This is a genomic window from Enterocloster sp., assembly GCF_057861365.1.
Window position 1 is genome coordinate 230,687 of sequence record NZ_DBMACH010000003.1, and the last position, 49,774, is coordinate 280,460.

Annotated in this window: 44 protein-coding genes, 1 tRNA gene, 3 pseudogenes and 1 other annotated feature (1 of these 49 only partly in view); of the genes and pseudogenes, 4 read left to right on the plus strand and 44 right to left on the minus strand. The window is 46.8% G+C overall.

What is annotated here, in order from left to right:
- The 24 genes and pseudogenes from ACZM6M_RS05095 to rhaB all read right to left on the minus strand — a co-directional run.
- Positions 1-135: the start of an FtsB/FtsL family cell division protein gene (locus tag ACZM6M_RS05095; protein WP_066547336.1), read on the minus strand. Its footprint begins 387 nt before the window's first position; 135 of the gene's 522 nt are visible here — the first part of the coding sequence; it begins with the start codon at positions 133-135; its stop codon lies beyond the left edge, outside the window.
- Between the two features lie 46 nt (positions 136-181).
- Complete coding sequence (gene rsmH / locus ACZM6M_RS05100; protein WP_066547326.1) at positions 182-1,126, minus strand: 16S rRNA (cytosine(1402)-N(4))-methyltransferase RsmH; 945 nt, start codon at positions 1,124-1,126, stop codon at positions 182-184.
- Positions 1,126-1,551 carry a division/cell wall cluster transcriptional repressor MraZ gene (gene mraZ / locus ACZM6M_RS05105; protein ID WP_066547322.1) on the minus strand — a complete coding sequence of 142 codons (426 nt, stop codon included), beginning with the start codon at positions 1,549-1,551 and terminating at the stop codon, positions 1,126-1,128. The genes rsmH and mraZ overlap by 1 nt, the downstream gene beginning before the upstream one ends.
- Positions 1,552-1,815: 264 nt before the next feature.
- The gene (gene lgt, locus ACZM6M_RS05110) at positions 1,816-2,688 is read right to left on the minus strand and encodes a prolipoprotein diacylglyceryl transferase (RefSeq protein ID WP_066547317.1); all 873 of its coding nucleotides are present in this window, start codon (positions 2,686-2,688) and stop codon (positions 1,816-1,818) included.
- A gap of 77 nt (positions 2,689-2,765) precedes the next feature.
- Positions 2,766-4,418: a nucleoside kinase gene (locus tag ACZM6M_RS05115; RefSeq protein ID WP_418926701.1), complete on the minus strand. Its 1,653-nt coding sequence runs from the start codon at positions 4,416-4,418 to the stop codon at positions 2,766-2,768.
- 56 nt (positions 4,419-4,474) lie between these two features.
- Positions 4,475-5,284, minus strand: a complete 810-nt coding sequence (locus ACZM6M_RS05120; RefSeq protein ID WP_066547308.1) for a Nif3-like dinuclear metal center hexameric protein — start codon at positions 5,282-5,284, stop codon at positions 4,475-4,477.
- Positions 5,271-6,005, minus strand: a complete 735-nt coding sequence (locus ACZM6M_RS05125; protein WP_418762529.1) for a tRNA (adenine(22)-N(1))-methyltransferase — start codon at positions 6,003-6,005, stop codon at positions 5,271-5,273. The genes ACZM6M_RS05120 and ACZM6M_RS05125 overlap by 14 nt, the downstream gene beginning before the upstream one ends.
- A gap of 35 nt (positions 6,006-6,040) precedes the next feature.
- Entirely contained in the window at positions 6,041-7,897 is a 1,857-nt protein-coding gene (gene dnaG / locus ACZM6M_RS05130; RefSeq protein ID WP_489489835.1) for a DNA primase, read from the minus strand.
- Positions 7,898-7,921: 24 nt separating this feature from the next.
- Positions 7,922-8,929 carry a deoxyguanosinetriphosphate triphosphohydrolase gene (locus ACZM6M_RS05135; RefSeq protein WP_066547302.1) on the minus strand — a complete coding sequence of 336 codons (1,008 nt, stop codon included), beginning with the start codon at positions 8,927-8,929 and terminating at the stop codon, positions 7,922-7,924.
- Positions 8,930-9,050: 121 nt separating this feature from the next.
- Positions 9,051-10,097, minus strand: a complete 1,047-nt coding sequence (locus ACZM6M_RS05140; protein WP_418926832.1) for an alcohol dehydrogenase — start codon at positions 10,095-10,097, stop codon at positions 9,051-9,053.
- 112 nt (positions 10,098-10,209) lie between these two features.
- Positions 10,210-10,650, minus strand: a pseudogene (locus tag ACZM6M_RS05145) (glycoside hydrolase family 88 protein); the annotation flags it as partial.
- Between the two features lie 20 nt (positions 10,651-10,670).
- Positions 10,671-11,027, minus strand: a complete 357-nt coding sequence (locus ACZM6M_RS05150) for a plasmid mobilization protein (protein WP_418926833.1) — start codon at positions 11,025-11,027, stop codon at positions 10,671-10,673.
- A gap of 63 nt (positions 11,028-11,090) precedes the next feature.
- On the minus strand, positions 11,091-12,257 hold the full coding sequence (locus ACZM6M_RS05155) for a type I restriction enzyme HsdR N-terminal domain-containing protein (protein ID WP_337932861.1): 1,167 nt from the start codon (positions 12,255-12,257) through the stop codon (positions 11,091-11,093).
- A 213-nt stretch (positions 12,258-12,470) separates the two neighbouring features.
- Positions 12,471-12,716, minus strand: a complete 246-nt coding sequence (locus ACZM6M_RS05160) for a DUF6061 family protein (protein WP_489489839.1) — start codon at positions 12,714-12,716, stop codon at positions 12,471-12,473.
- Positions 12,717-12,849: 133 nt separating this feature from the next.
- Positions 12,850-13,860, minus strand: a complete 1,011-nt coding sequence (locus ACZM6M_RS05165; RefSeq protein ID WP_489489841.1) for a hypothetical protein — start codon at positions 13,858-13,860, stop codon at positions 12,850-12,852.
- A gap of 15 nt (positions 13,861-13,875) precedes the next feature.
- Positions 13,876-13,947, minus strand: a pseudogene (locus ACZM6M_RS05170) (SEC-C metal-binding domain-containing protein); the annotation flags it as partial.
- Positions 13,948-14,881: 934 nt separating this feature from the next.
- A complete protein-coding gene (locus ACZM6M_RS05175; protein WP_489489867.1) occupies positions 14,882-16,660 on the minus strand; it encodes a S8 family peptidase in 1,779 nt (592 codons plus the stop codon).
- A 98-nt stretch (positions 16,661-16,758) separates the two neighbouring features.
- A complete protein-coding gene (locus ACZM6M_RS05180; protein ID WP_489489843.1) occupies positions 16,759-17,889 on the minus strand; it encodes a glycoside hydrolase family 88 protein in 1,131 nt (376 codons plus the stop codon).
- Entirely contained in the window at positions 17,873-18,619 is a 747-nt protein-coding gene (locus ACZM6M_RS05185) for a DUF2264 C-terminal domain-containing protein (protein ID WP_418926437.1), read from the minus strand. The genes ACZM6M_RS05180 and ACZM6M_RS05185 overlap by 17 nt, the downstream gene beginning before the upstream one ends.
- A gap of 12 nt (positions 18,620-18,631) precedes the next feature.
- Positions 18,632-19,605 (minus strand): annotated as a pseudogene (locus tag ACZM6M_RS05190) (DUF2264 domain-containing protein); the annotation flags it as partial.
- Between the two features lie 112 nt (positions 19,606-19,717).
- Positions 19,718-20,032: an L-rhamnose mutarotase gene (gene rhaM, locus ACZM6M_RS05195; protein WP_296039147.1), complete on the minus strand. Its 315-nt coding sequence runs from the start codon at positions 20,030-20,032 to the stop codon at positions 19,718-19,720.
- A gap of 13 nt (positions 20,033-20,045) precedes the next feature.
- Positions 20,046-20,870, minus strand: coding sequence for a rhamnulose-1-phosphate aldolase (rhaD, locus tag ACZM6M_RS05200; protein ID WP_066547224.1), 825 nt, complete (start codon positions 20,868-20,870; stop codon positions 20,046-20,048).
- Between the two features lie 14 nt (positions 20,871-20,884).
- A complete protein-coding gene (locus ACZM6M_RS05205) occupies positions 20,885-22,144 on the minus strand; it encodes an L-rhamnose isomerase (protein ID WP_418926667.1) in 1,260 nt (419 codons plus the stop codon).
- Between the two features lie 30 nt (positions 22,145-22,174).
- Positions 22,175-23,581, minus strand: coding sequence for a rhamnulokinase (gene rhaB / locus ACZM6M_RS05210; RefSeq protein ID WP_489489846.1), 1,407 nt, complete (start codon positions 23,579-23,581; stop codon positions 22,175-22,177).
- A 171-nt stretch (positions 23,582-23,752) separates the two neighbouring features.
- Here rhaB and ACZM6M_RS05215 point away from each other — a divergent pair, with 171 nt between their 5' ends.
- The gene (locus ACZM6M_RS05215) at positions 23,753-24,733 is read left to right on the plus strand and encodes an AraC family transcriptional regulator (protein ID WP_066547215.1); all 981 of its coding nucleotides are present in this window, start codon (positions 23,753-23,755) and stop codon (positions 24,731-24,733) included.
- Positions 24,734-24,756: 23 nt separating this feature from the next.
- Here ACZM6M_RS05215 and ACZM6M_RS05220 read toward each other — a convergent pair whose 3' ends face one another.
- The 7 genes from ACZM6M_RS05220 to pheS all read right to left on the minus strand — a co-directional run bounded on the left by ACZM6M_RS05220 (position 24,757) and on the right by pheS (position 31,108).
- Positions 24,757-25,674, minus strand: a complete 918-nt coding sequence (locus tag ACZM6M_RS05220) for a SufB/SufD family protein (RefSeq protein WP_489489848.1) — start codon at positions 25,672-25,674, stop codon at positions 24,757-24,759.
- Positions 25,675-25,688: 14 nt separating this feature from the next.
- A complete protein-coding gene (locus ACZM6M_RS05225) occupies positions 25,689-26,426 on the minus strand; it encodes an ABC transporter ATP-binding protein (protein WP_296039156.1) in 738 nt (245 codons plus the stop codon).
- Positions 26,427-26,619: 193 nt separating this feature from the next.
- Positions 26,620-26,703, minus strand: a tRNA-Leu gene (locus tag ACZM6M_RS05230).
- A 184-nt stretch (positions 26,704-26,887) separates the two neighbouring features.
- Positions 26,888-27,025: a lysozyme inhibitor LprI family protein gene (locus ACZM6M_RS05235; protein WP_167544894.1), complete on the minus strand. Its 138-nt coding sequence runs from the start codon at positions 27,023-27,025 to the stop codon at positions 26,888-26,890.
- Between the two features lie 96 nt (positions 27,026-27,121).
- Positions 27,122-27,550: a hypothetical protein gene (locus tag ACZM6M_RS05240; RefSeq protein WP_066547209.1), complete on the minus strand. Its 429-nt coding sequence runs from the start codon at positions 27,548-27,550 to the stop codon at positions 27,122-27,124.
- 73 nt (positions 27,551-27,623) lie between these two features.
- Complete coding sequence (pheT, locus tag ACZM6M_RS05245; RefSeq protein WP_337434660.1) at positions 27,624-30,056, minus strand: phenylalanine--tRNA ligase subunit beta; 2,433 nt, start codon at positions 30,054-30,056, stop codon at positions 27,624-27,626.
- Positions 30,057-30,088: 32 nt separating this feature from the next.
- Positions 30,089-31,108: a phenylalanine--tRNA ligase subunit alpha gene (pheS, locus tag ACZM6M_RS05250; RefSeq protein WP_066547203.1), complete on the minus strand. Its 1,020-nt coding sequence runs from the start codon at positions 31,106-31,108 to the stop codon at positions 30,089-30,091.
- A 93-nt stretch (positions 31,109-31,201) separates the two neighbouring features.
- Positions 31,202-31,460, minus strand: a binding site (T-box leader).
- A gap of 241 nt (positions 31,461-31,701) precedes the next feature.
- Here pheS and ACZM6M_RS05255 point away from each other — a divergent pair.
- Entirely contained in the window at positions 31,702-32,607 is a 906-nt protein-coding gene (locus ACZM6M_RS05255; protein WP_337434661.1) for a DNA-3-methyladenine glycosylase family protein, read from the plus strand.
- On the opposite strand, the gene ACZM6M_RS05260 is transcribed toward ACZM6M_RS05255, so the two are convergent.
- From ACZM6M_RS05260 to hrcA, 6 genes are all read right to left on the minus strand, one after another.
- The gene (locus ACZM6M_RS05260) at positions 32,604-33,308 is read right to left on the minus strand and encodes a hypothetical protein (RefSeq protein ID WP_337434662.1); all 705 of its coding nucleotides are present in this window, start codon (positions 33,306-33,308) and stop codon (positions 32,604-32,606) included. The two genes, ACZM6M_RS05255 and ACZM6M_RS05260, sit on opposite strands and share 4 nt — an antisense overlap.
- A complete protein-coding gene (locus ACZM6M_RS05265) occupies positions 33,275-34,183 on the minus strand; it encodes an SDR family oxidoreductase (protein ID WP_337434663.1) in 909 nt (302 codons plus the stop codon). Before ACZM6M_RS05265 ends, ACZM6M_RS05260 begins: the two co-directional genes overlap by 34 nt.
- 508 nt (positions 34,184-34,691) lie before the next feature.
- Positions 34,692-35,852 carry a molecular chaperone DnaJ gene (gene dnaJ, locus ACZM6M_RS05270; RefSeq protein ID WP_066547191.1) on the minus strand — a complete coding sequence of 387 codons (1,161 nt, stop codon included), beginning with the start codon at positions 35,850-35,852 and terminating at the stop codon, positions 34,692-34,694.
- A 167-nt stretch (positions 35,853-36,019) separates the two neighbouring features.
- On the minus strand, positions 36,020-37,882 hold the full coding sequence (dnaK, locus tag ACZM6M_RS05275; RefSeq protein WP_337434664.1) for a molecular chaperone DnaK: 1,863 nt from the start codon (positions 37,880-37,882) through the stop codon (positions 36,020-36,022).
- A gap of 38 nt (positions 37,883-37,920) precedes the next feature.
- Complete coding sequence (gene grpE / locus ACZM6M_RS05280) at positions 37,921-38,511, minus strand: nucleotide exchange factor GrpE (RefSeq protein WP_337434665.1); 591 nt, start codon at positions 38,509-38,511, stop codon at positions 37,921-37,923.
- 6 nt (positions 38,512-38,517) lie between these two features.
- A complete protein-coding gene (gene hrcA / locus ACZM6M_RS05285; RefSeq protein WP_337434666.1) occupies positions 38,518-39,564 on the minus strand; it encodes a heat-inducible transcriptional repressor HrcA in 1,047 nt (348 codons plus the stop codon).
- A gap of 363 nt (positions 39,565-39,927) precedes the next feature.
- Here hrcA and ACZM6M_RS05290 point away from each other — a divergent pair, with 363 nt between their 5' ends.
- Entirely contained in the window at positions 39,928-40,839 is a 912-nt protein-coding gene (locus tag ACZM6M_RS05290) for a DUF5688 family protein (RefSeq protein WP_337434667.1), read from the plus strand.
- A gap of 79 nt (positions 40,840-40,918) precedes the next feature.
- On the opposite strand, the gene ACZM6M_RS05295 is transcribed toward ACZM6M_RS05290, so the two are convergent.
- The 7 genes from ACZM6M_RS05295 to ACZM6M_RS05325 all read right to left on the minus strand — a co-directional run bounded on the left by ACZM6M_RS05295 (position 40,919) and on the right by ACZM6M_RS05325 (position 48,960).
- A complete protein-coding gene (locus tag ACZM6M_RS05295) occupies positions 40,919-42,100 on the minus strand; it encodes a cell wall-binding repeat-containing protein (RefSeq protein WP_296039061.1) in 1,182 nt (393 codons plus the stop codon).
- Positions 42,101-42,237: 137 nt separating this feature from the next.
- Complete coding sequence (uvrB, locus tag ACZM6M_RS05300) at positions 42,238-44,235, minus strand: excinuclease ABC subunit UvrB (protein ID WP_489489853.1); 1,998 nt, start codon at positions 44,233-44,235, stop codon at positions 42,238-42,240.
- A gap of 655 nt (positions 44,236-44,890) precedes the next feature.
- Entirely contained in the window at positions 44,891-45,709 is an 819-nt protein-coding gene (locus ACZM6M_RS05305; RefSeq protein ID WP_418496283.1) for an ATP-binding protein, read from the minus strand.
- A gap of 159 nt (positions 45,710-45,868) precedes the next feature.
- Positions 45,869-46,846 (minus strand): DUF1266 domain-containing protein, encoded by a 978-nt coding sequence (locus ACZM6M_RS05310; protein WP_418926522.1) that lies wholly within the window; start codon positions 46,844-46,846, stop codon positions 45,869-45,871.
- Between the two features lie 35 nt (positions 46,847-46,881).
- A complete protein-coding gene (locus ACZM6M_RS05315) occupies positions 46,882-47,196 on the minus strand; it encodes a hypothetical protein (protein ID WP_337434672.1) in 315 nt (104 codons plus the stop codon).
- Positions 47,197-47,581: 385 nt separating this feature from the next.
- On the minus strand, positions 47,582-48,343 hold the full coding sequence (locus tag ACZM6M_RS05320) for an EFR1 family ferrodoxin (protein ID WP_337434673.1): 762 nt from the start codon (positions 48,341-48,343) through the stop codon (positions 47,582-47,584).
- On the minus strand, positions 48,340-48,960 hold the full coding sequence (locus tag ACZM6M_RS05325; protein ID WP_176254211.1) for a TetR/AcrR family transcriptional regulator: 621 nt from the start codon (positions 48,958-48,960) through the stop codon (positions 48,340-48,342). The genes ACZM6M_RS05320 and ACZM6M_RS05325 overlap by 4 nt, the downstream gene beginning before the upstream one ends.
- Before the next feature lie 87 nt (positions 48,961-49,047).
- Between ACZM6M_RS05325 and ACZM6M_RS05330 the strand changes: the two genes are divergently transcribed.
- A complete protein-coding gene (locus tag ACZM6M_RS05330) occupies positions 49,048-49,572 on the plus strand; it encodes a hypothetical protein (protein ID WP_337434674.1) in 525 nt (174 codons plus the stop codon).
- Positions 49,573-49,774: the final 202 nt, after the last annotated feature.

Sequence of the window (49,774 nt, forward strand, 5' to 3'; positions counted from 1 at the left end):
CGGAGCTTTTCTTTCCGGTCTGTACTCCGGTTCCAGCTTTGGTGCGGCTGTACCCCCGATATAAGCCATATCACGGGTATTTCTTCTGTTGTACGCCCCACTTCTGCCTGTGGGTCTTCCCATTCTCTGGGCCATGGCTGATTCCTCCCTTCATAATCTTCTGTCCTGCCTGATTTTCTTCTCACTCTCCCCGTTCAAACACTCTCAGCTTCGCACTCTTTGAGCGGCTGTTTTCCTCCAATTCCTCCTCTGAAGGAAGGATGGGCTTTCGCGTAATCACCCTGCCCCTGCTTTTCCTTCCGCAGACACAGACCGGAAAATCGGGAGGGCAGATACAGGGATCCTCATTGATCCTGAACCGGCTCTTCACGATACGGTCTTCCAGAGAATGGAATGTAATAATACTGAGTCTTCCTCCTGGATTTAACAGTCTTATCATACCGTCGATGGACTCCTCCAGCACATCCAGCTCATGATTCAGCTCAATGCGGATAGCCTGAAAGGTTCTCTTGGCAGGATGACCGCCTGTGGCTCTCACCTTGGCGGGAATGGCTGCCTTTATGATCTCGCACAGCTCTCCTGTAGTGGCAACCGGCTTTTCCTGCCGTGCCTTTACGATATGCTTTGCAATGTTTTTGGCAAAGCGGTCTTCTCCGTAATCACGGATAATGCGGAACAGCTCCATCTCGCTGTATCCATTTACAATATCAGCGGCTGTCTCTTCCTTTCTCTGATCCATCCGCATATCAAGAGGCGCGTCCTCTCTGTATGTAAATCCCCTGGAAGCTGTATCTAACTGGTAGGAAGAAACTCCCAGATCCAGATAGATTCCGTCCACTCGCGGGATATCCAGTTCCTTTAAAACATCAGCCATGCTGCGGTAATTGCTCCTGACAATGGTAACCTTGTCCTTAAATGGAGCCAGACGGCGTCCCGCTGCCTCAATGGCGTCCGCATCCTGATCGATCCCAATAAGCCGGCCGCTTCCTAAACGCTTGCATACCTCGTATGCATGGCCGCCTCCGCCCAGTGTGCCGTCTACATAAATGCCCCCCGGCTTTATATTCAGGCTGCCCACTGTTTCATATAACAGTACGGACTTATGTACAAATCCATGTTCCTCCATCAAATACCCAAGCCTTCCATATGTTCTGCGATTTCTTCCATATCATCAAAGGTATTGGCCTCAGCCCATTTATCCTTATTCCAGATTTCAATGCGGCTTCCAACACCTACAAGCACGGCATCCTTTTCGATGCCTGCAAATTCCCGTAAAACAGAGGGTAGCAGGATCCTTCCCTGTCTGTCCACTTCACAGGTGGCAGCGCTTCCTAAAAGAAAACGTGAAAATTTACGTCCGGCAGCATTGGTAAGAGGCAGGGAGCGAAGCTTCTCTTCAAGAGCGGTCCATTCTGAATGATCATACACAAAAAGGCAGTTATCGAGTCCCTTCGTGATCACGAACTCCTCCCCTAACTGCTCCCTGAACCGCGACGGAACGATCAGACGTCCCTTTGCGTCAACTGTATGATTGTATTCACCCATGAACATAGCTCATCACCTGCTGTACATCCCATGGCAAATCAGCGCGGCCGGAGGAAAATCCCAAATCCCCCGTTCATCCACGCAACAACCATCCTCTACCACTTTGCACCACTTTCTACCACTTGTACGTCCATAATAGTACAGAAACTGGGAATTGGCAAGAAGTTTTTACGTTTTTCTTTCAAAAAAGAGAAGGAATTTTCTGGAAAAAATGAGAGACAGACAACGGCTTTCGCCTCCTGTCTGCCTCTTTTGATCCATATATGGATTTTATATTTCTTTTTTGCTTAATTTTTTATAATGATAGGTCAAAGCTCCCACTGCCGCTCCCGCCAAAGTAGCGGAAAGAAGCTGCGACACAGCCAGAGCGGTTCCCGGAACCTTCAGCTGATCTGTCCGCAGGCCCTCGATCCAGAAACGTCCCACGCCGTAGCCCAAAAAGTAGATCCAGAGCATTTCCCCGTCAAAACGCTTGCGTTTTCTGTACCATAGCATAAAGAGAAGGACGCTCAGATTCCACACCGATTCGTATAAAAAGGTGGGATGTACCTGGATATAGGATATCCCATTTTCCACAATCCTGTGGTCGATCAGCTCCTGTGAGATCATGGACGGGTTTACGATGCTTTCCTTAATGCGCATGGCAAACAGACTGTCTGTATATCCTCCAAAGGCCTCGCAGTTAAAGAAATTCCCCCACCGGCCGATAATCTGTCCTGTCAGCAGTCCTAAAACTCCCGTATCTGCCATGGAGAAAAAGGACTGATGGCGTACTTTGGTAAATACAATAAGCGTAATTACCGCACCAATCACTCCGCCGTAGATTGCCAGACCTCCTGCCCGAAGATTAAAGATCTGAAGAAGATCATTTTTATAGTTGTCCCACTCAAAGGCCACATAGTAAAGTCTGGCCCCTATAATGGAAAACACAATGGCGTAAAGGGCAAAATCCAGATAGAGATCCGGATCCTGTCCTCTGCGCTTTGCATCTGAAAATGCCACCGCCATGCCGGCTAACATCCCAAGCCCGATGATGACCCCGTAAAAAGCAATCCGAAATCCAAAAACGGAAATGCTGTTTGGCAGGTGGGTAAAGGTGATCCCAAGGTTTACAAAGCTGAGATCTGCTCCAATTGCTTCCATATTATATACTTCCTTCCCGGCAGAGCTACAAGTCTGTATTTTTTCTGCCCTCTGATGTCATATTCTGTCCGTACCCCTTATACATCCAGACAGCTTCCCCCGATAAATTCCCGAAGAATGGAATTTTTCGGTATATCCTCACTGCTGACCCCGATAAAATAATCCAGAAATTTCAGCAGCCGTTTTGCTTCCACATACTCATCACAGTCTCTTGGGATTCCAAAAAGCAGCGGCTCCACATACTGCTTTAATACTGCCAGTTCATAGATAAGAGCGGAGTTAAACATGGCATCCGCCTCCTCCTGATAGGGGAAAATGTTCTGTTCCTCTCCTCTGCGAACAGAAGGCCACATACGGATGGTTTCTCTGGCAGAAGAGCCCCGTGTCCTGGCATCCCGGACCATGCGGCGGATCAGCCGCCCGTCCGTGGTAGGAATCCGGTTGTGCTCGTCAATATTTAACTGGGTTAATGCACTGATATAAATCTTAAATTTGCTTTCTCTCGGAAGCGCATAGGACAGCTCGTCATTGAGGCAGTGGATGCCCTCGATCACAAGGATATCGTCCTTTCCCAGCTGCAGAAAATCACCCTTATACTCCCGTATGCCCTTTTTGAAATTATAATACGGAAGTTCTACCCGTTCTCCTGCCATCAGAGCCGTCATATCCCGGTTAAACTGCTCTACATCCAGGCATTTAATGCTCTCATAGTCATAATTTCCCTCCGCATCCCTTGGACTGTCTGCCCGGTTTACAAAGTAATTGTCTACCGCAATGGGATGGGGACGCAGCCCGGCAGCCTCAAGCTGAATAGACAAACGATGGGAAAAGGTGGTCTTTCCAGAAGAGGACGGGCCTGCGATCATAACAAATTTCGCAGTTTTCTTCTCCGCGATCTGCGCCGCGATCTCCGCGATCTTCTTTTCCTGAAGCGCCTCCTGAATTAAAATCAGATGAGCCATCCCTCCTGCGGCGATGGTATCATTTAAAGCTCCTACGGTCTCCAGATCCGTTCCCCTGCCCCACCGGGCGGACTCGGCCAGCGTAGCAAACAGCTTATCCTGGGGTACAAACTCAGGCAGTTCTTTTGGTTTTCCCATTGTCGGAAGAAGGAGGACAAAGCCATACTGATACCGCTTTAAATCAAAATATTTCAGATATCCCGTATCCGGCACCATATACCCGTAATAGTAATCCTCAAAGCCGTCAATGCTGTACATGTTCACACGGGAGACACGGCGGTAACGGAACAGCCGCTCTTTATCATACATATGATGATCGTGAAACAGCTCGATCGCATCATCCGTGGATACACTGCGCTTTTGGATGGGAATTTTCCGATTTACATATTCTTCCATTTTTGCCTTTACCCGCTCCAAAAAACCATCGTCCACAGTAAATGCGCCTCTTGCCTCTACGAAAAAACCCTTTCCTACGGAAAAATCCACGATCACCTTTTCCACCCGTTCTGCCCCGGCCACTGCATAGAGGGCCTTTAGCATCAGCAGGGTAGCGCTGCGCTGATAGGCAGACATTCCCGGCTTTTCCTCTGCAGTGATAAAGCGCAGACTGCCATCCCTGACGGTCTTGTGAAGTTCCTGGAGCTTTCCACCAATCTGTACCAGCAAAATATCATGTTCAAAACCACTCTGATACTCTTCTGCCACCTGCGCCCAGGTCGTTCCCTGAGGATATTCTCTTATGTCTGTTCCAATTTTCACCCGTACCATATGCTTACCTCCCCACTTCTGATTTTCTGCTGCCGCTATAAGCAGCTGCCGCTTTCCTATAAAAGAACGGACGGCCAGGCCGGCTCTGCCAGAACAAGCGCTGCCTCACCTTTTAGTTTTTCCCGCAGAACCTCAGCCATATGCTGGATAAAAATATGCTCCAGCCCGTAATGGCCTCCGTCAATGACGGCAAGTCCCCTGGCTGCCGCGTCAATTCCCGGATGATGGCCGATATCACCGGTGATCAAAACATCGGCTCCTGCCAAAACCGCCTGCTCAATAACGCTTGATCCGGAGCCGGGACAGAGAGCTGCCCTTTTCACTTCCTTGTCCATCAGTCCCGGCCCGTAAACCAGCACAAAAGGAAGATCAAAAGCTTTCTTTACCTTCTCCGCCAGACCATTCACCGTCATAGGCTCATAAAGGCTGCCCACAGCCCCGATTCCGTAGGGGACGGATGTTCCATTTTCTTTCATCTCCCCCATACACTCTAAAGGACGTATTTCCCTTATATCCAGCCGCTCTGCTGCCAGAGCTGCCATTCCCTCAGGCGCGGCGTCAAAATTTGTATGCATGGCATACAGGGAAATATCTGCCTGGATCAGCCGCACCAGCCGCCTTGTAATAAAATTCTGGTCATTTACCTTCTTAACAGGACGGAAAATAAGGGGATGATGGGTAAGAAGAAGATCCGCCTTTTCACGAATGGCTGCATCTACAACCTCATCCGTGGCATCCAGGGCAATGTATATCTTTTTTACCTCCTTATCGCTTCTTCCCGCTAACAGACCGGGATTATCCCAGTCGCAGGCGCAGCTTTCCGGAGCCGTTTCCTGTAATATCTTTATGATGTCACTGCACTTCATATTCTGCCTCCCTGATCTGTGATAATTCTTCTAAAAGGGACTGTCTGGCTTTTTCCTGCCCTTTTGTAAGCTCCCCTTTCTCTTTTGCGGAAAGCGATGCAAGGATTGCCAAAACCCGTTCCTCCTCTTTTTTTAAATATTCTTTTAAAACGGGTTCCTTCTGTTCAAGAAGGTATTTTCCATAGCGGTATTCAATGGTCCTGTTATAAACCATAGCTCCCCGCACCACGCTCATAACCGTATAGTATTTTCCTTCCTCCCGGAGCATGGCCTCTTTTTCAATGAGAAACCCCTCTTCTGAAAGGAAGCGGCGTACCTTTTCAAGATCTGACTGAGGCGAAAGGATAAAACGCCGGATCGTGCTCCATAGATGCCTTCCCTCCTGCAGAATCTTTATCTCCAATTCGCCTCCCATTCCGGCGATGATCACCGTGTCTGCCTCTTGGGGCTTTAACTCTTTTAATCCGTCGCTTAAACGGGTGCTTATAGGGATATCTGAAATTCCCGCCTCCTTTATGTGAGCCTCCGCCCGTTCCAGAGGGCCTGTCCGCACATCCATGGCAAGGGCGCTTTTTATGCGGCCTTCTTTTGCCAGACAGATGGGAACAAAGCCGTGGTCCGTACCGATGTCTGCGATCCGGCTGTCCTGGGGCACAAAGGAAGCCACCAGCTTCAGGCGCTCAGACAGACGGGGAACAAAATTTGCTGTATGATTCGTCATATTCATTTTCCTGTTCGTGTAATAATTTTTATGCGCTAATCCAGAGAAATGCTGATCTGCTTTAAGGCAGCCTGCTGCTTTATGATCTCCTGCAGCTGGGCGATATCCTTTGCATTGCGGCTGGCCGTGTCAAGACTGTGTCTGCGCACCTTTAAAACCGTTTCTGAAAAAGCTTTTTTCTGCTCCTCATTGCTTAAAGACTCCTTCAGGCTGGCGTTAAAAAGAGCCGCCACCTCCCGGTACTGATCGTCATCATTGATAAAACGGCTGAGGATCGCAGCCGGATTTAAACTGCCCTGCTCATGGCCTTCAAAGACCATCACCGCCACCTGATGATACAGCTCTTCCACAAAATCATCTGCGGTTATAACTCCGCGGATCTTATCAAACAGAGCCGGATCCTCGATCAGCCAGGTTAAAAGCAGACGCTGGGAGCGGCGTATACCGTCTTCTCTTTCCGGACGGCGGCGGGATTTCGTTCCATCCCCGTTCCCTGTCCGGCCTTCAGATTCACCTTTAAAGGAAGCCCCTTCATCCGGTACAGTTTCTCTGTAGCCCCGTCCTCCCGCGTCCTCTCGGTAGCTGTCACCTGCCTTTAATCCAAGCTGCATACCCATGCGGTTTACCAGCTGGCGCAGCTCATCCTCTTTAATCATATGCTCTCTGGCTACTGCCTGAAGATAATTGTCCCGCTCTAAGGGTTCCCCGAACTGGAGCAGCTTTCTGGCTGTTTCCTGATAAAACTTCGTTTTCTGCTCCGGATCATCCAGCGCATACTGCCGTTTCAGCACATCAATCTCAAACAGGAAGCTGTTTTTCGCCTCCAAAATCCGCTTTCTGAACGCATCCGGCCCCATCTGTTTGATAAATTCATCTGGATCCTTACAGGGGCTCATATTTAAAATTCTGGCTGAAAGCCCTGCTTCCCTGAGAATAGGGATGGCTCTTAAGGCTGCTTTTACACCGGCTCCATCGCTGTCATAGGTTAAGATCACCTGATCCGTATACCGCTTCAAAATCCCCGCATGCTGACTGGTAAAGGCAGTCCCAAGAGAGGCCACTGCATTGGTAAAACCGGCCTGATGCAAAGAGATCACATCCAGATAACCCTCGCAGATCAGCATAAACTTCTCCCTGGTGGTTCTGGCATAATTTAAGCCGTAAAGGCTGCGGCTTTTATCAAAGAGCCTGGTTTCCGGAGAGTTTAGATACTTTGGCTCCCCTTCTCCCATCACACGGCCTCCAAAGCCGATCACACGGTTATTTACATCCATAATGGGAAACATGACACGGTTCCAGAACTTGTCCCTGCCGCCGCGTTCTTCTACGGTCACAAGGCCTGTTTCCTTTAAAAAGCTGTCCTCATAGCCCTTTTCCCTTAAAAACCGGTACAGGTCATCACTGGTCTTATTAGAATAGCCCAAACCAAAGCGCAGGATGGTCTCATCCGTAAGCCCGCGCCTTTCCTTAAAATACTCATATCCGGCCTTTCCCTGGGGCTGCTTCAACTGATAATAAAAATAATTGGCAGCCAGCTTGTTTACCTCAAGGAGCCTGGAGCGAAACTCTGCCTGTTCTCTGGCCTCTTTGCTGTACTCCATCTTGGGGAGACTGACCCCGGCCCGGTCTGCCAGAGCGGTAAGCGCCTCCTGAAAGGTATAGTTTTCGTATTCCATCACAAAGGTAAGCACATTTCCGCCCGCCCCGCAGCCAAAGCAGTAGTACATCTGCTTGCCCGGAGAAACGGAAAAGGAAGGCGATTTTTCATTGTGAAACGGGCACAGGCCGAAATAGTTAGCTCCTTTTTTCTGCAGTTTTACATATCCTGAGATCACATCCACGATGTCATTTTTCATTCTCACTTCTTCTATGACTTCATCCGGATAGTACATGCATCTTCTCCCTTCCGACTTGTTTTAGTATACATTCCACCGTTTAGGCACAAACAGCGCCTCAAACCGGTCAATGGCATAAATGTCACTCATTCCCGCAATATAGTCGCAGACCACCCGGGACTTTTTCTCCCCATTTACCATTAAAAGAATATACTCCATGGGAAGACGGTCCGCATGCTTCATATAATATTCATACAGTCTGGCGATCATCTCCTGGGCCTTGCTTTCTTCTGCCTTTGGAATGTCATTTCTATATACATGTTCAAACATCCACCGGCGCAGGCCCTTCATCGCCTCCTCCATATCTGAAGACATGATAATCTGAGGCTGATCCATACTGTTTAAAATAAGATCCCGTATCATACGGTTCAACCGTTCCCGCACACTGTTTCCAAGAACATCCGTATACTCCTTTGGGAGCTCCTCTTCTGCAAACATACGGGCACGGATCGCATCATCAATATCGTGATTGATATAGGCAATCTTATCCGACAGCCGGACAATGGCACCCTCCAGCGTGGATGGATGGCCTGCGGTCCGGTGATTTAAAATCCCGTCCCGGACTTCCCAGGTTAAATTAAGACCCTTTCCATCTTTTTCCAGAACCTCTACGATGCGGACGCTCTGTTCGTAATGGGTAAAGCCATCCTCGCAGATCTGATCTAAAACAGCTTCTCCCGAATGTCCAAAGGGCGTATGGCCCAGATCGTGTCCTAAGGCAATGGCCTCCGTGAGGCTTTCATTCAGACGCAGAGACTTGGCAATGGTTCTGGCAATCTGGGATACCTCCAGAGTATGCGTCAGCCGGGTGCGGTAATGATCTCCCTCCGGCGCCAAAAACACCTGGGTTTTATGCTTCAGCCTGCGGAATGCCTTACAGTGGAGGATCCGATCCCTGTCTCTCTGATACTCCGGCCGTATATCACAGAGCGGTTCTGCATGATCCCTTCCCCTCGTCCGTGAAGAAAAGGAAGCATATGGACTTAAGGTCTGTTCCTCCAGGGCCTCTAATGACTCTCTAACATTCATTCCGCACCTCTTTTCTCTTATATCTGCCTGATCTGTAAACAAAAGCACCGGCTGCGTCTTTTTGCAGTCGATGCTCTTATTATATCACAAATATATTTGAATGAACAGCGCGGCTTTTCCCCTACATCTGCCTGTCCGGCACTACCGCTGCCTTGATCACATGATCTTTGCGGTTTTCAAACACATCATAGGCAGCGTCAATCTCTGACAGAGCAAACCGGTGTGTAATTAATGGTGTGGTATCAATCTTCCCCTCCCGGATCAGCGAAAGAATTTCCTCACAGTCACAGCCATCTACGCCGCCGGTTTTAAAGGTCAGATTTTTCCCATACATTTCAGGAAGAGGCAATACCTGAGGCTTGTCATAGAGAGCCACTATTGTTACAACTCCATTGGGGCGGGCACACTCCCAGGCCATGCGGAAGGTATCCTCTGTCCCTGCTACCTCCAGAACCACATCGGCCCCTCCATGGCGGCTTTCTCTCTTTACCGCTTCCCGGATCTGCTCTGGAGAAAGGATAATTACCTCTGGATAATGCTCCTTTATAAAACGGCGTCTGTCTTCATCCTGTTCACAGAGCAGAATCTTTTCCGGCTTCCTTAACATCACGCACAGCAGGGTACAGATGCCTGTGGGGCCGCCGCCAATGATCAGCACGGTGTCTTCTTCTGTAATTTCTGATATTCTGGCTGCCCAGAAGCCGGTCGCCAGCACATCCCCCACAAAAAGAGCCTGCTCATCACTGACCTCATCCGGAATTTTATTTAATCCCTGATCCGCATAGGGAACACGCACATATTCTGCCTGCCCGCCGTCGATCCGGCATCCCAGGGCCCAGCCGCCGTTTGGATCGGTACAGTTGTTTACATATCCATTTTGACAGAAAAAACAGGTTCCGCAAAACGTTTCCACATTTACCGTTACCCTGTCTCCCGGCTTTACCCCGGTTACATCTTTTCCTGTTTCTTCCACGATTCCCACCATCTCATGGCCCACTGTAATTCCCGGAACTGCCCGGGGTACAGAACCGTGCTTGATATGAAGATCACTGCTGCAGATGCTGGACATGGTAACACGCACAATCGCATCTCTTGCATCTGAAAGTTTTGGAACCGGTTTGTCAAGAAGTTTAAATTTTCCCTTTTCCACATAGGTATACGCAAGCATGAAACGACCTCCTGATATTTTGAAATAACTGCCTTCATTTTACCATACTGCCTGTGCTTTCGCAATCAGGAAGCCCTTGGGTTCCTGTATTCATCTGCCTGTAAACTCCGGTTTAAACGTTCAATGCTTCTGCCAGGGCCAGTATGGTAAGAGACTGTCCATATGCCATAGGAGCAATCAGGATATTTTTGTAATGTTCTGCATCCATCCCCATTCCTGTGCCTCCGGACACTTCAAGAACCGTTCCGTCTGAATCAATACAGTCTAAAATTCCCCGAATGGCCTTTACAGCGCATGGAAGATAGGAATCATCCAGTATGCCGCAGCGGATCCCCTTGAGAATCCCCGCTGTAATCGCTGCAGTACCTGAGGTTTCCACATAGCTGTCCGGGTCTGTGAGAACCGTATGCCACAGTCCGGTTTTGGGATCCTGAAGCTCCTTAAGCTTCTCCACCTGAGCCTTATAGGTATCTATCATAAATGTTTTTAAGCCTGCATTCATAGTACCCTCAAACATATCAATGTAATCCAGGATTCCCAGGGTAAACCAGCTACGCTCCTATGGAGCTGACATCACTTCAGATGGGAAAGAGAACACAGGATTTTTTTAATGCCTTCGTAAATTTCTTCCTGATTCTTTTTGATTTCTTCGATATCAGCTTCGTAGATGTTACCCGATGTGTTGAGCTGTTTGGCAATCTGGTTTTCGCTGTTGGATATTCGCTTCATTTTGGAAGTCAGCTCACGGAGTTCAGGCATATCCAAATTCACAACATACCCGTCGATTGCCATTTTGCGGAGATAGGCACTCATATTCTCTGTTCCCATCTGTGCCATTTTCTGTTTTATCAGGTCAAGCTCTTTTTCGTCTACAAAAAACTTCACCTGTATTGGGCGTTGCCTGTTTGGTGGATTTCGTTTTCCTGACATATTTTCACCAGCTCTCATACTGCCATATTCATTAACAAGCTATTATTAAGATTGAGACAACAACTAATTTCCCGATTTCATTTCACGAAATACATCTCTTATCAGTGCATAGGTCAACATTTTTTCAACAAAATCAGTTACATCAGCATCATCAAGATAAAGTAATTTTTGGTTGTGCAGCGTTCCCAAGAAAATATCTCCACGAACTAATAACTCCGGCGCTTCGTTTCCTATCAGCTCCTTCAACTCGCTTACTTTGCCGCTTCCTTTCTTTCCAATGGCAATTCTTCCATGATGCGGGAAAGAGTATCTTTCCCCATTTCGGATTATAGCGTTCACATCATACTGAAGTGAGTTGTGCGGTTTGTTGTTATCCTTGTCAACAGAAACGGTTAATATCGTATGTGAGCCGTAATCAAAGAACCCTAAATTCATAAACTTTGTATCAGCTTGATATTCAATCAAAAAAGAACGATATGCTCCTTGATAACTTCCTCCAGCTGCGTTGCCACAAGAAAGAAATCTAATCCCATAGTCTTTTATCAGACGAAAATGCTTATACTGTTTTTCCGGCATTTTATGGCTTGTGTCTAAAAAGCACTCCCATAAGTTTGTCAAAAAAGGAAGCAACTCACTCGGAGTATCGGGGTTAAATTCGTACCCACGATAATAATCCTTATTTTCATTAAGAACGTCAAATGCAAAGCGTTCTTTAGGCTTATCTTCAGGCAAATAATCACCTTGCCCACATAGCATGGATTGATAATCTGGCAACTCACTTAAGAGTACATATTGATTTGAGTCAGCTTCATATTTTGCAGTCATAGCGTAATCGCCATTTGTGACAAAAATGTAGTCTGCGTTCAAATCATCTGCGTAGTCTATAGCTTGCTGAATTGCACTATCACCAATCATGATTTCGGGTGCTTTGCATTCAATGATCGCAAGAGGTGACAGTTCGCCCTTGTTTCCATTAAATCTCTCTACAATAATATCGGCACGCCGAGCACTATTTACTTGGTATTTAGAAAGACGCATTTCGACTTGTATCATTTCCTTAGGTATATTTTTGCATGATAACAAGTATTGTAAAACTTGTTGCCGCACAGTTTCTTCTGGCGTTTTCAAGATTAATCGCTCTCTAAATGGATCGACATAATATTCTTTCCCATGAGACCTATGTATTTGGGATAATTTTAAATTTTTAAGTAATTTATAAAAATCTGTCATGATGCAAATCTCCAAACTCAAATTTTGAGTACTGCGGCATTAAAAAAAGATTTACTGCATGTGTACACACATTATTATACAAGACGGCACCATATTTTTCAAGATTAGTTTCAAAATTTACCAGAGTAAAGCGTAGCTTTTTATGAACTTGTCCATGCCAAAACAAGAGCTGCCCAGCTGAATGGCAAGGCAACTCTTGTTCGTCAGTAAAAATCAATCAAGGCTTTGGTATTCCGTAACTGTCTTGAGGTAGACAGCAGGATCGCCGTTAAGGATTAAATCAGCATATGCAGCAGGGTCATTATAGATCAGATAGTCGAGTTCCGACTGTTGATACATATTATTCACTACCGCATTTTCCACAGCGATAGGGTCGATAGAAACCATGCTGCCGTCTGAAAAGCAAAGCTCTACACAAGCAGTATCAAGGTTAAATTCACAAGATAACAAGCGTTTCATGGTAAATACCTCCGTAATTCTAATATTTTGTTGCAAAAAAGAACGATGCCGGTCATGCGACTCGACATCGTTCTTTTCGTTGTTGTTTCCAACCCTGTCAGACAGATGCCGTAAAATAGTAATTTTTTTAGAATTACTGTCTTACGAGCACCCATCTAAACTGCATCATTTTTTCTTCATGATTTAAACAGGAGGCTGCAAATGCTGCTTTTAAAGCAATTTCACTCCGTATTCTCAGATTAGCATTAATTTTACTCAATGCATCTTCACCAACATTTTCAATTTCGTCATATAAATGCCCTTTCTCATACTGCTCCATCACAGATAAATACAAAGATGGATGTACAGATGCATTTTCTCTCGCCATTTCATGCAGGCCATCTATTCCTCTGCAATACAAAACGGCTTCTTTCAGAAGTCTGGCTTCTATATCTCCATTTTTCGCCTTCAGAAGATCAATCCAGTCTTCCCAGAACTGTTCTGTTTCCTCCAGTTCTTCTCTTCCGACATGGAACATTTCTTCCAAATGTATTTTTGTAAATGCACTGCTGGAAAAATATAGATAGATATCCCTAGCGCGCTCCTTTGCCGGCAGCACCTGATAATCCGCATATAAAGTCAGCAGCGCCAGATGTTTCATGTCTGTATGTATCAGATTATTTTCTTCCAGCATTTCCAGATCCACGGAGTCTTCGTACTCACTGTCTGTAGAAACAGACATTTGCCACAGCCATTCATATATCTCATTTGCTTCCTGATACCGTCTGTCATCGACACAATCCTCCACAAACCGAATCATAGACATGATCTTATCGCCGATTCCCTGATTATCATAATACTCTGTAATCCAGTCTGCTTCCCAGTATCCGCTGGAGTAGTCTTCATACTCTTCTGTATCAAGGTAAAGCTCCCCTTCATCAATCTGATCCTTCCAATTCTGTATTTGTATCATTTTCTCATTCACAAAATCATCCGACATTCTCACTAACGCTGCCTGTGATTTCTTATTCCCAGGCTGTATTCCAGCCTCTTTAACTATCTTCTGGAATTCCTTTTTCTGTTTATCTGACAATAATTTCTGTACTTTAAAAGTGATGTCCTGCAATTCTTTTTTCGATAAATTTTTTATATCTTCTTCGGTCATCTTAAGAAATCTCCCTTACTGTTTTCTTCCACAGCATTTCTTGTATTTTTTCCCACTGCCGCAGGGGCAGGGATCGTTTGGATATAAGATCAGCTTTTTCAACCACCTTTGAAAAAGTCTCCAGTTGTGACTTTATCCATTCCAGATCTTCTGATTTTCCCAGTTTTTCTGCCAGTAATTTCGCCCGCCCGAATAGGAGTTCATTTTTAAACGTACATGCGACACCTATAACTTCCCTGCGAATAATTTTATAGGCTTCTTCTGCTCCTTTTTCCTCCTGAATACACCAGCTCCAGACATTCAGAGCATTCTGGTTATGCGGTTCCTCCTTTAGCCAGTCTTCAAACCACGTTCTCCCCTGTTCCGCTTTTCCTTCTGCATATAACTCTTCCCCGATTGCGGATTTAAAATTACTGCCATCATCAAAGCTCCAGTCCAGCATTTCCAGGATTCTCCGGCAAAATTCTACACGCTTTTCGTGTTCACCTGCATTTCCCAGTTCCATTTCCATATCCTGCAGCCATGCATCTATTGGATATTCATAGTCCTGAGATTCCATAAGTCCACTAATGCCTATTTTATATTCTGCCGTTTTAACAATTTTCTGAAAAATTTCCCATGTTTTCCACCATAACGGAATCATTTTTTCGAAATTTTGATCAACGAGGGTCCCATATCCTTCCTGAACCAGATTATCCCATTTGTTCCATTCTGTCAGAATTTCATGTGTATCTTCATAGTCAATACACTGCCGTACCATATTTTCTAATGCACCGGCATATCTTTGCTCATCATATGGTTGATTTTCCTTCATGACATCGTAAATCTCTTCTATTACAACAGCGCCAATCCTTTCTTTCGCTTCCTGTACAGAATATCCGGCAGCAATTAATCTGTCATAAGATTTGCCATTTTTTCTTCACCTCTCTCATAAAAGTACAAATAACAAACAGGCTTATAATGATATTATACTTGTAAAAGACAGGTCAATTCAATTCTTTCTTTCACAAAAAGAAAAAAATCATTTCGGTATACTCTCCTCCACGCACAGTGCCCCATACCCCACCCTCTCATTCGGCCATTCTGTATAACCGGGAAGATGGCGGGCGCCGCGGATGAGGTAGGCCTTTACCTTTTCCCCATAAAGAAAGGGGTCGTTTCCGTCTACAATGCCCCACTGCATCAAAAGCGCCGCGCTCCCCGTGACAAATGGGGCTGCAAAGGAGGTTCCTGTCACCGCTTCATATCCCCCTCCTGCTTTTGCGGTGATGATATCGACTCCGGGAGCAGCCAGATCCGGCTTTACCTGCCTGGTCTGCCTGGTAAAGCCACGGCCGGAAAAATCCGCATATGCCAGATTTGAATCATTATATGCTCCTACAGAAATAACCCCTGATGCTGTGGAAGGAATCGTAAGTGTTGTCTCCGGCACCGGACGAAGAAAACGGGTGGAGGGATTTAAAATCCGGCCTGAAGGAAGCCAGAAATCATAATGGCCTGTGACAAGCTCTATTGGTGTCAGCTGAAAGGTCCAGATCCCACTGTCGGTGTAATCCTTCAAAGGATTAAAATCAAAGTAAACCTCCTGAGCCCGGCTGTAGGGACTGGGCTTTCCATAATAGATCAGAATACGTGTATTTCCATTTTCCAGTCTTTGAGGCCCCAGCCGTTCTTCAATCGGCCCCAGGCTCCGTCCATCAGGCGCTGTAAGGAGAATGGAAAACTGATCTGCATAGGACTTCCAGATCTGTACACTGAAACTGGTCTCAAAGGGAGCTACAGACAGCTCAATCCTTTCCCTTTCTCCCATAACAAGCTGTCCCGCCGTGTGGCCTGCTGACGCTCCTTCGTTTCCCGTACCTGTGACAATTACATTCCGGCTGTAATTGGAGGCTTCATTCATAAAGGTTTCCAGGAGGCTGGTTCCGTCATGGGAACCATAGGTATTTCCAAAGCTGACATTAACAGCCACCGGGCGCTCAAGCAGAATGGCTCTCTTTAATATAAAATCCAGGCCTTCCATAAGCTGAGTGGTTCTGGGAAAACTGTCCTTGGGAGAAGTTCCCAGCTTTACTGCAATAAGCTCGCTTTCATAGGCCACTCCCCGGTAAACTCCATCACTTCCCCGTCCGTTTCCCGCAGCTATGGCTGCCGCTGCGGTGCCGTGGCCGCTGACATCCACAGAAGGCACTATGTTAAGAGCCGCTCTCCTGTCATTTTGTTCTCCGTATGCTGCCAGCGCCCGGTTTATATCCTCTCTGTCATAGACCTGTCCCTGATCCTGATCCCACAGATACAAAATCCGGGTACTGCCGTCTTCATTTCTGAAATCCAGGTGAAGATAATCAATTCCTGAATCAATGACTCCCAGGATCACCCCTTTTCCCGTAAGTCCACGCTCCAGACCACCCGTATGTCCGCCCGGCTCCGTTCCAGATGGCCTTCCTCCCTCTCTTCTCCCCGGCTGAATCCCCAAAAGACAAGAGGCTGCCTTTGCCATATCCATGGCAAAGAACAGCCTCTTTGGTTTTTCGATATACTGAATCTCACGAAGACCGCTGACCTGGTCTAAGAGCCCCTGGGGAACTCTGGCAATGGCATATCCGTTAAAAAGTTCTCTCACCGTGACTCCCTGATCCGAAAGCTCTCTCAGGCGGTTCAGATTTCCCGAATAACGCAGGATCAGCTCCCATGTTTTATCTTCCGGATCGTATCCTATTTCCAGATTTTCTGATTTAAGACGTTCTTCCTCTGAAGCACTTAAAGCCAGATTTAAAAGATTTTCCCGCTTCTGATCCACTACATCCAAAGACATATTCCTCCCGGAAGAATCATCCCCTCAGCAGGGCTTTTTTCCCTCTGAGTCTATGTCCCGGGCATTCGTATTATACCTATTTTTTACCAGAGCAAAAATGCTTTTTCTCTAAAACGCAGAATAGCCTCTGTAAGGAAATAATCGCCGTAAATAATCGGGACCTGGCGGTCTGAGGCCCTGTCATACCGTGCAGAACCTCCGTCCAGGATCGAATCCTTATCAGGATCCCACTCACAAAATGCCTGAACCGCCTTCAGGCATCTTAAAGCGGATTGTACATAAAGCGGCTTTTCATATTCTCCCACATGCTCTGAGAGTTCTAAAAGGCCGCAGGCCGCACAGGCTCCGGCAGTAGTGTCAATATAAACCGGCTCCTTCGGCGCCCTGAAATCAAGAAGGGGGATATAGTCATTTAAAGAAACATTTGCCATAAAATAATGAGCCGACCGCTTGGCTGCATCCAGATAGGCCTGATTTTTCGTATAACGGTATGCCAGATCCATCCCGTAAATGGCCCAGGATTGGCCTCTGCTCCAGGAGGAGCCGCTTTCATATCCCTGTCCTCCGGGATTATCTTTATATTCCCCTGTTTCGGGATCAAAATCCACCATATGATTACTGGAACCGTCAGGCCGCAGAATATAGCGCAGGGCCATTTCCGTATGCTCTATGGCAATCTGCTTCCAGGCAGGAGACTCATTTTCCTGTGCTGCCCAATATAAAAGCGGCAGATTCATAAGACAGTCCACAATGGCAACTCCCTGCCGTACTCCATTCCAGGCCCGGATATAATGTCCGGCCGGATTGTACCTTCCGGCCAGAATCCCGGCTGCATGGAGGCCTCTCTTTCTGGAGGTTTCATTGCCTGTAAGCCTCCAGTCGGCTACCGCCGTGTGAAGCCACAGAAAACCCACATCATGATCCAGTTTTACAAATTCCTCAAGGGCAGCGTCCAGGCGCTCCTCTATCCCCTCTGCGGCCCTGCGGAACTCTTTCTCTTTAAATGCGTGATACATCTGCCACAGCATACCGGCATAAAAGCCGTTCGTCCAGGCAGTCAGTTCTCTGGCCCCCATATCATAGTAACAGCCATGCTCCGGCACATAGGGCATGATGCTCCCAAGCCTCAGGCACTGGGTCTTAAGCTTTGCATACAACTTTTTCTCCAGGCCTTTAAACCATTCCTCTGTTTCATTATCAATCCCGTAAGGCATAGCAGTTTCCTCCTCCGATCACAATATCCTTCTGTGTAAAAGAAGCTGTAACCATACTTTCAAATTCCGTAACGCCCGGCTCAATAGCAAGATGTACCGCAGGAATACGCACATTTGGAAAAATCAGGTTCATATTGGAAAAGGGATGGATCACCGTTCCCTGACCCATGGAAGCACTCAGACGGCTTTCACCATTTTCATCCCACACTGCCGCCATATGCTCCTCTTCTGTCTGGCTGGTCTGCTCCATGCAGTCCGGATAGGAAAATCCGCAGTCATAGGCCTCACAAGACAGCCGGCTTACAATCCTGTGCCTGCGCAGATGGCCTCCCTCTGCCGGAATCAGCCAGGTTTCCACTTCAATTCCCTCTATGGGACTCCATCTTGCATAAACTTCCGTTTCTGTTACCCTATGCTCCAGACACCTGCGGCGCACATAGTACATTCCATGGACATAAAATGCCAGCATACTGTCTGTCCCGGCCTGCTCCAGACAATGGAAGGAACGGGATACGCAGTATCCAAACACGGTAGAATAAGCAAACTTGGCATATTTTTCCGCCGCCATGGGATGCTCCATGGTAGGATACTGTCCGGCTGTAAGAGCCACTGCCTCATGAGGCCTGTGGCAGATCAGCATATCGCATTCCCGGATACAGTGAACCGGCTCAAGGGAAGGAAGAGACTCCTCCTCTGCCTGCCAGAAGGGATGATCATCCGGCAGAGCCAAAAATACAAAGGCCTTTAAGGCCCAGTAGGGAGAACCGGGAGCATTATACGTCTCAGACATAAGAAGGTTTGGATAGGTATAACCTACCGTCAGGATTCCTCCATTATCAAAAATCGGCTGCTTCATCCAGTAATCCAGATGACGGGCCACAATCCCCTTCATCACGCCCCAGGAAATACACTCCACTCCTGCCAGGGCACAGGCGGAAAAAAAGGCTGCCTGTGCAAACCGGTAAGTCAGAGAACGGCCAAAGGGCAGGGCCTTTCCCTCATCATCAAACCAGTAGATAAAGCTCTCTGAAAATGTCTTTGCGCGTTCCTTAAAAAGAGCCGTATGCTCCGGATCTTCCTTTTCCATAAACCGTGCATACAGCAGACAGTAAAAATGAATGCCAAAGGACACATAATAATCCTTCTGAGGCCGTTTCCGTCTGAATACCAGCCGTTTCCCAGATAAAAGGACTCATAGCGGTCCATGGCTTTTTTCACTTCTTCAGGATTCCATTTCTTTCCCACGCTCTTTAGCGCCAGATTGACAATCACCTTAAAGTAATGCCAGTTATTATCCGCCTGAGAATAAAGATTGATCTGATACAGCCAATCTGCCAGATGATCCTTTGATGCCTCACTTAACGGCTCCCACAGCTTTTCCGGCACCAGTAAAATGCCATAGCTGATAGCCGCCATTTCCACCATCCGCTGATCCTTATTGTGAAGATCTCCCCAGTAGGAAGAAGCCTCAGGATCCGTTCCTGCCGCCAGTCCTTTCTGGTAAACTGAAAGAAGGCTTTCGTCTTCTCCTCCCCCGGCCCAGTAGGAGGCCAGCCCCCATAAAACCCTGGAAAATCCTTCCATTTCTGCAATTCGGTTTCCATATCCTGCCGAAAATGCTCCCAGATAAAGTCCGGACCCGTCATCAGTATAATGACGGGTCAGAGGGCGTATCATTTTAAGGAGCATCTTCTGATAATCCGCTTTCTTCTTCATATCATTCTCCTTTTGTATCTCTTATTCTGCTTTCAATTCGTCTAAAATCTCCTGATACTGCTCCATTAAGGACTTTGCAGCTTCCTCAGTTTTCTGTTCCTGCCGGTTCCCCCTAATCCAAATGAAACACCGGCGCAAGATCAACGCTTACAGGACTGTTATCCTCGTTTGTTTCCATAATATCCGCCATAAAGTCCCACCATTTTCTGTTAATGGGCGTATCGGCGGAGGCGGCCCAGAGCGCTTCATCCTCGATTTCAATATAGCCGTAAAGCACATGGGTTTCCCGGTCTAAATAGATGGAATAATTATGGCCTCCGTGAGCGTGGATCATTTCCTTCATTTCCGGCCAAAGCAGGTTGTGACGCTTTTCATACTCCTCTTCCATGCCCGGATATAAAAACATCTTAAAGGCTTTTCGGATCATGCAGATGCCTCCTTTATTTCTCGTATAAAAACTTCTCCGGCAGAGTTACATGAAAATCCTTTGCCAGATCCCTGAAATTCTGAGGAGTGATGGTCTGAAGCTTATCCGGGCGCATGGACAGCATCTTAACCAGAATCTCCGCAGATTTTTCTACGGTATGCATCAGTCCAAAGGTGATGTCAAAGTCCTCGCCTGCGGCAAAGGTTCCATGATGCGCCCAAATAGCCACATCATACTGTTTCATAAGCTCACTGGTAGCCACCGCGATATCCCGGCCGCCGGGAACCATCCAGGGCACAACGCCGATACCGGCAGGGAATACGACCGGACATTCCGTTGCCATTTCCCAGAGCTCTCTTGTAAATACCTCATCCTTCAGAGGCAGTACAAAGGTGAGGGCAATCACATTCACCGTATGGGCATGATAGATTACCCGGTATGCACCGTTTGTTGCGATTTTCTTTACTTCATGGTTCATCAGGTGGGAAGGGAGCTCGCTGGTTGGCTTTCCGCCGTTTACTAACCCCCATACGATGCGGTAATTCTCTCCTGCCTGATCTAACTCGATCATGCAGATGGAATCCTCAGGCTTAATAATTACATTTCTGAGATACTTTCCGCTGCCTGTTACAAGGAAATACTCTCCGCCCAGAGCTGGAACTGTAGTTCCGATGGGACGCCATTCCTTTGGCTCTAATTCTTCCTTTACGCTCTCTACTTCCTCATCCTTTACACGGTAGGATATATTTCCTCCATTTCTCTCATGCCATCCCTGCTCCCAGCCGTCGTTTGCCATGCGGATAAAACCCTGAACAAATTCTGCATCTAAAAATCTCATTTTCAATTTCCTCCTTATTTTCTCTGTGACAGTACGTCTTTCTCATATATTTTTACTTTTTCAAACCAGCTCTGGTCACTTTCCACACCGCACTGACGGCAGTATTCATTCCATACATCGCCCAATGGATACAGCTTTAACTCCTCCTGCATCATCATAAGCTCTGTCATGCGGTTCTCATCCTGAAGCTCCTTTAACAGAGCTGCCGGCGTAAGAAGTGCGGACAGCAGTGCTTTCTGGAAGCTTCTAAAGCCCACAGCCCATGCAGAAATACGGTTGATGCTGGCGTCAAAGTAATCCAGCGCAATATAAACACGGTCTAAGGCGTTATTTCTTACGATCTCCTTTGCGATTTCCTTTGTCTCATCATCAAAAATCACCACATGGTCGCTGTCCCAGCGCACCGGACGGGTCACGTGAAGGGCAATCTCCGGGAAGAAGCAAAGAAGGGCGGGAATCTTGTCAGAGACCATCTCTGTAGGGTGATAATGTCCGTTGTCCATTAAGGGCAGTACTCCTTTATGGGTTGCTGCAAAGGAAAGGGCAAATTCGGCGGAGCCTGCCGTATAAGATTCAACGCCGATACCGAATACCTTGGACTCTACACAGGGCTTAACAAGCTCTGGATCGTACGGCTCTGATAAAATCTCCTCAATTGATTCCTTATAGCGCATTCTGGGGCCCATCCGGTCTGCAGGCACATCCTTAAAGCCGTCGCCTGTCCAGATATTCATTACGCATGGAACTCCTGTCTCCTGAGCGAAATACTGGGAAATACGGATGCAGGCCTTTCCATGGCGGATCCAGAACTCCCTCGTTTCCTTATCAGGACTGGATAAGGTCTGTCCGTCCTTTACCTTTTCATGGGAGAAGAAGGTAGGGTTAAAATCAATGCCCATATTGTGCTTTTTGGCAAATTCCACCCACTTCGCAAAATGCTTTGGCTCTAGCTGATCCCTGTCTGTATTCTCCCCCTCCTCAAAAATGGCATAGCTTGCATGGAGGTTTAATTTCTTTTTGCCCGGCATCAGGCTCATAGCCATCTCCATGTCATCCATCAGCTCCTGAGGCGTTCTGGCTCTTCCCGGATAGTTTCCTGTGGTCTGGATACCGCCGGTTAGGGGGCCGTCCTGATCAAAGCCCTTTACGTCATCTCCCTGCCAGCAGTGAAGGGAAACAGGAATGTTTTTTAAGGTCTGGATCACCTGGTCTGTGTCGATTCCCAGGCTTTTATACATCTCTTTTGCTGATTCATAGCGTTCTGTCTGATTCATAACAATTCTCCTTTCGATTGATTCTGGTTATCATTCCGGCATATATTCATGGATGGAAAATGACGTTCCCACACACCTGCGGGCCTGTTCTAAGGTGTCAAATTCTCCTTTTTGAATCATCTGAGCCATCAGATTTCCGATGGCCGTGGCTTCTCCCGGCCCTGCAAGCACCCGGCGGCCAGATTTCTTAGCAGTCAGGCGGTTTAAATACTCCGCATTGGAACCACCGCCCACGATACAGATGGTATTATAATGACTGCCCGTAAGGCCTTCGATTTCCTCTGCGGTCTCTCTGTAGCTGTCGCTTAAGCTTTCATACACCACTGCGGCCAGTTCATCCGGTGTTTCAGGAACCGGATGCCCGGTCTTTGCACACATTTCCCGGATCGCCCGGATCATGGAATCCGGCGCTAAGAATACCGGATCATTTACGTCCACTCTGGAGGGGAAATCGCTGCGCCTGGAAGCCATGGCGCACAGCTCTGCAAAAGAATACTTATTTTCCAATTCCTTTCTCACAGATTGGATCATCCACAGTCCCATAATGTTTTTCAGATAACGGTAACGATATTCATATCCGCCCTCATTGGTGAAATTCCGTTTCCGGCTCTCTTCGGTACAGATGGCTGTTTTATTTTCAATCCCCATCAAGGACCAGGTACCGGAGCTGATATAGAGGTTTTTATCGCCCTCACCAGGCAATGCCATAACAGCAGAGCCCGTATCGTGGGTAGCGGGAAGAACTACTTCGCAGGAAAATCCCACCTCTTCTTCTATTTCTTTTGTAAAGCTTCCCACCAACGTTCCCGGCTGGCTTAAGGGAAGGAACATTTCCTGAGGATATCCCAGGCGTTCAATCAGCTCCCGATCCCAGTCATTTGTCTGTGCATTTATCAGCTGAGTCGAGGTTGCATTGGTGTACTCCGAACATTTCTGTCCTGTGAGCAGAAAATGAAAATAGTCCGGCAGCATTAAAAAGTTTTTTGCCGCCTTCAGGTGCTCCGGATTATTTTTCTTTACTGCCATCAGCTGATAAATGGTATTAAAGCTCTGCTTCTGGATTCCGGTGCGGCTGTAAAGCTCTTCTTCCGAAATGATCTTATATACATCCTCATCCACTCCCTGAGTGCGGCCGTCACGGTATCCATAGGTTTTTCCCAGTACCTGATCCTTTTCATCCAAAAGCACATAATCCACGGCCCAGGTGTCAATTCCCATAGATACAGGGATCTTTCCCAGTTCCTTACATCGCTTCATTCCTGTCTTGATTTCCTCAAACAGCGCATCCAGATCCCAGCACAGGTTTCCTTCCCGGTCCTTCATGCCGTTTTCAAAGCGCCAGATTTCCTCCAGGATCATTTTCCCGTTCTCTATATGCCCAAGCATATGACGGCCACTGGAAGCTCCGATGTCTATGGCCAGATAATAGCGTTCCATAGCCCTCCTCCTTTTACCGTTTCATCACACGTTTTGTCATGGCTTTATTGTACCTGAAGGCAGCGGGCAAAAAAAGAACGGTTTTTGGCTAAAAAACTGTCCTTATTTGCAGAGTTGTGGTATACTGTGAACAGCAAAAATGCCTTCTGCAGACAGATAAGGGGAGTATTTATGAATGAACGGCTTTTGAGGGAACTGAGCCATATTACAGAAGAAGAACAGGATATCCTTGATGGAAAAACAGGCATAGACCGAACCCTTTATTCAGAAGGCTCTGATTTTGTGATCACCAGCGAAAAGATGCTCAAAGAGGGGCGGCTGATCCAGTTCCGCCCCCACACCCGCTTTGTCTATTTTCCCAGACACACTCACAACTACGTGGAGATGATCTATATGTGTTCCGGTTCTACCACTCATATCATAAATGGCACAGAACTTATCCTTCAAAGAGGGGAGCTTCTGATTTTAAATCAGCATGCCTCTCAGGAAATCCTTCCTGCCGGGAAAGAGGATGTGGCCGTCAATTTCATCATTCTGCCGGAATTTTTTGATCAAACCCTTGCAATGCTTGGCTCCGAACAGAGTATGCTGAGGGATTTTGTGGTAGGCTGTCTCCAGACTGCAGACTCTCCCCTGTCCTATCTGCATTTTAAGGTTTCCGACATCCTCCCCGTCCAGAATCTGCTGGAAAATCTGCTCTGGACCCTTTCCCATGAGCTTCAGAATAAACGGCTTATGAACCAGATCACCATGGGGCTTCTCTTTCTGCAGCTTTTAAATTACACTGACCGTATTCAGGCCGGACGCACCTCATTTGAGCAGGAAATTCTCATGCAGGTCTACCAGTATGTGGAGGAGCACTATAAGGACGGAGAGCTGACTTCTCTTGCCGCACGGCTTCACTGCGACTTAACCTGGCTGTCCCGGGCCATCCGCCGTCTCTCCGGCTGCACCTACACAGAGCTGGTTCAAAAAAAGCGGCTGAACCAGGCCTGCTTTCTCCTGCGTTCCACCGCTCTGTCCGTGCTGGATATCAGCATGGCTGTGGGGTATGAAAATTTCAGCTATTTCCACCGGATTTTTAAGCAGACCTTTGGCCAGACTCCCAGACAATACCGGATGGCGTTAAAAAAAGAACCGGAGGAGGGTTAAATCCCTTCCCCGGCTCTTTCTCTTTATTTCAGGAAGCCATTTACGATCTGGGCCTCTGCCTCTGCCTCTGTCAGTCCCAGAGTCATAAGCTTTACGATCTGCTCGCCTGCGATCTTTCCGATGGCAGCCTCATGGATCAGGGCCGCATCAATATTATCAGCCACCAGACCGGGAACTGCTACGATTTTGGCATCGTCCATGATAATGGCGTCACACTCTGTATGGCCGCTGCACTTTGCATTTCCGATCAGATTGGACTTGAATATCTGTTTTGAGTGATCCTTTGCAACAGAACGTGAAACCACGTCTGCGCTGGAGCCGTCTCCGTTTAATTCCACATCATAGGTACTTTCTGCCACCTGATCTCCATGGGTTAAAAGGCGCTCGCGGACCAGAAGCTTTGCACCTGCTGCCAGTACGGCCTTGTTAGTGCGGTTGGTGGAATCTACGCCCTTGATCTGAACCATTTCCATTTCCATCAGGCTGTTTTCTTCCATATATACTTCAGAAACGGGATTTAACAAACGTTTTCCTTCCCCGGCTCCCTCGCCATAGTGCTTTTCTACGTATTTAACCTTAGCATTTTTACCTACAAAGAAGCGGTGTATACCGTCATGCTCCGAATCCTGGACTCCGCAGTTGTGGATGCCGCAGCCTGCCACGATCACCACATCAGCATCATCCCCGATATAGAAGTCATTGTAAACCACTTCCTTTAAGCCGCTGGCGCTTAATACCACCGGAATATGCACGCTCTCATGCTTTGTACCCGCCTTAATACGGATGTCAATTCCCGGCTTGTCCGTCTTTGTGGTAATGTCAATATTGGCGGTTGTATTTCTTCCTGCCATCTGGCCGTTGGCACGAATATTGTAAGCTCCCTCCGGCACTCCGTGAAGGTCAGCCACTTCCTCTAATAATCTCTCTTCGATCTGATCCATCCTTATGTCCTCCCTTACTGCACGGAATCAAGGAAACCGGAGCAGGCATCCACTGCAGAAGCCGTTCCCATGATCTTTGGCATGATCTCATCCCTTGTACCCTGATCTACGATTTTTCCGTCTGCGATCACAACGATCTCATCGGCAATATTTAAAATACGCTCCTGATGGGAAATGATCAGGATGGAACCCTTTGTATTCTGGCGCATACGCTCAAATACCTGAATCAGGTTCTGGAAGCTCCAAAGGTCGATTCCTGCCTCAGGCTCGTCAAATACAGACAGCTTTGCCCCTCTTGCAAGAATGGTGGCAATCTCAATGCGCTTTAATTCGCCTCCTGACAGGCTGCCATTGACCTCACGGTTAATATAATCCTTGGCACAGAGTCCTACCTCGGATAAATACTGACAGGCCTCGGACACGGTAAGCTTCTTGCCGGAAGCCAGACGGAGAAGATCGATCACCTGAACTCCCTTAAAGCGAACCGGCTGCTGGAATGCAAAACTGATACCCATCTTTGCACGGTCTGTAATGCTCTTTTCTGTAATGTCCTCCCCGTCAAACCAGATCTTTCCCCCTGTGGGATGCTCGATTCCCATGATCAGTTTAGCCGTGGTGGATTTACCGCCACCGTTGGGTCCTGTGATCACCACAAATTTCCCATCATCTACTGTCAGGCTTATATCCTTGATAATGCCCTTTTCTCCTTTGTCGTCATTTACTTCAAAGGAGAGATTTTCCAATCTAAGCATAATGACACTCCTACCTCTCTTTTCGTCCCGTTTTAAGGCCAGCCGCATCTGCGGCAAATGGCCACACAACTTACAGTATATACTATTTATGGACAAATTACTATTATAATTTACCTCTTAGGGTAAAAAATGTCTGCTGCATTTATCACATAGCAAAACAGGAAGCCAGTTTTCTGGCTTCCTGCTCATATCCTGCAGAAGAAGGGAGTCGAACCCTCAAGGTATTACTACCACACGGACCTGAACCGTGCGCGTCTGCCAATTCCGCCACTTCTGCATTTTCTGTTTTTGCTGTTTAGCAGTAATTCTTACTGGCTGTCTCAGCAACGAAGACTATTATATCGGATAGCAGCGGATTTGTCAACGACTTTTTTAACTTTTTTGCGCCATTTTTTAACAGATTTTTTGCCGCTTTTTAGCCTTTATTATCTTCCATGCTCCGTAATTAACATTGCAAGCCATCAATCTAACAGCTCCATCAGCTCATAGACCCTCTCTCTGGTAATCTCCATTGCCTTTAAACTGTATGCCATGAGCTGCATACTTCCTCCTTCAAACTCCTTTCCGGCCTCATCTGCATCCGTTTCCTTGTCTTGGATCCAATCCCGCTACCCTCTCCCTCATCCGAACTGCCAGATCCTCTCCCACAAAGCCATAAGAATGGACTGAATTCACAACAACATAATTTCCTCTGTTTACAATGGATTTTCATATTCCATCTCCAAAATGTCCACCTGATAGCTGTTTTCATCCAGCCGGACAGGAGATCCAAGACGGCCTGTGAACACAGACTCATATATGGTTCCCTGCGGATTCTCTTCTCCGATTTCTCCCATATTGGCATCCTCAAATCGTCCCGAAAAGCTGCCGTCTTCCCGGATCTGAAGCTCCGTCCTCCATGCACCTGCACCGCTTGAAAATATAAACATCGTATTTTTAAACTCTGAAAAAAACTCTGCAGATGCGGTAGTTTCCGAACCCTCTGCTCTTTTTGCGGCTTCCGGGACTGCTATCTCCGCTGTTTCCGCTGCCGCTGTTTCTTCTTTTCCACAGCCCGCCGTCAAAAGTCCTGCTGCCAGAACTGCACATACAGCCCTCATATAGCTTCTGCTTTTACCATCCATACACATTCTCCCTTTCAGTTAAAAAGGGCAAAGCCAAAACAGCTCTGCCCTCTTAAAAAATCTTCTATTTGCTTTACGCCCTCAGCTCAATTCCAAGATCCTTAAGGCCATTTAAGATCTTATTCATCACCGCTGTGACTTCCTTCTCTTCCAGAGTGTGATCCTTAGCTCTGAAAGTAATGGAGTATGCCACGGACTTATGGCCTTCCAGTACCTGTGCTCCCTCATAAATATCAAACAGCTTGCAGCTCTCTAAGATCTTTCCGCCTCTCTGGCTGATCACATCCTCGATCTGCCCTACCAAAACTGCCTTTGGAACAACCATACTGATATCTCTGGTAACAGCCGGGAATTTGGCAATTCCGGTGTACTTCCGGTCAAAGGTGGTAAACTCTGTCATTGCGGGCATATCAATAACTGCTACATAGGCTCTGTCGCCGATCTTATAGTTTTCAGCCACCTCCGGATGGATCTCACCCAAGAAGCCCACGGTGCGGCCCTCATAAACGATATCTGCCTTTCTGCCCGGATGCAGGTAAGGATGGTCGCCCTTTGGATCGTAATGAACCTTCTTATCCATTCCCACCTTGTCGAAGAATTCCTCTACCACGCCCTTCATATCAAAGAAATCTCCGCTTCCATACATACCCAGAGTAAACTGCATCCGCTCATCGGGAAGCTCGGTTAAAGGAAGTGCCTTGGGACGGTATACATTTGCCAGCTCATACAAACGCACCTCTTTGTTGCGGCGGTTGTAGTTGGTGGATAATGATACCAGCATACCGTTTAAAGGCAGGGTACGCATGATGCTGAAATCCTCGCCCAGAGGATTGGAAATGGTAATGGCCTTTCTTAACTCACTGTCCTCAGGAATTAAAAGCTTGTCAAATACCTTTGGACTTTCAAAGGAATATGTCATACCCTGGGAGAAGCCGCAGAATTCTGCTGTCTCTCTTGCCATATCCTCGATCATCAACTTATAGGAAAGCTTTCCTGTGGTTGCTTCACCGGATGGAAGTGTGGTCGGAATCTTGTCATAGCCATAGAATCTTGCCACTTCCTCTGCCAGATCTGCCATACGAAGAAGATCCTGACGCCAGCTTGGAGCGACTACCTCACCGGAAGCCTCATCATAGCCCAGGTCTATTTTCTCAAAATATGCCAGCATATCTTCCTTTGAAATATCGGTGCCGAGAAGCTTATTGATCTTTTCAGGCTCAAATTTGATCCTTGTCTCCCCTCTCTTTACAGGATAAACATCAATCATTCCGCCTACAACCTCTCCAGCTCCCAGCTCTTCGATCAGCTGGCAGGCACGATTTACAGCCTCTTCTGCAGTGTTGGGATCCAGTCCCTTTTCATACTTGCCGGACGCATCGGTGCGCAGGCCCAGCTTCTTTGCGGAAAGACGGATATTGGTGCCGTCAAAGCAGGCGCACTCAAATACCATAGAGGACACATTGTCTGTGATCTTGGAGTTTTCGCCTCCCATGATACCGGCGATTCCCACCTGCTTTTCACCGTCATTGATCATTAAAATGGTAGAATCCAGTGTTCTGTCCTGTCCGTCCAGAGTCTGGAATACATCCCCCTCAGAAGCACATTTTACCACGATCTCATGACCTGCCAGCTGGTCATAGTCAAAGGCGTGCATGGGCTGTCCGTACTCTTCCATCACATAGTTGGTGATATCCACGATATTGTTGATGGGACGGATTCCGCTGGCAGCCAGACGGCGCTGCATCCACTCCGGTGAAGGAGCCAGCTTGATATTCTTTACCATTCTGGCACAGTAGCGCTTACACAGGTCTGTATTTTCCACACTCACCTTTAAGTAATCGTGAATGTCCTCATTGTTGCCCGTAGCTGTAACCACCGGCGGGAAGAAGGGCTTGCGGAAGGTAGCGGCTGCCTCTCTTGCGATTCCCACTACGCTGTAGCAGTCTACACGGTTGGAGGTAATCTCGTATTCAAACACCACGTCTCTCAGACCCAGGATCCGCACTGCATCGTCGCCGGGAACACTGTCCTCGGGGAGCAGGTAGATGCCGCTTTCAGGGGCATCCGGATACATATTCCGGTCAGCGCCCAGCTCTTCGATGGAGCACATCATTCCAAAGGACTCCACGCCTCTTAATTTGCCCTTTTTAATTTTAATGCCTTCCTCCGGAAGGGGGCCGCCGTCATGGCCTCCTGCTACTCGTCCGCCGTCCAGTACCACCGGTACCTTTGCACCGATGGAATCCTTTGTAATATTTGGCGCTCCGGTTACGATCTGTACGGGCTCTGCTTCCCCTACGTTGACCTGGCACACGACCAGCTTGTCAGCGTCCGGATGACGTTCTACGGAAAGAACTTCTCCTACTACGATCTTTTCCAGATTTTTATCTAAACAGGTAAATCCTTCAACCTTGGTGCCTGTCAATGTCATCGCATCTGTATACTCCTGGGCAGCCACATCCAGGTCAGGAACATATGCTTTAATCCATGATAATGCTGTATTCATGTCGGTTCTCCTTTTTATTTATGATGGAACAATTAAAACTGCTTTAAGAAGCGGATATCATTTTCATAGAGAAGGCGCATATCGTCGATCTCATATTTTAACAGGGCAATTCGCTCCAGGCCTACGCCGAAAGCAAAGCCTGTATATTCCTGGGGATCAATGCCGCACATCTCAAATACATGGGGATGTACCATACCGCAGCCTAAAATCTCAATCCAGCCGGAGCCCTTGCAGAAACGGCAGCCTTTTCCGCCGCACTTAAAGCAGCTTACGTCCATCTCGGCGCTGGGTTCGGTAAATGGGAAATGGTGGGGACGGAATTTAACCTTTGTATCCTCGCCGAACATCTCTCGTGCAAACTCTGCCAGAGTTCCCTTTAAATCGGAGAATGTAATATTTTTATCAATAACCAGTCCCTCGACCTGATGGAAGGATGGAGAATGGGTTGCATCCACCTCATCGGAACGGAATACGCGGCCCGGAGAAATCATACGGATAGGAAGCTTACCTGTTTCCATGGTTCTGGCCTGTACCGGGGAGGTCTGGGTACGGAGCACAATGTCCTTGCTGATATAGAAGGTATCCTGCTCATCCTTAGCCGGATGGTTTGGCGGGATATTTAATTTGGTAAAGTTGTACTCATCATACTCCACCTCAGGGCCTTCTACTACCTCGTAGCCCATGCCCACGAAAATCCGCTCCACTGCCTCTAATGCAATGGTATTTGGATGGCTGTGGCCTACGCTGTTCTTCTTTGCAGGAAGGGTAACGTCAATAACCTCTCTCTTTAACTGCTCTTCTCTGGCCTTCTTTGCCAGGGCAGCCTTTGCTTCCTCTAAGCGGCCCTCGATCACAGCTCTGGCTTCATTTACCAGCTGTCCCACCTTTGGACGGTCTTCCGGAGCCACATCCTTCATGCTCTTTAAAAGGCTGGTCAGCTCTCCCTTCTTTCCAAGATAAGCGACACGGATGTCATTCAGCGTATCAAGGCTCTCAGCGGAAGAAATCTGCTGCAGCGCCTCTTCTTTGATCTTCTCTAACTGCTCTTTCATGGGTTCTCCTTTTCTGTTCTCTTTTAAATAAGTGTACGGTTCTTTTCGCGGAAATGTTTGCTGCCATAACAAAAAACCGCCCCTTCAGATTCCTGAAGGGACGGATCAAATCATTCCGCGGTACCACCCTGATTCCTGCAATACAGATACTAAGCCAAGGCTTTCTATCCTTTGCAGACACTTAAACACGCTTAACGCACGCCTACGTCACAGGCTGCGAGCAGACGCCCTTTCACCCATGCAGCTCCGGTGGGAAATTCAGCGCTTATGTGAACTCGGGAACGCTTCCAGCCGACGACCTTCCCTCTCTGTGAGAACATAAGTACCTACTGTACACTCTCATCGCTTTTAGATATAAAATCTACTGTAAATTTTAGCCGTTTCATCTAGAAAAGTCAACCCCCATTTTTTCCTGCGTTTTCACATTTTGCACCAGTCGCTGGAGTTAGGTTCTCCTATGACCGGAAACCGGAGTCCAGCACACCAAACTCCAGAGGCCGGTGCAGAGTACAGAAACTCATTTTTCATTTGACCTTTCTCTCCTTTCCAGCTATCATAGAACCATCATTTTCACAAAAGAAAGGATGATTTCCATGAAATATACCTGTACCATCCCCTGCTTTGACTTAGAGCAGACCGCTCTCTCCGGTCAGTGTTTCCGGCTGATGCCAGGAAAAGAGCCCGGACTGTGGTCCGTGATCAGCCAGGGGAAGCTTTTATCCATCAGGCAAAACGATTCCCAATTCACCTTTGAATGCGAAGAAGGTTCTTTGGAATACTGGCTGTCCTATTTTGATGTGTCCACAGACTACCAGGCCATGATTGATTCCATAGATCCGGATGATACTTATCTTTTATCTGCCGCCAAAGCAGGTGCAGGCATTCGTATTCTCCGTCAGGATCCATGGGAAATGATCATCACCTTTGTTATCTCCCAGCAAAAGACCATCCCGGCCATCCGCTCCTTAGTTGAAGCTCTGTGCCGTAATTATGGAACGCACATTGAACGCACATTGCTCGCATCCTCAAAGCTTTCTGAAGCCGGTCCCTCCCCCTTTGCCTTTCCTACGCCGGAACAGTTAAGCCGCGCCTCATTGGATGACCTGCTGGCACTGAAGCTGGGATACCGGGCAAAATATATCCACCGGCTCTGTCAGGACGCACTGGAAGGAAGCCTGAACCTGGATCTTCTGTCCTCCCAGAACTATAAAGAGGCCATAGATTATCTCACCAGCTTTTATGGAATCGGTAAAAAGGTAGCGAACTGCGTCTGCCTCTTCGGTCTCCATCATATTGATGCATTTCCTGTCGATACCTGGATCCAGAAAATCCTCATGGAACATTATTTTGACGAAAAAAAATACCGCCGCATCCCCAAATCCCAGCTGTTTGACCGAATCATCGAAGATTCCTTCGGATGCTATCCGGGCTATGCAGGGGTAATGCAACAGTATATTTTCAACTATGAGAGAAATGTAATAGGAAAAAACCAGACTTAAAGCTCCTGAGGGTTTCCGGCCTCAAATATTTTCCATCCGTCCCTTCCCTTTCCCACAGCCATTTCCCGGATATATTCTCCATCTCCGCTTAATTGTCTGTTTTTAATGGCCTGGTCTGTCCAGGTCTGATGAAAGACCACACGGACTACACGGTATTCCTCATATCCCAAAAGGGCTGCTCTGCCGTCATAATACTCTTTGCTTCCCGCATATTCCTCCTCCGGAAGCGTTTCAAAGCTGTGGATCAAATAATCTTTTATGTAGGAGCCGCTTCTAAAATCCTCCTCCTGTTGGGGAAAATTCATAAACTCTGCCTGATCCTTTGAAAGAAGGCTGCTGCATTCCTCATACTGAGCCATGGCGTGATAGCGGAAAAACAGACCTGCTGTCATTTCGGCCTCTCCCTCAGGCATCTCTTCAAAGCGGATATGGCGGGGATTTTCCGCTGAAATCGTATATTCTTCCGCCAGACGGTTCTCCTGGCGGTTCCGGTTCACCCAGGCCACGGCAAACATAACTCCCAGACAGATCAATGTCATTCCGCAGATTTTAAGAGCTTGTCCCGATACCTTCTGCGGCCGTTTTGGTGCCTGATCTTTTTTTATATCCTTCTGTCCCACGTTCGACAGAACCTCCTTTTTATTATGGCAATTCTTCTGTCCGGCCTTTATCCCCGGGCAGACAGCTGCTCTTTCTTCCACTTCCAGCAGACTCCGTTATCCTTCATGCATCGGGATAATCCCTCTGCCGTATCCCCAAGGAAAATCCCCAAGGCTTCTATTTTACCTGTATCGATCGTCAGATTTCTGGGGAGCGAACGAAAACGATCCCTGTCCGCTTCCACCTTTGGCAGCACTCCTGTTTTTACAGATACTGCCTGAGCAAAAATCCCGGCGGTTTCCCAGGTGCTTCTCTGATTCCTGCTCCCGAAATTATAGATTCCTCCCGGCAGTTCCATCACCTGCTCCATAGCCCGGATCACATCCCACACATAGGTGATGCCTCTGTAATCATGGATCGGGCTTACAATCACCTTTCCTTCCCCGGCGGCTGCAAACATCTGTCCTAACAGCCCGGTTCCCGGCGTCCTTTTCGGAACCGGATAATCATACATCCAGGTCAAACGCAGACAGACCGCCCCTTCTGCCAAAGCAAGCGCTGCCTCCTCTGCCCGTTTTTTATCCCTTCCATACACATTCACCGGCTTCACCCGGTCTGTCTCACGATTCGGCTCCAGAGTATCTGTTCCCGCATAAACCTGATCCGAACTCATAAAGATCAGCCTGCAGCCGCTCTCCCTGCAGGCTCTTGCTATATTTTCTGTTCCCTGAACATTGATCCGTCCCGAAGCCAGGGGATCCGCCTCACACTGTCCCGTATTAGACAAGCCTGCACAGTGCAGCACTGCCTGAGGACGAATCGCCTTAAAAAATGCAGACACCGCCACCATATCTGTAATATCCAGCTCCTCATGGGTAACCGCTACCGTCTCATACCCATCCTTCCCCTCAAAATATTCCGCAAGTCTCGACCCCAGAAATCCTCCTGAACCCGTGATCAAAATCCGTTTTTTCATTCTATAACCAATAGCCTTTCTTCCTCATAAGCCTTACCCAGTCCCCGGAAATCCCACGTCATCCGGCAGTCCCAGGTAAAAATATATCTACCATTATACCCATACTCCCCCCCAGAATCTTTGCGATTTTCTTAATTTTTCTCAAAAATTCAGGACGGCGCGAAATCGTGCAGAAACAGCCCCGTCAAGCTTGCTTGTAAGGAGCTGTTCCTGCACGATTTCACATCGGATGAACATCCGATGCTTCTTGACCCGCAAGCGGGTCAAGAAGATCCCCGCCCGATCCCTAAAAAACCAGCTCCCGCATCCCCTCGCTCCCAAAGATAAAGCTTTTCCCCTTCCGCATCCCCCCCCTCCAACAACATCCTCCCCACAAAAAAAGAAAACCGCCCCCAAAACGTCTCTCGTCATCCTCACACAAAACCATCCAACAAGAGCAATTCCAGGGCGGTCTCCCGCTCACATCAGTCAAAGCACGAAACGCGCCTGCACTCAGCGCATCTCATCTTCATTTTTCAAAAAATTCTTTAAACCCCTTCTTCTTAGGCTTCCCTTCCTCCGAAGCCACCCCATTCATAGCTTCATCAAACCGCTTCAGGGCCTCCTTCTGAGCCTGGGTCATTCTCTCAGGAACCTGAACCACTAAAGTCACATAGTGATCCCCTCTCACATTCCGGTTTCTTAAGGAAGGCACCCCCTTCCCCTTCAGCCGCACCTTCGTATCAGTCTGCGTACCAGGACGAACCTCATACTCCACTTCTCCGTCCACTGTCTTAATCCGGATCGTACCACCTAAAGCCGCTCTTGCAAAGGAAATCGGCACGGTAGAATAAATGCTTGTATCCTGACGCTTAAAGATCGGATGCTGGGAAACAACTGCCTCCACTAGCAAGTCGCCTCTCTCACCGCCGTTGATACCGGGCTCTCCGCCTCCGGCCATACGAACGCACTGACCATTGTCAATACCGGCAGGAATGGACACCTTAAACTTCTTGCGGACTGTCTTATACCCCGTACCATAGCAATCCGGACACTTTTCCTTGATCACCTTGCCTGTGCCGCCACACTCCGGACAGGTCTGTACATTCTGTACCTGTCCAAAGAAGGACTGCTGGGTATACATGATCTTACCCTTTCCATTACATTTTGTACAGGTCTGGGGCGACGTACCCGCCTTTGCGCCTGTTCCGTTACAGGAAGAACAGGTCTCCTTAAAATTAATCTCAATTTCCTTCTCACAGCCGAACACAGCCTCTTCAAAGGTGATCCTCACTGCGGTTCTTACATTTGCGCCCCTTGAAGGACCGCTTCTTCCTCTGGAGGAACGGCCGCCGCCAAAGATATCTCCAAAAATATCTCCAAAAATATCTCCCATATCCTGACCGCCAAAGTCAAAACCGCCGAAGCCGCCAAACCCTCCTGCGCCTCCGCCTCCCTGCTCAAAGGCGGCATGGCCGAACTGGTCATACTGCTGGCGCTTCTGAGGATCGCTGAGCACGCTGTAAGCCTCAGATGCCTCTTTAAATTTGGCCTCTGCCTCCTTGTCTCCGGGATTGGCATCCGGATGATATTTTTTGGCGAGCTTTCTGTATGCCTTTTTCAGGGCATCGTCATCCGCGTCTTTGGAAACGCCCAGAACCTCATAGTAATCTCTCTTACTCTCTGCCATGTTGTTTACCTCTTACATATCTATCAGAACATTTTCTCTTAAATAAAATATCCCCGGACAGACCTTTAGGTCCGGCCAGGGGGCATCTCGCCCAATGGACCGGACCTCTGGCCTTACGGTTTTATATAATGGATTCCCGCCCTGCTGCAGGCGGGAATCCTTTCTCCTTACACTTCCTTAAAGTCTGCGTCTACTACATCATCATCCGGTCTGGAGCCGCCTGCTGCGCCGCCCATGTCAGGGCCTGCACCTGCTGCTCCTGCCTGCTGTGCCTGCTCATATACCTTTGCAAAGAGCTTCTGAGCGCTGTTCATCAGCTTCTCCTTGCCGGACTTGATATCCTCTACCTGAGCATCGGTCATCTGATCTACCGGAGCACGGTTGATTGCTTCCTTCAGTGCATTTAAGTCTGCCTCTACCTCTGCCTTATCATTGGCATCAATCTTGTCTCCAACCTCTTCTAAGGCCTTTTCAGTCTGGAATACCATGGAATCGGCGTCATTTCTGGCGTCAATGGCTTCCTTGCGCTTCTTATCCTGAGCCTCATACTCAGCAGCTTCCTTTACAGCCTTGTCGATATCAGCGTCAGACATATTGGAGCCGGAGGTAATGGTGATGTGCTGCTCTTTTCCGGTTCCCAGATCCTTTGCAGATACATTTACAATACCGTTAGCGTCGATATCGAAGGTTACCTCGATCTGAGGGATACCTCTTCTTGCTGGCGGAATTCCATCCAGACGGAACTGTCCAAGAGTCTTGTTATCTCTTGCAAACTGACGCTCACCCTGTACCACATGGATATCAACAGCAGTCTGATTGTCAGCAGCAGTAGAGAAAATCTGGCTCTTCTTGGTAGGAATGGTTGTATTTCTCTCGATCAGTCTGGTAGCTACGCCGCCCATGGTCTCAATGGACAGGGACAGTGGGGTAACATCCAGAAGAAGGATATCTCCGGCGCCTGCATCGCCTGCCAGTTTTCCGCCCTGGATTGCAGCACCGATGGCTACGCACTCATCCGGATTTAAAGACTTGCTGGGCTCTTTGCCTGTGATCTGCTTTACCTTTTCCTGTGCAGAGATCATACGGGTAGAACCGCCTACTAACAGCACCTTTCCAAGCTCAGAAGCAGTGATGCCTGCATCCTTTAATGCATTCTGTACCGGAATTGCGGTGCGCTCGATCAGGTCATGGGTCAGCTCGTCAAATTTTGCTCTGGTTAAGTTCATATCCAGATGCTTTGGTCCCTCTGCAGTTGCAGTGATGAACGGAAGGTTGATATTGGTAGTAGTAGCGGTAGACAGCTCCTTCTTTGCCTTCTCAGCTGCTTCCTTTAATCTCTGAAGAGCCATCTTATCAGCGGAAAGATCTACGCCCTCTGCCTTCTTAAACTCAGCGATCATCCAGTTTGTAACTGCATTGTCAAAGTCATCGCCGCCAAGATGGGTATCGCCATTGGTGGAAAGAACCTCGATTACGCCGTCACCGATCTCGATAATAGAAACATCAAAGGTACCGCCGCCTAAGTCGTATACCATGATCTTCTGCTCATTTTCATTGTCAAGGCCGTAAGCCAGCGCTGCCGCTGTAGGCTCGTTGATGATACGCTTTACTTCCAGACCTGCAATCTTTCCTGCGTCCTTGGTTGCCTGACGCTGTGCGTCATTAAAGTATGCGGGAACAGTGATAACAGCCTCTGTTACTGTCTCGCCTAAGTAGCTCTCTGCATCTGCCTTCAGCTTCTGAAGGATCATGGCAGAAATCTCCTGTGGTGTGTACTTCTTTCCGTCAATGTCCACCTTGTAGTCTGTGCCCATATGGCGCTTGATGGAAGAAATGGTGCGGTCTGCGTTTGTAACTGCCTGACGCTTTGCTGGCTCGCCTACCAGTCTTTCACCTGTTTTTGTAAATGCCACGATAGATGGTGTGGTTCTTACGCCCTCTGCATTTGCGATAACGGTTGGCTTTCCACCTTCCATAACGGCAACGCAGCTATTCGTTGTACCTAAGTCGATACCAATAATCTTGCCCATAGTTATTTCCTCCTGATTTGATCAATCTATAAAATATTTTAGTTTGCAACTTTAACCATACTGTGTCTTACAACGCTGTCCCGGTACATATATCCCTTCTGGAGCTCCTCCGCAACGATATTTTCTCCCAGGCTCTCATCCTCCACATGCATCACTGCATTGTGGAAATTGGGATCAAATTCCTTTCCGGCTGCCTCAATGGGCTTTACTCCGGCTTCCTCAAAGACCTTCTGGATCTGCTTGTAGATTTTTTCCATGCCCTCTGCAATGGGATCTTCCTTTTTATCCTCAGGGATTACTGCCAGGCCTCTCTCAAAATTGTCGATCACGGGAAGGATGCGCTCAATGATATCTCTGGCGCCCATCTCATACATGGAAGATTTCTCCTTTTCCGTTCTCTTTCTGAAATTTTCAAATTCAGCCATCTGGCGTTTTACCCGGTCGGTCAGCTCCTCGATCTTTTCATCTCTCGGATCCTTCTTTTTCTTAAAGAAACCTCCCTTTGACGCGTTATCCGCAGCTTCTTCTGTCTGAGTCTCTGCTTCCGCAGTTTCCTCTTTGACAGCGTCTGCCGCTTCCTCTGTCTCCGGAATATCTGTTACTTCTTCCTTCTTATTATCTTCACTCACTGCTTATCACCTTTCATCCTTTTTAAATGCTGCATCCAGCTGGCTCATCAGATTCCGCAGCGTTCCAAGGACCTTTTCATAATCCATACGCTTCGGTCCGATAATTCCGACTGTTCCCCGAAGTCCTCCGCCCAGATCGTAATTGGCTGTAACCACGCTGCAGTCCTTCATGGACTGAACCGGCGTTTCATCACCGATATAGACCTGGATCCCGGCGTCACCGCCGTTTTCCGTATTGACCTCGGAAACAAACTCCTGAAGCATTTCCTTGTGCTCCAGTGTCCCGATCAGCTTGCTGGCCTTATCGCCTTCTGAAAGCTCCGGATACCGAAAAATATTCGTAGCCCCGCTGGTATAAATCTGAAGATCTTCTCCGCCGGCCTTGATCGCTTCCGCAACCTCGTTTAAGACCAGCTCCACCACCTGGCTGTGAATGCCTGCATCCTCCTTCAGACGACTGATGATATCCAGATTGATTTCTTCAATCGTCAGCCCGTTTAAGCTGCTGTTTAACAGGATGTTCAGATTCAAGAGTTCCTGTTCCCCCAGCTCTTCCGCAATATCGATCATGGTATTTTTAACGATATTTCCTTCTACCACAACCACTACCAGAAGCTTATGTGCCTCTACTCTGGACAGCTGGATAAATTTCAGCTTTGTCTTGTGGTAGCTGGGGCCGCTGATCATGGCCGCATAATTGGTATTGGCCGCCAGAACCTGAGCCATCTTTTTAAGGACCAGTTCCAGCTTATCAACCTTCTGAACCATCATATCCTTAAATTCTGTAACTTCATTGTCCTTTTCCTGCATGATCTGGTCTACATAGAACCTGTATCCCTTATCGGAAGGAATACGCCCTGCGGAAGTGTGGGGCTGAATGATATATCCCATCTCTTCCAGATCTGACATCTCGTTACGGATGGTGGCAGAACTCAGTTTTAATTCTGAATACTTGGAAATGGTTCTGGAACCAACCGGTTCGCCTGTCTCCAGGTAGGTTTTGATGATCGCCTTTAATATGGTGATCTTCCGGTTATCCAGCTGTGTATCCATCGTTTCCTGTCACCTTCCTCTCCTGCGATTATTAGCACTCAATGCTTTGGAGTGCTAACATCTACATTTCATAATATATTCCTTTCTCTCTGTTTTGTCAAGGGATTTTTCATTTTTTTCATGATCTTATTTCCTGTATATACAGTTTTCTCTTGACAAAAGTCCTCTCTGCCTTTATTCTGGACATAGATTCATTTTTATTTCACAAATCAGAATTTCTGTCTGTTTTGTAACCTTCTAAACATTCTTTTATATACGTTTCAGATCCTGTTCAGGAATGATATCCGGACAATATTTTTCTTACCTGCTATGAAGCTGCCTTTTGCAGTTTACATAAATATAATGTACTAAGGGGGTATACATTTGGTATACGACGTATTTCTCAACAAAATCAAAACGGGCATGGAACAGGCCCTGGGAAAGGAGTATGAACTGAGCCTGCACAGGATCACCAAAAACAACGGCCTGATTCTGGATGGTCTGTGCATTTCCAAAGACAAAAATCCGGTAGCTCCTGCTATTTATCTCAATAACTGCTACCATCAGTATCTGGAAGGCTGCTCTTTGGAGGAAATCACTCAGGAGCTTTTGGAACTGTACCGCTCCAATGAGGCTTTGCCCACCATTCATCCGGCCCGGCTTTCCGATTACAGCGCCATGAAATCCCGGACCGCCTGCCGCCTTATAAACACGGCTGCCAATGAAACACTTTTGCAGGATATGCCTCATATTCCATGGAACGATCTTTCCATCGTATTCTACCTGTTTCTTCAGGAAAATGATACCGGTATAATGACTGCCGGAATCCATACCTCTCATCTGAATACCTGGGGTATTTCCCAGGATGAACTCTTTCAGGCTGCCATCTCCAATGTTTCCCAGCTCTTTCCTCCGTCCATTACCAGTATGGACTGTATTTTAGAGGATCTGACAGACTCCGTCCCCGACCTGAACAGACAGGCCATGACCCCTTTCTATGTTCTTTCCAATACCTGCGGAATCAACGGAGCAATCTGTATGCTCTATCCTGATGTTCTTAAACATTTCTCAGAAGGGATTGAACGCGACGTGCTGATTCTTCCCTCCAGTATCCATGAAGTTCTGCTTCTTCCCGATGAAGAAGACATTTCTTATGACGAACTCAGCCAAATGGTAGCCCAGATCAATGCCTCCGAGGTTCTGCCTCAGGACCGCCTCTCCAACCAGATCTATCGCTACAGCCGGAGATCTGATTCGATTGAGATCGTATCTTCCTGCATGCTTCCCCTCAATTAAAGCATACAAAAGGAGCTGCTGTACGAACCCTTTCATCCGTTACAGCAGCTCCTCTTTTTACCTATCCTTTATACAATCCTTACTGAACCCAGGCTCCCGATCCGTCTACATATCTTCCATCCGGTGTCCAGGTATTTCTAAACATCACTCCGCTTCCGCCCATATAGTACCATCTGCCATTCACAGACTGCCATCCGGTTGTCATAGCGCCGCTTCCATCCAGATAATACCACTGTCCGTTCTGCTCCAGCCATCCTGTCTGCATTACGCCGCTGCTGTTTAAATAATACCATCTGCCGCTTACATACTGCCAGCCCGTCTGCATCTCACCGCTTCCATTGAGATAATACCACTGTCCGTTTACATTCTGCCAGCCGGTTGTAAGAGCACCATTGGAACCAAGATAATACCACTGACGGTCTACCTTCTGCCAGCCAGTAAGCATATATCCGGAACGGTCAAAGAGATACCACACTCCATCGATCTGTTTCCAGCCATCTGCCGGATAACCGCCTGTAGAGTAAGAATACCACCAGCGTCCGCCTTCCTGTACCCAGCGTCCGCTTCCACCGTAAGAACCTGCCTCATCCTCATCTACATACAGGGAAGAAGAATCCTCAGACCACTCGCCTGCCTTGTCATTATAGCTTGCAATAGCTCTCACACGGAAGGTATAATCTCCTTCTTTATTAAAATATCCGGAAAAGTCAAAATACGTATTAGATGTATTGACAGTTGTAACCGTTTTGTCATCTCTTAACAGCTTTACATCATAGCTCTTGGAACCCTCTACCTCGTCCCACTCAGCCGTGCTGTCATTCCAGTCCAGATTATCAGCAGCCTCCAGCTTGCCTCCGATACGGTCCAGCTCTACCGTCACTTCCATATAATCGCCGTCATCATAAATTTTTGCCTTTTTAAACTCAGCGTCACAGCCGCTTATCTTAAAGTGGCTCTTGCTGGTATAGGAAAAACGGTATCCCTCAGAAGCAGAAAGTTCTACCTTTACCTCGGGAACATCTCCTACCGTCCAGACATCCTTATCCTCCAGATTCGTGTACTCTACGGAATCCACATCATATGAATCGTCTCTGGCCCTTACGCTGATATCACCAATATCATCTCCGCTCTCCGGCTCCTTATCATAAGAAAATTCCAAACGCACTGTATCGATCTTCTCCGTGCCCGCATAGACCGGAAATACAGCCATAGCTGACAAAAACGCTGCCATTGCCAGGGAAAACATTTTCTTTGTATACATATACCTCTCCTCCTTATATTTAAGATTCGTTTTGTTTCTTTTGTATGATTTTATTATAAAGGAAAGTTTGGATTTATGCAATTTCATAATTCTTACAAAGAGTTTACAATTCCTTACAGCCCCAACCGGTTCCCAGACTATTCCATATCCAAAAGCAGCTTTTTCACTTCCACCATACGGTCTCTGAGCCGAGCCGCCTCCTCAAAGTTTAACTCGGCTGCTGCCTGACGCATCTTCTTTTCCAGTTCCTTTGAAAGCTTTTTAAGTTCCTTCTCATCCATAGATTCCGGATCCTTCGTATCTGCGAAACTGTCATTTTCCACGGCCTTTGAAATGGTGATCAGGTCTCTTACTGCCTTTTTAATGGTTGTAGGCGTAATGCCATGCTCCTCATTATATCTCTGCTGGATCTGACGGCGGCGTTTCGTCTCCTCAATCGCCACCCGCATGGAATCTGTGATGGTATCGGCATACATGATCACATGACCCTCAGAATTCCGTGCCGCACGGCCAATTGTCTGAATAAGTGAGGTTTCTGAACGGAGAAAACCTTCCTTGTCCGCATCCAGAATCGCCACCAGCGTAATCTCCGGTATATCAAGGCCCTCTCTTAAAAGATTAATCCCTACAAGCACGTCAAACACATCCAGGCGCATATCCCGGATGATCTGCGCACGCTCTAAGGTATCAATATCGGAATGGAGATATTTCACCCGAATTCCCACTTCCCGCATATAATCGGTAAGATCCTCTGCCATCCGCTTTGTCAAAGTAGTGATCAGAACCTTATGATGGCCTGCCACCTCCTTGTTCACCTCTGAAATCAGATCGTCAATCTGCCCCTCCACAGGACGGACAAATATTTCCGGATCCAGAAGCCCGGTCGGACGGATGATCTGCTCCACCCGCATCAGCTCATGCTCCTGTTCATAGACAGAGGGCGTAGCTGATACAAACAGCATCTGATCAATCTTGCTTTCAAATTCCGAAAAATTTAAAGGACGGTTGTCCAGGGCAGAAGGAAGGCGGAACCCATAGTCCACCAGCGTCATTTTTCTGGAACGGTCTCCCGCATACATGCCCCGTACCTGAGGCAGAGTGATGTGGGACTCATCTACAATAATGAGAAAGTCTTTGGGGAAATAATCAATCAGGGTACAGGGAGGCTCTCCCGGTGCTGTTCCCGTCAAATGTCTGGAATAATTTTCAATACCAGAACAAAAGCCTGTCTCCCGCATTATTTCCACATCAAAATTCGTGCGTTCGGAAATCCTCTGAGCCTCTAACAGCTTATCCTCACTCTTAAAAAATGATACACGCTCCTTTAATTCCTCTAAAATATGTTCCGTGGCCTCCATCATCTTTTCCTTGGGAACCACATAATGAGATGCCGGAAAAATCGCCACATGCCCCAGCTGGGCCTTCACCTCTCCAGTCACGGTATCAATTTCCATGATCCGGTCTACCTCATCCCCAAAAAATTCCACCCGGAAGGCCTGACCGTCTGAGTAGGCCGGATAAATGTCCAGAACATCACCCTTGACCCGAAAGCTTCCCCGCTTAAAGTCCATGTCATTGCGGTCATACTGGATTTCGATCAGCTTGCGGATCACATCATCCCGGTCCTTTTCCATCCCCGGTCTCAGTGAAATAACCATCTCCTGATAATCAATGGCACTTCCCAGACCGTAAATACAGGATACAGATGCCACGATGATCACATCGCTGCGCTCGGAAAGAGCTGCTGTAGCCGAATGGCGCAGCTTGTCGATCTCATCGTTGATGGCGGAGTCCTTTTCAATGTAGGTGTCCGTGGAGGGAACGTAGGCCTCGGGCTGGTAGTAGTCATAATAGGATACAAAGTATTCCACTGCGTTACCCGGAAAATACTCTTTGAACTCACCATAGAGCTGTGCTGCTAAGGTCTTATTGTGCGCTATTACCAAAGTCGGCTTATTTAACTGGGCAATCACATTAGCCATGGTAAAGGTCTTTCCGGAACCCGTAACCCCTAGTAAAGTCTGGAATTGATTGCCTTCCTGGAACCCTTTGACCAACGCCTCAATGGCCTGGGGCTGGTCGCCGGTGGGGGCGTATTCGGAATGTAATTTGAAGATTTTTTGTTCATTTTGCATAAAATCCACCTCCAGATTTCAAAGTAAAAAAGGACGCCTATAAGGCAAAAATTCGTCAAGGAACTTTTCATTTTCGTCGTGGCGCTTTCTCAGATTGCGGCAAAATAGGCCCACGACGAATTTTGTTCACAATCTGCTTTTTTTGCAACCTGCCGTACCCATGTAATTCTATATGGACGAAACAGGAACAAACCATATAAAAAGGACTCAGACATTGCACTTTCGTATACCACAAAGCAACGAGTCAAGTGACTGCTTGCAGGCATTTGGCGACTGCCATTGACAGTAGACTCTTTGCGTCTACTATATCACAAGTTCTTTCAAAAGTACAGAAGCAGTGAACATCTGTTCTTTTGCTTTTACGCAGTCTCCGGAAGGAATCCTGTTACATCCACCACAATCTCCAGCAGTTCGTTTTTAAAGAGCTCATTTTCTTCCATATCTGGAAACACCATGTTCATATACTCCTCTATTTCCGGTACTCCATCCGCTATGATCTCTCTGTATCCGAATATTTTACGCCATTGATTTCGGATCTGCCAGGACTCCAGATAGCTGTAAAGCTTCTCTTTCTTTGCGAAGGTGCGGTTCCCGGCCTCGTCATACTCATAAGTATAGGTGGCCTTGTCAAACTGCCCCCTGCTCTCCGTGCACTTTATAAGCTGCCCGTTGTCATCATAAATGAAGTTCCGCTCCGTAGTCTCCCACTCCGGGTTCTGGTTCTGCCACGGGTTCGTTCCGATTTCTTTGGAGTTTCGATATATGCCTTTCCTTTAATATCATATCTTTGTGCTGATTCAATCAGAAAAGAATCCTCAAAATAATCCAGATATTTCTTAATGGTAGCGGAAGTGATTCTGGATTTCTTTATCGTCTTGAACGTATTCTTCAGTTTTTCCGGATTGGTCAGCGAACCAATGGCAGAAGAAAGAATATTCAGCAGATCTTCCAGTTCTCCAATGTTCTTCACTCGGTTACGTTTGGTAATATCTCTAAGATAAATCTCATTGAACAGATTCTGTAATGCAGCTGCCTTATCGTTTGCTCCCTCACGAAGGACAACCAGAGGGATACCGCCGTATAGCATATATTCAGATAATCCCATGTACTTATCACCGTTGTAATCGGTAGCTATATCTTTGGACAGGAGTTTTGCGTTACTTCCAGTCACAAATACATCCATATTATCTTTACGAAGATAACCATTCAGAACAGCTTCAAAACAATCCAGCATCTGAATTTCATCAAGCAGCAGATAATACATTCCTTCACCTGCAACTTTGGAACGGATATATGCCATGAACTTTTCAGGGTCAACTCCACGCTTTTCCTTTTCAATCTGAATCAGGCTTTCGCCAATCAGATAAAGATCATCGGCTGAGTCAAAAGCAATGCGAATGATATGGTCAGCATCAACTCCGCTTTCCAATAAGTGATGATAAAACAGATTATTCAGTAAGCATGACTGCTGCATATCTATGATAATATTTCATTAAGAAGTTTTTGATATTTTGTCCCCAAAGATACAATCATCAACTTATACCACGTATCATGTGAAAATTCACCATTTTCGATACACCATATTTTATAATGCAAATCTCTGGTAACGGTATTTTGTTATTATAAGCACTTCCTACCACGCTTTTCCCAATGGCAGATTCCAGTCTACCGCATAGAAGGAGGTCTCCTGTTTCAGCTTCTTATACAGGTTTTTCCTCGTCTTGTACTTATCCGGCGAGTTGTTCCAATACTCATATCCTCTCATATAGCTCTCCGTCATATCATCCCATGAGACAAAACGTGCCTGGATCGTTTTTGCGGCTGAGAGCATCTGATCCAGCATTTCTGTCTCCGTATAATACTCTGCCAGATAACACTCTCTCAATACCTGCATGGCCCTGCAGTAATCCCAGCCGTCGATTGCTCCTTCTCCTCCGCGTTTATACGCAAGGAGCATATCCTTAACGAATTCATTATCCTTATACTGCTCCTCGATCTGCTGTTCCGTTCCATTCAGGTATCCCATATAAAAAAGCAATCCCATTTCTTCCTGAAATCCGGAGCGGTGGCCTGAGGTCAAAATCCAGTTAATAGTAGAATCAGCAGATGCGCGGTCTGTTATCCCCCATGCCATTTCCAGCCTGGTCCTGGCATCACCCGCGTATTTTTCCGGGGTGCTTACAAAATACTCCTGATTCCATCCCGTTTCATTTGCAATGATTGCATACGTCGCATAAAACCATTGCTCTGCCTGCTCCTTTGTAATGGATACCGCCGGGGCTGTTTCCTGCTGCAGCCATGCTCCGCTGGACTGAAACGTATATGATACCCCGTCTATTGTCTGAGTGGTATCATGCAGCATTTCGCCTGTAGGCGCACAGTAATACCATTCTCCATTCGACTCAATCCACCCGGCCTGCATGTAGCCTGATCCATTAAAATAATACCAGTTTCCAGAAATCAGCTCCCAACCGCCGGCTGGATAAGAACCATTATCCTGCTCATACCACCAGCCCGTACTGTCCTGCTTCCACTGTGCACCGTAGACGGGGAGTGAAACGGATAATGCCGTTCCAATTATAATAGCTGCTGTGGTTGCTTTTTTCTTCATAACCGTTCCTTCTTTCGTATATGAAATTGACAACTTTATGGTATCCGATCTTTTTTCTGCTTTTCGGTCTTATCATTGCGGATATAGCAGATAACCAGAGAAACCAGCACGAAAACTGACATTATCCTGGAAACCTTTATGTACAGAAGCTCACTCTGTTTTGCTTCTCTGTATTCTTCCATCAGCGCCTTTGCTTCCTGAGGAATCTCATCTGCATCTTCTATGGGCTTCCCATCCTTTTGAAATTCCAGTATTTCCAGAGGACGTTTGTGTTCACTTATATATACAGATGAATAGAAAATCTCAAGCAGCACTAAAAAAATAAAAACCAAAATACGTCGTTTGCTCATCTTTTAAATGCCCCCTTTTTAATGCTGGGACGTATCATTTTTCTTTTATGTGGACTTTCGTCACCCTAGCCGTGGGACATCGCCCAGCAAAAATAATCAAAACACTTAGTTTTACGCTGATAAGGAAGTATTCACAACAACTTATAACTAACGCTGACAGACAGGGTGCAAACAGAGAGTTAATCACTTTCAATAGTGGTCGGCTCTCTGTTTTTCTATCTTCACTTTGTTACGCAATAGAACGTCATTTTTGAGGGTAGAAGTATAAAATATCATCTAAGCGTTTTACACATTCCCTTCCTATCCTTTCCCTAATCCCTCTCCTTGGGGGCAAAGCAAAGCGGCAGAGCCGCCGGAATGGAAAAGAACGGAACGGAAAAGGCTTTCAATGGAAATCATAAACAGAGTATTGGAAAATCACTTGTTTCCCCAAAATAGTAATTGCTTTCTCGCTACATTGATTTACGCACCGATAACATAAGGTACACCGTCCGTTTGCTACAATCTTACATTTGGATAATGACAAATTATTCATAGGACACACCAATGCACATTTCCCGCACTTTATACAAGCGTCGGTATCTATCTGTATTTTGTTTGAATATTCTTGTGTTTTATGGTAAAACCAAAGCCGCTGTCCCAAAAGCCCTGCAATATGGCATAAAAATCCCAAACCGTCTTTAGTTGGAGTACCATTTTTCAAATTACACACCGCTGATTTTATGCGTTCTTCTGCTTGTATAACAATTTGCTTATTTTGAGCCGGAGTACACTTTAAGGCTTTTACATCACAAATACAATCCGGCATTTTCAGATGAAGTCCACCCCATACCTGTGCGCCGTATCTCTCGAACAATCTTGCAGATACGCCCGCACCATCGCCGCTAAACAGTCCCATTGTTGCAATAATGAAAACACGTTTTCCTTTCCATATATCAGAATTTTCGCAGATAAAATCCCGTACAATTTTAGGCAAATTACTGTAATAGATTGGATAAGCAAAAATAATGTCTTTATGATATGTAACTTTTTCCATTGTACCTGTATCTTCTAAAGGGGTTATTTCAATATTCCTATCATATAGAGCAACAAAGTTTTCTAAACAATATTTTGTATTTCCTGTTCCGCTAAAATAAATCCCTATCATATTTTTTCTCCCGTATTATCTAAAAAGGAAAGTTGAAAAACGTCCATAAAATCAATGACCTTCTCTCTCCAATCATTATCATAATTTACATTATTCATGGTGGCTAATGAAGTAACGCCATGTATAAAAGCCCAAATGGTTATGATAATATCATTTTGCTTTTCTTCCGAATAGTGCGTCTGCCCTAATAATTTACTTACAATATTTTTATAGATAATATAAGGTTTATAGTTTTGGTCGTCTGGTATTGATAACGATAAGTCAATTTTTATATTGGATTGAGAATATAAAAATTGAAAATAAGCAGGGTTCTCTACAAAGAAAGATACATAGGCTATCCCCATATCTTTCAATATTTCTGCGACATTATTATTCTTTTGAACGGTACTTTCTAATTGTTTAGAAAATCTATCTGTGATAAATAATTGCATTGCTTCAAGCAGTTCTTCTTTATTTTGAAAATGGCTGTAAGGGGCAGCATGGCTGACCCCACACGCCGCAGCTACCTTTCTCAAAGAAAAAGCATTTACTCCCTCTGTACTTACAAGCTGAATACCTGCTTCGATTAAAGCGTTTCGCAAGTCTTTATGATGATAAGTCTGTCGTTTCTGTGCCATGCTAAGTCCTCCAATCTTTACACTGTCTATATTATAAAACCTAAACTTTACAGTGTCAAGTTTGAGGAGGATTTTAAGTTGTGATACTTGAAATTATTTTTTCCTAAACGGTTATTTATTTGGCATTTCAGAAACTTTTCCGTAATAAGAGATAAGAAAAACTTTTTCAAAATTTTCTCTCAAAACTTCGGCAAAATCGCTCTGCTCGGTGTTGTAGGTAGTGAGAGGAAAATCAGAGGGTTTGGGATACTTCCCAACAAGCAAAATGCAGGGCATTTTCGGAAAAGAGTACTCTTTTTCTATGCTTGCTACGAAACTTATCACATTACAAATCAAAGAAAGGACGGGAAAGGAATGGAACGGAAACAAGAACAAGATACAACAGATGATAGGCAGAAACAGGGAAATCCGGCAGATGAAACAGTGATTTATAAAATCGGCGGCACATTCTATGAAGTGTCTACCTCTTGCGGCGGCTCTGAACCGCTTTTTGAAAAGATGAAGCGGCTCATAAAATCAGAAAATCTCAAAGCGCCTACTGACAAAGGAAAAGAAGTCCGCTATAATGAAGATAGCAACCTGTCTGTCGGGCGTTCATTACAGGAGGAATGAACATGACAGCAAATACATATAAGCCCGAACAGATAACCGCATTATACGCCCGTTTAAGTCAAGAGGACGCATTGGACGGGGACAGCAACAGCATTGTCAATCAAGATGTAATATGTAGAGGGTGGTTTCTACCGCCTAATACTATTACATGACTGGCGGCTCATTTGTGGTGAATTGGTCTGGCAGTTGTGGGAAAGGAAAA

Bases quoted from the DNA above. Each gene is read 5' to 3' on its own strand.
- rsmH (WP_066547326.1), bottom strand. From the start codon at position 1,126: ATGGAGGAACATGGATTTGTACATAAGTCCGTACTGTTATATGAAACA.
- mraZ (WP_066547322.1), bottom strand. From the start codon at position 1,551: ATGTTCATGGGTGAATACAATCATACAGTTGACGCAAAGGGACGTCTG.
- lgt (WP_066547317.1), bottom strand. From the start codon at position 2,688: ATGGAAGCAATTGGAGCAGATCTCAGCTTTGTAAACCTTGGGATCACC.
- ACZM6M_RS05115 (WP_418926701.1), bottom strand. From the start codon at position 4,418: ATGGTACGGGTGAAAATTGGAACAGACATAAGAGAATATCCTCAGGGA.
- ACZM6M_RS05120 (WP_066547308.1), bottom strand. From the start codon at position 5,284: ATGAAGTGCAGTGACATCATAAAGATATTACAGGAAACGGCTCCGGAA.
- ACZM6M_RS05125 (WP_418762529.1), bottom strand. From the start codon at position 6,005: ATGACGAATCATACAGCAAATTTTGTTCCCCGTCTGTCTGAGCGCCTG.
- dnaG (WP_489489835.1), bottom strand. From the start codon at position 7,897: ATGTACTATCCGGATGAAGTCATAGAAGAAGTGAGAATGAAAAATGAC.
- ACZM6M_RS05135 (WP_066547302.1), bottom strand. From the start codon at position 8,929: ATGAATGTTAGAGAGTCATTAGAGGCCCTGGAGGAACAGACCTTAAGT.
- ACZM6M_RS05140 (WP_418926832.1), bottom strand. From the start codon at position 10,097: ATGCTTGCGTATACCTATGTGGAAAAGGGAAAATTTAAACTTCTTGAC.
- ACZM6M_RS05150 (WP_418926833.1), bottom strand. From the start codon at position 11,027: ATGTCAGGAAAACGAAATCCACCAAACAGGCAACGCCCAATACAGGTG.
- ACZM6M_RS05155 (WP_337932861.1), bottom strand. From the start codon at position 12,257: ATGACAGATTTTTATAAATTACTTAAAAATTTAAAATTATCCCAAATA.
- ACZM6M_RS05160 (WP_489489839.1), bottom strand. From the start codon at position 12,716: ATGAAACGCTTGTTATCTTGTGAATTTAACCTTGATACTGCTTGTGTA.
- ACZM6M_RS05165 (WP_489489841.1), bottom strand. From the start codon at position 13,860: ATGACCGAAGAAGATATAAAAAATTTATCGAAAAAAGAATTGCAGGAC.
- ACZM6M_RS05180 (WP_489489843.1), bottom strand. From the start codon at position 17,889: ATGCCTTACGGGATTGATAATGAAACAGAGGAATGGTTTAAAGGCCTG.
- rhaM (WP_296039147.1), bottom strand. From the start codon at position 20,032: ATGATCCGAAAAGCCTTTAAGATGTTTTTATATCCGGGCATGGAAGAG.
- rhaD (WP_066547224.1), bottom strand. From the start codon at position 20,870: ATGAGATTTTTAGATGCAGAATTTGTTCAGGGTTTTATCCGCATGGCA.
- ACZM6M_RS05205 (WP_418926667.1), bottom strand. From the start codon at position 22,144: ATGAATCAGACAGAACGCTATGAATCAGCAAAAGAGATGTATAAAAGC.
- rhaB (WP_489489846.1), bottom strand. From the start codon at position 23,581: ATGGAACGCTATTATCTGGCCATAGACATCGGAGCTTCCAGTGGCCGT.
- ACZM6M_RS05215 (WP_066547215.1), top strand. From the start codon at position 23,753: ATGAATGAACGGCTTTTGAGGGAACTGAGCCATATTACAGAAGAAGAA.
- ACZM6M_RS05220 (WP_489489848.1), bottom strand. From the start codon at position 25,674: ATGGATCAGATCGAAGAGAGATTATTAGAGGAAGTGGCTGACCTTCAC.
- ACZM6M_RS05225 (WP_296039156.1), bottom strand. From the start codon at position 26,426: ATGCTTAGATTGGAAAATCTCTCCTTTGAAGTAAATGACGACAAAGGA.
- ACZM6M_RS05240 (WP_066547209.1), bottom strand. From the start codon at position 27,550: ATGGATGGTAAAAGCAGAAGCTATATGAGGGCTGTATGTGCAGTTCTG.
- pheT (WP_337434660.1), bottom strand. From the start codon at position 30,056: ATGAATACAGCATTATCATGGATTAAAGCATATGTTCCTGACCTGGAT.
- pheS (WP_066547203.1), bottom strand. From the start codon at position 31,108: ATGAAAGAGCAGTTAGAGAAGATCAAAGAAGAGGCGCTGCAGCAGATT.
- ACZM6M_RS05255 (WP_337434661.1), top strand. From the start codon at position 31,702: ATGAAATATACCTGTACCATCCCCTGCTTTGACTTAGAGCAGACCGCT.
- ACZM6M_RS05265 (WP_337434663.1), bottom strand. From the start codon at position 34,183: ATGAAAAAACGGATTTTGATCACGGGTTCAGGAGGATTTCTGGGGTCG.
- dnaJ (WP_066547191.1), bottom strand. From the start codon at position 35,852: ATGGCAGAGAGTAAGAGAGATTACTATGAGGTTCTGGGCGTTTCCAAA.
- dnaK (WP_337434664.1), bottom strand. From the start codon at position 37,882: ATGGGCAAGATTATTGGTATCGACTTAGGTACAACGAATAGCTGCGTT.
- hrcA (WP_337434666.1), bottom strand. From the start codon at position 39,564: ATGGATACACAGCTGGATAACCGGAAGATCACCATATTAAAGGCGATC.
- ACZM6M_RS05295 (WP_296039061.1), bottom strand. From the start codon at position 42,100: ATGTATACAAAGAAAATGTTTTCCCTGGCAATGGCAGCGTTTTTGTCA.
- uvrB (WP_489489853.1), bottom strand. From the start codon at position 44,235: ATGCAAAATGAACAAAAAATCTTCAAATTACATTCCGAATACGCCCCC.
- ACZM6M_RS05305 (WP_418496283.1), bottom strand. From the start codon at position 45,709: ATGCAGCAGTCATGCTTACTGAATAATCTGTTTTATCATCACTTATTG.
- ACZM6M_RS05310 (WP_418926522.1), bottom strand. From the start codon at position 46,846: ATGAAGAAAAAAGCAACCACAGCAGCTATTATAATTGGAACGGCATTA.
- ACZM6M_RS05315 (WP_337434672.1), bottom strand. From the start codon at position 47,196: ATGAGCAAACGACGTATTTTGGTTTTTATTTTTTTAGTGCTGCTTGAG.
- ACZM6M_RS05320 (WP_337434673.1), bottom strand. From the start codon at position 48,343: ATGATAGGGATTTATTTTAGCGGAACAGGAAATACAAAATATTGTTTA.
- ACZM6M_RS05325 (WP_176254211.1), bottom strand. From the start codon at position 48,960: ATGGCACAGAAACGACAGACTTATCATCATAAAGACTTGCGAAACGCT.